Below are 48,206 nucleotides of genomic sequence, written 5' to 3'. Positions count from 1 at the left end.
TGGGCAGCGTGTTGGGCAATGCGCTGGGCTCGAAGGCGGGCGACATCCTCGGCGGATTGCTCGGCGGCAAAAAGTAACCAACGCCGCCCGACATGGGCGGTGTTCGTTGCAGATCGCGGTGCTTTCTAGAATTGATGGGTGACCGCTAACCCTGAACCCGCCGCCAACGAGCGGGCTGAAGCCCTGCCCAAGGCGTGGGATCCGGGCGCGGCCGAAAGCGCGATCTACCAACGTTGGGTTGACGCGGGCTACTTCACCGCCGACCCGGGCAGCGCCAAGCCCGCGTATTCGATCGTGCTGCCGCCGCCGAACGTGACCGGCAGCCTGCACATGGGTCATGCGCTGGAGCACACCATGATGGATGCGCTGACCCGCCGCAAGCGGATGCAGGGCTATGAGGTGCTCTGGCAGCCGGGCATGGACCACGCGGGTATCGCGACGCAGAGCGTGGTGGAAAAGCAACTCGAGGTGGACGGGAAGACCAAGGAAGACTTCGGCCGCGAGCTGTTCGTCGACAAGGTGTGGGACTGGAAGCATGAGTCCGGCGGCTCCATCGGTGGCCAGATGCGCCGGCTGGGCGACGGGGTGGACTGGAGCCGCGACCGGTTCACCATGGACGAGGGTCTGTCGCGTGCGGTGCGGACGATCTTCAAGCGGCTCTACGACGCCGGTTTGATCTATCAGGCCGAGCGGCTGGTGAACTGGTCGCCGGTATTGGAAACGGCGATCTCGGATCTCGAGGTCCGCTACGAGGACGTCGAAGGCGAGCTGGTGTCGTTCAGGTACGGCTCGCTCGACGACGCCGAGCCGCACATCGTGGTGGCCACCACCCGGGTGGAGACGATGCTCGGCGACACCGCGATCGCGGTTCATCCCGACGACGACCGTTACCGAAAGCTGGTTGGCACCACGTTGCCGCACCCGTTCCTGGACCGGCGGCTCATCGTCGTCGCCGACGACCATGTCGACCCCGAGTTCGGCACCGGCGCAGTCAAAGTCACGCCTGCCCACGACCCGAACGACTTCGAGATCGGGCTGCGACATCAGTTGCCGATGCCGTCGATTATGGACACCAAGGGCCGGATCGTCGACACCGGAACACAGTTCGACGGGATGGACCGCTTCGATGCCCGCACCGCGGTGCGCGAAGCTCTTGCGGCGCAGGGCAGGATCGTCGAAGAGAAACGCCCCTACTTGCATAGCGTCGGACACTCGGAACGCAGCGGCGAGCCAATTGAACCGCGGCTGTCGCTGCAGTGGTGGGTCCGGGTGGAATCCTTGGCGAAGGCTGCCGGCGACGCCGTGCGCAACGGCGACACCGTGATTCACCCCGCGAGCCTGGAGCCGCGCTGGTTCGCCTGGGTTGACGACATGCATGACTGGTGCATCTCGCGCCAGCTGTGGTGGGGTCACCGTATCCCGATCTGGTACGGGCCCGACGGTGAGCAGGTGTGCGTGGGCCCGGACGAGACACCTCCCGACGGTTGGGAACAGGACCCCGACGTCCTGGACACCTGGTTCTCGTCGGCGCTGTGGCCGTTCTCCACTCTGGGCTGGCCGTCGAAGACGCCGGATCTCGAAAAGTTCTATCCGACAAGTGTTCTGGTGACCGGCTACGACATCTTGTTCTTCTGGGTGGCCAGGATGATGATGTTTGGCACCTTCGTCGGCGCTGACGACGCCATCACCCAGGACGGCCGCCGAGGTCCGCAGGTGCCGTTCACTGACGTCTTCCTGCACGGCCTGATCCGTGACGAGTCCGGTCGAAAGATGAGCAAGTCCAAGGGTAACGTCGTCGATCCGCTGGATTGGCTGGACATCTACGGCGCCGACGCCTTGCGGTTCACGCTGGCCCGCGGCGCCAGCCCCGGTGGCGATCTCGCGGTCGGCGAGGATCACGTGCGGGGGTCCCGCAGTTTCGTTACCAAGCTGTTCAACGCGACCCGGTTTGCGTTGCTCAACGGTGCCCGCCTTGCCCCGTTGCCTGATCTCGCCGAATTGACCGACGCCGACAGCTGGATCCTGGGACGGTTGGAAGAAGTCCGCGCCGAGGTTGATTCGACCTTCGACGGATATGAATTCAGCCGGGCCTGCGAGGCCCTCTACCACTTCACCTGGGATGAATTCTGCGACTGGTACGTCGAGCTGGCCAAGACGCAGCTGGCCGATGGACTCTCGCACACCACTGCGGTGCTGGCCGCCGTGCTGGACACCCTGCTGCGGTTGCTGCATCCGGTGATCCCGTTCATCACCGAGGCGCTGTGGCAGGCATTGACCGGTCACGAGTCGCTGGTGATCGCCGACTGGCCGGAGCCGTCTGGCATCGCATTGGATCCGGCTGTCTCACAACGGATCAGCAACACGCAGAAGCTGGTCACCGAGATCCGCCGGTTCCGCAGCGACCAGGGTCTGGCCGCCCGCCAAAAGGTCCCGGCCCAGTTGGCTGGTGGTGGCCAGCTGAGTGCGCAGGTGATGGCCCTGACCTCGCTGACCGCACCGGGTCCCGAGTTCAGTTCATCGGCGTCCCTGGAGGTCCGGCTTGGTGCTGACACCGACGTCGTCGAACTCGACACCTCGAGCACCATCGACGTGGAGGCCGAACGTCGGCGCCTGGAAAAGGATCTGGCCGCCGCACACAAGGAACTGGCTTCGACAACCGCCAAATTGGGCAATGCCGACTTCATGGCCAAGGCGCCGGCCGCCGTCGTCGACAAGCAACGAGAGCGTCAGCGAGTGGCCCGCGAGGAAACTGAGCGGATAACGGCCAGGTTGGCCGGGCTGCAGTGACTTTGGAGCCGTCCGACTCAGGATCCACCGGCGGGGCTCCGACCCCAGATGAGATCGCGGCCTTACTACAGGTCGAGCATTTGCTCGACCAGCGCTGGCCGGAAACCAAGATCGAACCCAGCCTTAGCCGCATCACTGCGTTGATGGATCTACTCGGCTCACCCCAATGCGGCTACCCATCGATTCATATTGCCGGCACCAACGGCAAGACCTCCGTGGCGCGGATGGTCGACGCCCTGCTGACCGCGTTGCAGCGGCGCACCGGTCGGACCACCAGCCCGCATTTGCAGTCGGCGGTGGAGCGGATCGCGATCGACGGGCACCCGATCAGCCCGGCCCGGTATGTGGACACCTACCGGGAGATCGAGCCGTTCGTGCAGATAATCGACCAGCAGTCGCAGAACGGTGTTTTCGGGGAGGCTGGCCCGGCGATGAGCAAGTTCGAGGTCGTCACCGCGATGGCGTTCGCGGCGTTCGCCGACGCGCCGATCGAGGTCGCAGTGGTGGAGGTGGGTCTGGGCGGTCGTTGGGATGCCACCAATGTGGTCAACGCGCCGGTCGCGGTCATCACCCCGATCGGCATCGACCACGTCGAATACCTCGGCGGCGATATCGCCGGTATCGCTGGCGAGAAGGCGGGCATCATCACTCGAGGTTCTGGGCCGACGGGGGCTGAGACCGACACCGTGGCCGTGATCGGTCGGCAGCTACCCGAGGCAATGGAGGTGCTGCTGGCGCAAACCGTGCGCGCCGACGCCGCGGTCGCCCGCGAGGACTCTGAATTCGCGGTGTTGGGCCGTCAGGTCGCCATCGGCGGCCAAGTGCTGCAGCTGCAGGGCCTCGGCGGGGTGTATTCCGATCTGTATCTGCCGCTGCATGGGGAACATCAGGCCCACAACGCCGCGCTGGCGCTGGCCGCGGTCGAGGCGTTTTTCGGGGCCGGTGCGCAGCGTCAACTCGATGTCGATGCCGTTCGGGCCGGATTCGCCGCCGCGAGCAGTCCGGGCCGGTTGGAGCGCATGCGCAGCGCCCCAACGGTATTCATCGATGCTGCGCACAATCCGGCCGGCGCGGCGGCGCTGGCTCAGACGCTGGCTGAGGAGTTCGATTTCCGGTTCCTGGTCGGGGTGGTCAGCGTGCTGGCCGACAAGGACGTCGGCGGCATCCTCGCCGTCCTGGAGCCGGTGCTCGATCGGATCGTGGTCACTCACAACGGATCTCCGCGCGCCCTGGACATCGAGTCGCTGGCGTTGGCCGCCCAGCAGTCGTTCGGACCCGACCGGGTGATCACCGCCGAGAACCTGCCTGCCGCAATCGATACCGCGATCGCGCTGGTTGACGACGCCGTCACAGATGCCGAAGTCGGGAGCGACGCGTTTTCCGGGACCGGCATCGTGATCACCGGCTCAGTGGTCACCGCCGGGGCTGCACGTACGTTGTTCGGTCGTGATCCGGCTTGACGCGCCCGCTCCCGCAACCAGGTGATGGCCCGACGCCGGATCCGTGGAAAAGCTTCCGTGGGGTGACGGCCGGGACGCTGATCCTGGAGGCGATCGTGGTCCTCCTGGCGTTGCCGGTGGTCGGCGTGGTCGGTGGCGGGCTGACGCCGTTCAGACTGGGATACCTGCTCGGTTTGGTAGCGGTCCTGATCGTGCTCGCCGGACTGCAGGGCCGGTCATGGGCCATCTGGGTGAACCTGGCCGTGCAACTGGTACCCCTCGCCGGCTTCCTGGTCTACCCCGGGGTCGGATTCATCGGAATATTGTTTGCCGCGGTCTGGGCGCTGATCATTTATTTCCGGGCCGAGGTTCTGCGCAGGCAGCGACGTGGGCTCCTCCCCGGCCAAGAAGGCCCACCGGACTGATCCGCTGTGGTCGGCGCGAGTCGGCGGTTAGGTACGCTGTCGGCCGTGACCGAGCGGACACTCCTGTTGATCAAGCCCGACGGGGTCGAGCGACGCCTGGTAGGCGAGATTATCGGCCGTGTCGAGCGCAAAGGCCTGACCGTCGCGGCGCTGGAAATGCGCGTTGTCAGCGACGAGCTGGCCCGGGCGCACTACGCCGAGCATGACGGCAAACCGTTTTTCGCGTCCCTGCTGGAGTTCATCACGTCCGGACCGCTGGTTGCGGCGATCGTGGAAGGCCCGCGGGCAGTCCCGGCAGTGCGGCAACTGGCCGGCGCAACAGACCCGGTCGAAAAGGCTGCGCCCGGCACCATCCGGGGCGATTTCGGCCTCGAAACGCAGTTCAACCTCGTGCACGGATCCGATTCGCCGGAGTCGGCCGAGCGTGAGATCACGCTCTGGTTCTCCCAGGCCTGAGCGCGGGTCGCCGGACTTGGTCCGGGTCGCCCCGACGGTATGGGATACTAAGTATCGGGTGAACGTCGCCGGACCGGCTTCCGACGCCCGAATGAAGACTTCGACGAGCGCGACCACCGCCTACCCGCGATGCGGCGCCGAGTGTCCAGCCATCATTCAAACCGGCGCCGAGCGCGTTCGACATGAGCCGCCCGGAGCGAGACCATCACAAGTTCGGGAGAAGTAACCCGGACACATAGCACAGCCCTCGCGTGGCCGCGTCGCAGGACGCGCCCGGGGGCTTGAGGAGAATACGTGATAGACGGTGGCCCATCCTCAGAGCTCCCACAAGACTCGTCGCAGCACGAGGACCTGCCCGATCGGCTAAGGGTCCATTCGCTGGCGAGAGCGCTCGGGACGACCAGCAAACGGGTGCTCGAAGCACTGACCGAACTCGACGGGCGGATCCGTAGCGCGCACTCCACCGTGGACCGCGCCGACGCGGTCAGGGTGCGTGATCTGCTCGGCGGCGCACCGGTTACCCCCGCCCCGGCGGTGGTCGCGCCCGAGGCGGAGGCGGCCGCTGCGGTGGATGAGCCCGAGTCGCGGCTGATGCTGGCGGCCCCAGATACCGCCGCCGACCGTCCCGAGTACATGCCGCTCTTCGTCGCGCCACAGCCGATCGCGACCGACGACGACGTCGAGGACGCCGACGACTCCGCGGATTCCGACGATGACGACCTCGACAGCGACGACGACGAGCAGGGCGAACGTCCCGCCAACCGGCGTCGGCGCCGGGGGCGTCGCGGACGGGGCCGCGGTCGAGGCGAGCAGAACGGAGCCGACAAGGGCGACGAGGCCGGCGGCGACGGCGGCAAACCGGACACGTCGGACGCGGCATCGGCTGGCAACGCCGACGATGACTCCGACGACGACGACTCCGAAAACGGTGAGGACGACAACGGCTCCGGGGAAGGCAACACCAAGCGTCGCCGACGTCGTCGTCGCCGCAAGTCCGGTGCCGGCGATGACGATGACAGCCCGTCACCCGACGACCCACCGAACACCGTGGTGCACGAGCGGGCACCCCGGGCCGGTGACAAAGCCGGTGGAAACTCCAGCAACACCGAGATCCAGGGCATTGACGGATCGACCCGGCTGGAGGCCAAACGGCAGCGCCGCCGCGATGGGCGCGACGCCGGCCGCCGCCGCCCGCCCGTCCTGACCGAAGCCGAATTCTTGGCGCGCCGCGAAGCGGTCGAGCGGGTGATGGTGGTGCGTGACAAGGTCCGCACCGAACCACCGCACCCGGGCGCCCGGTACACCCAGATCGCCGTGCTCGAAGACGGCATCGTCGTCGAACACTTCGTCACCAGCGCGGCTTCGGCCTCCTTGGTGGGCAACATCTACCTCGGCATCGTGCAGAACGTGCTGCCGTCGATGGAGGCCGCCTTCGTCGACATCGGCCGCGGTCGCAACGGAGTGCTCTACGCCGGCGAAGTGAACTGGGAAGCCGCCGGCCTTGGCGGGTCCAACCGCAAAATCGAGCAGGCCCTCAGACCCGGCGACTACGTCGTGGTGCAGGTCAGCAAGGACCCGGTCGGTCACAAGGGCGCTCGACTCACCACCCAGGTGTCGCTGGCCGGTCGCTACCTGGTCTACGTGCCGGGTGCGTCGTCGACCGGCATCAGCCGCAAGCTTCCGGACACCGAACGTCAACGCCTCAAAGAGATCCTGCGTGAGGTTGTGCCGTCGGACGCCGGGGTGATCATCCGCACCGCCTCCGAGGGGGTCAAGGAGCATGACATCCGCGCGGACGTGACCCGGTTGCAGGATCGGTGGACACAGATCGCCGCGCAGGCGCAGGAGACCAAGGAGAAGGCGGCCGGCGCCGCTGTGGCGCTCTACGAAGAGCCCGACATCCTGGTCAAGGTGATCCGCGACTTGTTCAACGAGGACTTCGCTCAGCTGATCGTGTCCGGCGAGGAAGCTTGGACCACCATCAACGAGTACGTGAATTCGGTTGCCCCCGAGCTTGTTTCGAAGCTGAATAAATATGAGTCCGTTGGGCTTTCTGAGGGACAGGCGGGCCCCGACGTCTTTGCGGTGCACCGCATCGACGAGCAACTGGCCAAGGCGATGGACCGCAAGGTCTGGCTGCCCTCGGGTGGAACGTTGGTGATCGATCGAACCGAAGCGATGACGGTGGTCGACGTCAACACCGGCAAGTTCACCGGGTCCGGTGGCAACCTCGAGCAGACCGTGACCAAGAACAACCTCGAAGCGGCCGAGGAGATCGTGCGCCAGCTGCGGCTTCGCGACATTGGCGGCATTGTCGTCATCGACTTCATCGACATGGTGCTCGAGTCCAACCGTGACCTGGTACTGCGTCGGTTGACCGAGGCGCTGGCTCGTGACCGCACCCGTCATCAGGTGTCCGAAGTGACCTCGTTGGGGCTGGTGCAGCTCACTCGCAAGCGGCTGGGGACAGGGCTGATCGAGGCGTTCTCCACGACGTGTCCGCACTGCGGCGGCCGCGGAATAACGCTGCACGCTGATCCCGTCGACTCTGCGCCGGCGACCGGTCGCAAATCCGAGTCGGGCGGCAAGCGGGGCCGGCGTTCCAAGAAGGGCAAGTCCGACGAGCAGGAAGTGGCCAAAGTGCCGGTCCACACTCCCGGCGAACATCCGATGTTCAAGGCAATGGCCGCGGCCAACGGTCGCCATGACGACGAATCCGACGACGCCGAGCGTACCGAGGACGTCGATGAGGCTGTCGGCGCGCACGACCGGGACGACGCGGAAACCGATGGTCAGATCCAGCAGCAGGTCGCACGGGAGGTCGCGGAAGAAGACCTGCAGGATGGCGACTTCGACGACACCGACGAAGACGACACCGATGAAGACGACACCGATGAAGACGACACCGACGAAGACGTCGAGGTCGACCTCGACGACGATGAGGACCTCGACGATGAGGACCTTGAGGACGACGACGAAGACGACGAAGACGACGAAGACGACGATGACGAGGGCGACGAGGCCGACGATCTTGACCTCGACGACGACCTGGACGGCGACGAATCCGCCGTCACCGCGCCGGCCGCGCAACCGCGCCGGCGTCGGGCGGCGGCCCGGCCGGCCGGCCCGCCGATCCATGAGGACTGACCGACCGGTTTGACCCTGTAGCCGCTGGTCACGTACCCTGGTCCAGTTGTCGCCAGGCCCGCTGACCGGGTTTTGGCCGGCACTCCAAGACCCATCGCGCACCCTTTGGTAGCGCGTCGCCCGCAGGACCCGAAGAAGAAGAGGTAGACGTAACCATGGCGACCTACGCAATCGTCAAGACCGGCGGCAAGCAGTACAAAGTCGCGGTCGGAGACGTCGTCAAGGTCGAGAAGCTCGACTCCGAGCCCGGCGCCAAGGTGTCGCTGCCGGTCGCGCTGGTCGTCGATGGTGCCAGCGTCACGTCCGATGCCGCCGCGCTTTCCAAGGTCGCGGTGACCGGTGAGGTGCTCGAGCACACCAAGGGCCCCAAGATTCGTATCCACAAGTTCAAGAACAAGACCGGTTACCACAAGCGCCAGGGCCACCGTCAGCAGCTGACGGTTCTCAAGGTCACCGGCATCAAGTAGCAAGGCGACAGACATGGCACACAAAAAGGGCGCGTCCAGCTCACGCAACGGTCGCGATTCCAACGCTCAGCGTCTCGGCGTCAAGCGGTTCGGCGGTCAGCTCGTCAAGGCCGGCGAGATCATCGTCCGCCAGCGCGGCACGCACTTCCACCCGGGGGTCAACGTCGGCCGCGGCGGCGACGACACGTTGTTCGCCAAGGCGGCCGGCGCCGTCCGGTTCGGGGTCAAGCGGGGACGCAAGACGATCAACATTGTCACGACCCCGACGACCTCTGATTAAGACCGACTGAGCGTCGCGAGCGTGCGGCTGGACTAGCTTCACCCTCGTGATGGATTGCCCGTCTCCTCCTCGGGCCGCTGCACGGCCCGCATCGTCGCCGGGCGGAAAGTAAGAGGAACCCGATGCCTCGGTTTGTCGACCGCGTGGTGATCCACACCCGGGCGGGCTCCGGCGGTAACGGCTGCGCCTCGGTCCACCGCGAGAAATTCAAGCCGCTCGGCGGTCCCGACGGCGGCAATGGTGGCCGCGGCGGCAGCGTAGTGCTGGTCGTCGACCCGCAGGTGCACACCCTGCTGGACTTCCATTTCCGGCCGCATATCGTCGCGGCTTCGGGCAAGCAGGGGATGGGCGGTCACCGCGATGGGGCCGCCGGCGCCGATCTGGAAGTGAACATCCCCGATGGCACCGTCGTGCTTGACGAGGACGGCCGATTGCTCGCCGACCTGGTCGGCGCGGGCACCCGCTTCGAAGCCGCGGCCGGAGGTCGCGGCGGGCTGGGCAACGCCGCGCTGGCCTCGCGGGCCCGCAAGGCGCCGGGTTTTGCACTGCTCGGCGAACAGGGAGAATCCCGCGATCTCACGCTCGAACTCAAGACCGTCGCCGACGTCGGGCTGATCGGGTTCCCGTCGGCCGGAAAATCCTCTCTGGTGTCCACGATCTCGGCGGCCAAGCCGAAGATCGCCGACTATCCCTTCACCACACTCGCTCCCAACCTGGGCGTGGTCTCGGCGGGGGAGCGCACCTTCACCGTCGCCGACGTACCGGGCCTGATCCCGGGTGCGTCGCAGGGCCGCGGTCTGGGCCTGGATTTCCTGCGGCACATCGAGCGGTGTGCGGTGCTGGTACACGTGGTGGATTGTGCGACTGCGGAATTAGGCCGCGACCCGGTGTCCGACATCGACGCGCTGGAAGCCGAGCTGGCGGCGTACACGCCTACGCTGCAAGGAGATTCCGCCCTGGGGGATCTTGTCGAGCGGCCAAGGGCGGTGGTGCTCAACAAGATCGACGTACCGGAGGCCCGCGAGCTGGCCGAGTTCGTTCGTGACGATATCGCCGCGCGTGGCTGGCCGGTGTTCCTGGTATCGACCGTCAGCAGGGAAGGGCTGCAGCCGTTGATCTTTGCGCTCGCCGACATGGTGTCGCAGTATCAGGCCGCACAGCCGGTGCTGGTCCCGCGACGGCCGGTGATCCGCCCGATCCCAATTGACGAGTCGGGTTTCACGGTGGAGTCCGACGGGCAGGGCGGCTTCGTGGTTCGCGGCCAGCGGCCCGAACGCTGGATCGCCCAAACGAATTTCGACAACGACGAGGCGGTCGGCTACCTCGGTGACCGGCTGGCACGTCTCGGCGTCGAGGACGAACTGGTGAAGCTCGGTGCGCGACCGGGATGCGCGGTCACCATCGGTGAGGTCACCTTCGACTGGGAGCCGCAGACGCCCTCCGGTGTGGGCACCGTGATGACGAGGCGGGGCACCGATACCCGCCTGGAGAGCACCGACCGGGTCGGCGCCGACGAACGCAAGGCGGCCCGCCGCCGGCGCCGCGAGCACGGTAAGCCGTCATGACCAGCACCGCAGCGCGCGAGGCCATCCGCACCGCGCGAAGCGTCGTGGTCAAGGTCGGTACCACCGCGTTGACCACGCCGACCGGCATGTTCGACGCCGGCCGCCTGGCCGGGCTCGCCGAGGCCATCGAAGCCCGGATGAAAGCCGGCTCGGACGTCGTCATCGTCTCCTCTGGGGCCATTGCTGCCGGCATCGAGCCGCTCGGGCTGACCAAGCGGCCCACCGACCTGGCCACCAAACAGGCGGCGGCCAGCGTCGGGCAGGTCGCGCTGGTGAACGCGTGGAGCGCCGCATTCTCCCGCTTCCAGCGCAGTGTTGGGCAGGTCTTGCTGACCGCGCACGACATTTCGATGCGGGTCCAGCACACCAACGCCCAGCGCACCCTGGACCGGCTGCGGGCGCTGCATGCGGTGGCGATCGTCAACGAGAACGACACGGTGGCCACCAACGAAATCCGGTTCGGCGACAACGACCGCCTCTCGGCTTTGGTTGCCCACCTGGTCGGCGCCGACGCGCTGGTGTTGCTGAGCGACATCGACGGGCTCTACGACTCCGATCCGCGCAAGGCCCGCGAATCCCGCTTCATTCCGGAGGTGTCCGGGGCAGCCGATCTCGACGGCGTGGTCGCGGGACAAAGCAGCCACCTGGGCACCGGCGGGATGGCGTCGAAGGTGTCCGCAGCGCTGCTGGCCGCCGATGCCGGGGTGCCGGTGCTGCTGGCGGCCGCCGCGGAGGCCGCGACCGCGTTGGTGGACGCCTCGGTGGGCACAGCGTTCGCCGCGCGGCCCAACCGGATGTCGGCGCGTCGATTTTGGGTGCGCTACGCCGCAGAGTCCGCCGGTGCGCTGACCCTGGACGACGGCGCCGTGCGCGCCGTGGTGGGCCAACGCCGCTCACTGTTGCCCGCGGGTATCACTGCGCTGTCCGGCCGTTTTCACGGCGGTGACGTCGTCGACCTCAACGGGCCGGACGCGACCCTGGTGGCGCGCGGCGTGGTTGCCTATGACTCCGCCGAATTGGCCACCATGATCGGCCGGTCTACCTCAGAGCTGCCTGCCGAGCTGCGCCGGCCCGCCGTCCATGCCGACGATCTGGTCGCCGTTTAAGACTTTGTTGTCGGCTTGAGATATAGTGCCGCCCAAACGATTTCGGTCAGTGTAGTAGCAAGATCCGTATCGTATGCGGCCGCTTGGGTGGGCAGATTCTGTTGACAGGTCCGCTCGACCATCCAGGTAAGCGCACTGGCCGTGGTGGCGGCGGGTAGCTCGCGTCGGATTGAGCCGTCGGCCTGGCCGTCTTCGATGACGCGGGTCAACCGGCCGGTGATAGCAGTCAGCAGATTGCGGTAGGTCGCACCGACCAACGAGTCGTAGGCGGCCATCTCGTTGAGCGCCACGAGCACCGGTTGATGTCGCCGGTAGCTGGCGATGATGGCGGCCATCCCGGCGTGCACGTCATCTGGATCGTGTCGCCACGCCACGCTCCACCAACGTTCGGCGCTTTCGGCGAGATCGGCGAACACCTGGCCGGCCAGGCGGCGCAGCAGGTGGCCTTTGTCCTCGAAGTAAATGTAGAAGCTGGCCCGCGACATCCCCGCCTCGGTAGACAGCCGGTCCACGCTGAGTTCGGTGAAGCTGGCACCGTCTCGCATCAACCGCTCGGTGGCATCGAGCAGCCGGCGCTCGATCTGCTCGCGCCTCTCCTGCCGCCTGGCTTGCGGCTTGCGGGTGACCGACGGCATGGCTCCTCCTATCGCACCCCTGGTCAGAGCGTAGCCGAAAGTTCGACATCTTGACTAGACACTATGTCTAGATTTAGGGTCGGTGTCGGTCAGATTTGTGACAGACGTCATAGCCGATGGAGGACCCCACCATGACAGCGACGGCCGCCACCCCCCGGGCCTACGACCCCATCGATCTCTCGTCGCGCGCGTTCTGGTCCACGAGCGCGCAAGAGCGGGAAAGTTCGTTCGCCGTCCTGCGGGCCGAACGCCCGGTGAGCTGGCATCCGCCGGTCGAAGACGCGCTGCTGACCGATCCCGACGACCCCGGGTACTGGGCACTGACCCGGCGCGACGACATCGCGGCGGTCAGCCGCAACAACGAGGTGTTCTTGTCCGGCAAGGGGGTCCTCTTCGAGAACGTTCCCGTTGAGCTGCTGGAAGCGTCCCAGTCCTTCTTGGCGATGGACCCGCCGCGGCACACCTTCCTTCGCAAACTTGTCAGCGCGGCATTCACGCCTCGGCAGGTCAGGCGCATCGAGGATTCGATCAAGGCGAACGCCAAGACCATCGTCGAGGAGCTCAAAGCGGCCGGTAGCGGCGCCGACTTTGTCCAGCAATGCGCCAAGGAACTGCCGATCCGCACGCTGTCGGACATGGTAGGCATTCCGGAGGCGGATCGTGACCGCGTGGAACGCGCCGCCGATGCGACGGTCTCGTGGGCCGACCCGGTCTACCTCAACGGCCGCCCCCCGCTGGAGGTGCTTTTCGAGGCGCAAACAACTGTGCATCAGGTGGCCTTCGCCCTCGCCGCCGAACGTCGCGAGCATCCGGGTGACGACCTGTTCACCAGCCTGGTGACTGCCGAGGTGGACGGTGATCGGCTCGCCGACGCCGACATCGCCGCGTTCTTCGTGCTGCTCGCTGTCGCGGCCAACGACACCACGCGGCAAACCACCAGTCACGCGCTGAAGGCGCTCACCGACTTTCCCGATCAGCGCGCCTGGCTGCTGGAGGATTTCGAAAATCGCATCGGCGGGGCAATCGAGGAGTTCATCCGCTGGGCGAGCCCGGTGATGACCTTCCGCCGCACGGCCGCAACGGATTTCGAAATCGGCGGCCAAGCCATCCGGGCGGGGGAGAAGGTGGTGATGTTCTATCCGTCCGGCAACTGGGACACCGAAGTCTTCGAGCACCCAGAGCGCCTGGATCTGAGCCGAAGTCCCAACCCGCACGTCAGTTTCGGCGGTGGCGGAGTGCACTTCTGCCTGGGCGCGCATGTGGCCAGGGCGCAACTGCGCGCGATCTTCGGCGAGCTCTTGCGTCAGCTGCCGGACATCCAGGCGGGCGAACCCGTATATGTGCCCGGCAACTTCATCCACGGGATCCGCAGCATGCCCTGCACCTTTTGAGGCTTTGGCGCCTAACGAACCGACGCCGCGACGAGCTCCTCGGCCAGCAGCGTCAGCAGCTCCGAGCAGCCGCCGTGGACCTTGAGCGTGGCCAGATCGTCGCCGCGGGTAGGTCCCTGGTTGACGATGGCGACCGGAATGCCCAGCGCCGCGGCGTGGCGCACGAACCGGTAGCCCGAGAACACCGTCAACGACGATCCGGCCACCAGCAGCGCATCAGCCGCTTCGATAAGTGAAAATGCCTGTTTGACAACTGCTTTGGGCACACTCTCGCCGAAATAGACGATATCGGGCTTGAGCATGCCGCCGCACGATGGGCAGTCCAGGTAGCGGAAACACGCGGTGTCGGCCACGACGGCATCGGCGTCCGGAGCAACCGCCAGCCCACCGATTGCCTCCGCACGCTCGACGAATCCCGGGTTGAGCGCATCGAGTTTCTCGCCCAACGCCGCGCGGCTCATCGAATCGCGGCAGCTCAGGCAGATCACCTGCGCATAGGTGCCATGCAGGTTGATCACGTTTTGGCTGCCGGCCTTGGTGTGCAACAGGTCAACGTTCTGAGTCACGACGCCGGTCACCACTCCGGCGCGCTCCAGTGCGGCGACCGCCCGGTGGCCGGCGTTCGGCAGGGTTTTGTCCATGTACCGCCAGCCGACGTGATTGCGCGCCCAGTACCGCTGCCGGAACACCGGATCCGAGGTGAACTGCCGAATCGTCATGGGATTGCTCGGCGGCGAATCAGGGCCTCGGTAATCGGGGATACCGGAGTCGGTGGAAATCCCCGCGCCGGTCAACACCGCGATACGGCGACCGGCCAGCAGTGCGATCAACTCCGGAGATTCTGGGCGGGCCGTCACCCCTTCGAGGGTACGGGCACGTGGAGACCCGACACTGCTCGCCGGACGGACTTGCGATACCCAATGGCCGGATATTGACACCGGCTGGGCGAGAATGGAAGGGCGATGGACTTCTACAACGCCTACAGCCAGGGCTTTGCCCGTGTCGCCGCGTGCACCCACCATGCCGCGATCGGCGACCCGGCGGCCAATGCCGCGTCGGTGCTGCGGCTGGCTCGCCAGTGCCACGACGACGCTGTCGCCCTCGCTGTTTTCCCGGAGTTGACGCTGTCCGGGTACTCCATCGAGGACATTCTTCTGCAAGACGTATTGCTCGACGCCGTCGAGGACGCCGTGCTTGATGTCGTCACGGCTTCCACCGAGCTGCTGCCGGTGCTGGTGGTCGGCGCCCCGCTGCGTTACCGGCACCGGATCTACAACACCGCAGTGGTCATTCATCGCGGTGTGGTGCTGGGGGTGGCGCCCAAGTCGTACCTGCCGACCTATCGCGAATTTTACGAGCGCCGCCAGGTGGCACCCGGCGACGACGAGCGCGGCACTATTCGGATCGCCGGCACCCAAGCGCCGTTCGGTCCGGACCTGTTGTTCGCCGCATCCGACCTGCCCGACTTCGTGCTGCACGTCGAAATCTGTGAGGACATGTTCGTGCCGGTTCCGCCCAGCGCGGAAGCGGCGCTGGCTGGTGCGACCATGCTGGCCAATCTGTCCGGCAGCCCGATCACGATCGGCCGCGCCGAAGATCGAAGCCTGCTTGCCCGGTCCGCTTCGTTGCGCTGTCTGGCCGCCTATGTCTACGCCGCGGCCGGGGAGGGTGAGTCGACGACCGACCTGGCCTGGGACGGCCAGACCATGATCTGGGAGAACGGTGTCCTGCTCGCCCAATCGGAGCGCTTCCCCAAAGGAGAGCGACGGTCGATCGCCGACGTCGACACCGGGTTGCTTCGCGCGGAACGCCTGCGGATGGGAACGTTCGATGACAACCGCCGTCACCACCGGGCCCTGGCGGACTCGTTCCGGCGAATCGAGTTTCGCCTGGATCCACCGTCCGGCGACATCGGACTGCGGCGCAAGGTCGAGCGGTTCCCGTTCGTGCCCGCCGATCCCAACCGGCTGCAGCAAGACTGCTACGAGGCCTACAACATTCAGGTCGCCGGGCTCGAACAGCGACTGCGAGCGTTGAGCTACCCGAAGGTCGTCATCGGGGTTTCCGGCGGGCTGGACTCCACGCACGCGCTGATCGTCGCAGCGCACGCGATGGACCGCGAACACCAGCCGCGCAGCGACATTCTGGCGTTCACCCTGCCCGGCTTCGCAACCGGCGAACACACCAAACGCAACGCGGTCGAGCTTTGCCGAGCACTTGGTGTCACCTTTGCCGAAATCGACATCACCGAAACCGCAAAGCTGATGCTCAAGGAGATCGACCATCCCTTCGCGGATGGCGAAAAGGTTTACGACGTCACCTTCGAGAACGTCCAGGCCGGCCTACGCACCGACTACCTTTTCCGGCTGGCCAACCAGCGCGGCGGTATCGTGCTGGGCACCGGTGACCTGTCGGAGTTGGGGCTGGGCTGGTCGACTTACGGTGTCGGCGACCAGATGTCGCACTACAACGTCAATGCCGGGGTGCCCAAGACGCTGATCCAGCACCTGATCCGTTGGGTCATCTCCTCAGGCCAGTTCGAATCCCGGGTGGACGAGGTGCTGCAGTCGGTGCTTGACACCGAGATCACCCCGGAACTCATTCCCACCGGTGAGGAAGAGGAGCTGCAGAGCAGCGAGGCGAAGGTCGGGCCGTTTGCTCTACAAGACTTTTCCCTGTTCCAGGTGCTGCGCTACGGATTCCGACCGTCGAAGATCGCGTTCTTGGCGTGGCATGCCTGGAGCGATCCGGACCGCGGCAACTGGCCGCCGGGGTTCCCGGAGAACAAGCGACCGTCCTACTCGCTCAAGGAGATTCGGCACTGGCTGCAGATCTTCGTGCAGCGGTTCTACTCGTTCAGCCAGTTCAAGCGCTCCGCGCTGCCCAACGGGCCCAAGGTGTCGCATGGCGGTGCCCTGTCCCCGCGCGGGGATTGGCGTGCGCCGTCGGACATGTCGGCGCAGGCCTGGCTCGACGAGATCGAACGCGACGTTCCCGAGGAGTAGTGCTTGCGACACGAAAGATTCAGGTCTCCGTGTTGGTGTTGTGAGCGTCGGTATCGAGCTGGTTGGCAGTCGATTTCCCGTTGCGTCCTGCGATAGCGAGCCGCGCGGCGTATGCCAGTGCGCTAAAACCGTATAGAGCGGCGACCAGCAACAGCCAGCGCCCGAAGAAGGGTTCTTGGCTCTGCCCGGTGGCCGCGGAGTAAGTGGCTTTTCCCTGTTGGATGATCCCGGGAAAGAACAGCAGCAGCGACAGCCCCGCCGCGAGGGTCGGGACCCTCAAGTAATTCAGCGGCGACACCCGCGGCACCCCATGTGAGGGCCCCGCGCGCCGATTCCTCACCATTGCAAGGGCAGCCATGAGGGAGCGATCGGCCAACGCGTAGAGCGGAAACAGGATCAGGTCGTGACTAATGACCGCAGCGACGAACCACACCGCGATTGACTGCCACCACACCTTCGAGTTCCACAGCGCGTGCGGCCCGAGCACGGTCAGGGCATATCCGGCCAGCGCCCACGCGGCGACGGTGCCCAGGAGATGCAACGGATTACTACCGTAGAAGGCAGCGAAGCGGGCGGTCAGTCTGCGCATATCAACGTTGTCCGAATTCGATGGACCGTACCCATTTGGTGTTGTGCACGCCCGGCAGCGCTGGCACGATGATGCGCGCGGGGTAGCCATGATCGACTGACAGGTCGACGCCGTTGACCCGAAGTGCCAGTAGCGAGTCGGGGTTTCGCACTTGATTAGCCTGCAGGACCGCATGATTGAACGCGCCGCCCCGCTCCAGCGAATACACGGTGGCTCGGGCAGGATTGGGCAGTCCGGCCAGGGCCGCCAGATCGCCGAGACGAACTCCGCTCCACGTCTGGGTGGTCGACCATCCTTCGACGCACGCGATCGGCAGCTCGGCGGTGTGCTGCGGCATCGCTTCCAGGGCGGTCCGGCTCAACAGCGTCTGCCCCGAAGGACCTCGTATGCTAAGCCGCCAATTGGCGCCGATGTCGGCCCGCGTGATTGCGGCGGCCCCAGCGGTCCTGTTGACCTGGAAATCGTTGGGGCCGGTGCCGCGGTTGCGTCCTCGCGGCAATAGGAACGCCGCACGACGGCTGAAACCTCCGAGTGTCTGGCCGGCGGTGAGCACGGCGACGAACAATGCCCCGCCCCCGACCAGCGCGAGCGCGCCGCGTCGACTCATCGTCGGCGGTGCGGGATCGGCGGCGACCAACCCGTCCGCGTCCGGTGGTTCGGGGCGGGTGTCGGCGCGTGAGGTGCGCAATACGGTGCGAAGCGACTGGGAGCGCAGGCCGGTAATCATCCTGGGCAATTTGATCAGCACGTGGATGACGAAACCCGCGATGAATATCCACGCGCCCCAGTAGTGGGCTGTGTAGAAGCTGAACCCGAAAATGTAGTCGTACTGGATGTTGAGCACCCCGGTGATGAGCTCAAAAAGGATCCCGCCCACCAGCATCAGCAATGACAATCGCTCCAGAAGCTGCGCGATCGACCGCAGCGGCGGCCATGCGAACAGCCGTGGAATGACCGACCACAGTTTGGCCAGCACCACCGGGATGATGATCAGACCCAATCCGACGTGCACACCCTGAGTCAGTCGGTAAAGCCACGACGGCCGGGTCGGCCAATCGAACGTGGGCAGTTTGAGCCACCCGACATCGCGAGGGATGGCCTGCCCGAATTGCGGGCCGTACGCGACGTAGGACAGCAGCCCGGTCAAGATTAGAACCGGCAGACCGACAAGCAGCACCGAGCCGAACACCGACGTCAGCCATGGCCCCCGCAGCGGGCTCCGCCACCGCTGCAGCAGGCCGATCCCGAGCGGTCGGTGGCGCTCCAACGCGCGCCAGGCACGTACCGGAAATCCGTAGACCACCTCGCTAGTGTCGTCCTCGACAGCGGTGCCGCACGAATCCTGATGGTTAAGCGCTTGAGCGCCTTTTCGCCGGAGGTGCACGAGCGTGTGTCTGTCGGCTACCGGTCGGCGCCGGAACCGGTGACGGTTGTCAGCACCGCAATCACCCGGGCGTGAATATCGACGACCTGAGTGACGAGGAACCCGGCGGCGCGCGCAATGTCGCCGAGTGAGCCGGCTCCCACGCGCGACCACGGAAACCAATGCCCTAGATATTTTTCGGTTTCCCAGCGCAGTAGTTCGTGACATAGCGCAGTTGCTGCGGCCTCGATCTCGACGATGACAATGCCGCCATGCGCGAGGAGTTCCGCGGCCCGCTTCAAGGTCCGGACCGGGTTCCCGCCGATACCGATGTTGCCGTCGGTGAGCAGAATCTGTTCCCAGTTGCCCTCGGCGGGCAACGGAGCGAATAGGTCGCGGCGGATCGCGGTCCCGCCGCGTCCGCGTGTCATCTCTACCGCGACGGTCGAACTGTCGACCCCGAGTGCGGGAAATCCACGCTGCCGCAGCGAGGCGGTGAATCGTCCAGGACCGCACCCCAGATCCAGAGTCGGGTGCGAAGTGCAGTGGCCGAGTACGTGCTCGTCGGCGAGCCGATCCTGTGGTGTGGTCTGCGGTCCCCCCAGCCAGCGGGCCATCGGCAATTCACGGCAGTGCCCGTGGTGATTGCGGGCCCAGCACGAACCACCCGCCGCCGCTGACCGATAGATCAGGTCAATAGACCGGGCGGTACGCGCCCGGCAGGTGTCACTGGTCATCGTCACTCCTGGAACCACACGGCGCGCACGTCCATCTAGCCACCCGTCCACATCATCGGTGCGTTTAAGTGGTATTCGGTGCTGAGCGCTCTAGGGATTGGCTAACCGCTTCTGGGCTCAGGCCACGCCGGCCCGCGCCAGTTCGGCGATGCGAAACACATCAAGTCGAGCGACTGGCGCTTCGGCGGCCGTGATCAATGCCTCGGTACGGTCGGCGCCGATGTGCGGTGCGGTGACTGCCCGGAACTTGTCCTCAACTCGGGAGTGCAGCCTGGTGAGGTCATACTCAGGCGTTGTGAGATCGCACGCCGTGGTGCGCCGAGCGCCGTCGCGCAGCAGTACCTCAACGCGAGTCGGTGCTCCGGAGATGCCGTCGTCGGTGACGGTCACCTTTTCGCGTAGCGCGATGACGGCCGGGTCGCTGGCCGCCGCGTCGTCGATGACCATCGTCGACCGGCCGAGCGCCGCCATCGCGGCCAGGTGCGCGACGCTGAACTTGACCTCGAGCCCGGTGGTCGGCCTGGGCAGTGCGCAGGTAGCGAATTCCAGTTCGCCCAGATGCACATGGATTTCCGCGATCTCGTCGGCGTTCAGGTCATGCTGCGTGCGTAGCTCACGGATGCCGGCCAGCGTTGAATGGGTCATATAGCAGGACGCGTCGAATTTAAACAGGTTGCTCAAGATGTACCAGCCCATCGGCGGTTCGGCCAGCGCTGCGGCAGAGTCGCACTCTCCGCTCGCGGTGGCGGCGAATCCTTTAGCGCATTCGATCGCTGATTCGTTTGCAGTGAAGTCGTTTCGGGCCAGTAGCGCAGCCAGCAGCCCGTTTTCGCACGCCTTGCCCGCGTGGAACGACTTGGACATCGTGCCCACCATGCAGCCCAGCCCGGCGGCCTGGGTGGCGGCCAGCGCGAGCGCCATTGCGGTGCGTTCTGCGTCGAGCGACAGCAATTTCGCACAGGTCGCGGCGGCACCCAGCGTGCCGATCGTCCCGGTGTGGTGAAAGCCCCGCAGATACGACAGCGGACCCACGGCGGCGGCAACCCGGCAAGCGGTCTCGTAGCCGGCGACAAAGGCGCACAGGAACTCTGGCCCGTTGCTTTGCAGCGATTCGGCCAGCGCCAACACCGCTGCGAGTATTGCCACCGAGGGGTGACCGATGAGCGTCGCGTTCACATCGTCGAAGTCGAGGACATGCGATGAGGTGCCGTTCACCAGCGCGGCCTGCAGCGGGCTCACCCGGATCCCGTGACCGATCACGCTCGCGCCCTTCGCGACGGCGTCCGGCGCGAGCGTCCGCAGCAGTGTCCGCGGGGCCGGTTCGCGGCTGCCGACGATGGTGACGCCGAGCCAGTCCAGCACACACAACCGGGCTATGGCGACAACGTTGTCGGGCAATCGATCGAAACTCAGCCCCGCCGAACGCTCGGCCAAATCCGCCGTCAACCCGGTCACGGGCGCTCGTACGTCCCGGTCAGCACGCCGCGGGCGAGCACGTGCCCGGCCATCTGGTTCAGCAGTGCCTTGGCGGTGGAGACATGATCCGGAATCGGCTCGTCGAGCGCCAGCACGTGGAACCGGTAGCGGTGCGGCCCGTGTCCCGGAATCGGCCGCGGGCCCGCGTATCCCCGGTGCCCCAAACTGCCTGGAATGAAACGCATTCCCGCGGTACCCGGCCGCAACGCGCCCGTGTCGACGTCCTGCATGCGGGGCTCGATCACGGCGATGGTGTGCAGCAGCGGGCGTGGCAGCGGAACGTCGACGTCGTCGATGATCAGCACCAGCTGTCGGACTTCTGGCGGCGGCGCGGTCCAGCGCAGCTGCGGCGAGACATTGTCGCCGACCCCCTTCCCGCCGCTCGACAGCGGCAGCGTGCCGCCGTCGCTGAAGGCGGTGCTGGTGACCGTGATGTCGTAGGGCGCCGTGAAACCCGAACCGGTAAGCGGGCTTCGATCCTCGCCAGCGCGGACATTGCGCAGCAGTCTGCCGACGGCGCCCGTCATGCCCCGCTTCCCTCACCGCGGATCGCCACCGTGCTGGACCGCAGCACGTCACCCAATTCGGCAGGCAGATAACCCTGCGCGGCCAACCGGGGCAATACGCCTCCGCTGGCGATGATCTCGAGAATGAGGTCGGGCAGCTTGGGTACCGACCCCGACGCCCCGGTTGTGTCGTTGCGCCATTCGCCGGTGTCGAGATCGAAGGTGCCCGTGTCGCCCTCGTGAAACACGGTGGTGGCGTCGGGAATCGTCATCGCGGGGAGCCCGGCGTTGACGGCATTGCGGAAGAACAGTGAATTGAATTCCTCGGCGATAAGTCCGGCGACGCCGAGCTCGGTGAACAGCGCCGCGACCGGTCGCGACGACCCCAACCCGAAGTTCTTGCCCGCAACCACGATGTCGCCGGCGGAAACCTGGTCGGTCCACCCGGGGCGTACCTCGTAGAAGATGTGCTTGGCTGCCTCCGGGGGATCCATCTTCATGGCGAAGGCCGGGTACATGGCGTCGGTGTTCAGGTCGTCGCCGAACACCCAGACCTTGCCGGTGATGGTGAGCGTCATGAGGTCGTACTCCTCGCTTCGGTGATGTAGCCGGTGATCGCTGACGCGGCAACGGTTGCCGGTGAGGCCATGAAGATCTGCGCCTCGGGGCTGCCCATGCGGCCGGTGAAGTTCCGGGTGCTCGACGTCAGGCAGACTTCGCCGGGTCCTACCACGCCCATGTGGTAGCCGAAGCACGCGCCGCAGGTGGAGTTGGTGATCACCGCGCCTGCGTCGGCGAGGTCCTGCAGGTAGCCGCGCCGCATCGCCTCGCGATAGACGGCTTGTGACGCCGGAGTCACGAGCAGCCGAACGCCGGCCGCAACAGTCTTGCCGCGCAACACGCCCGCGGCGATCTCAAGATCCTCGAGTTGGCCGTTGGCGCACGAGCCGATGAAAGCCTGATCGATCTTCTGCCTGCCCAACTGCGAGACCGGCAGACCGTTGCGGCTCACGGTGCCGGGCCGGGCCACGTAGGGTTCCAGAGCGGCCAGGTCCACATGCCGCACCTCGCGGTAGGTCGCATCGGGATCCGGTGCGGCAGTCTCATATCCGGTGACGCCGCGCTCCTGCAGGAACGACGTCAGCATCTCGTCGGGCTCGAACGTGCTGAAATCGGCCGATACCTCGGCGCCCTGGGTGGCGATGGTGCGACGGTCGTGCATCGGGATGCTGGCCAGCCCGGGGCCGCCGAACTCCAGGTTCAGGTTCGCGGCGTCGCCGTACTCGTTGGCGATGTGCAAAAAGATGTCCTTGCCGCTCACCGTGTCGGGCTTGACGCCCTCGAGCTGGTAGCGGATCGTCGGCGCGACCTGAAACCAGGTGCGGCCGGTGCACATGATCGAATACACCTCGGCGGGGCCCAAGCCGCGGGCGGCGGTGTTGTAAGCGCCGGCCGCGCAGGTGTGGGAGTCGGTGCAGGCCAATATTTCTCCGGGACGGGCCAGTCCGTTCTCGGCGATGACTTGGTGGCAAATGCCGTGTCTGCCGACGTCATAGAAGCGCTCGATGCCGAACTCGGCAGCGAACTTGCGGGCACGCGGGCCGCCGGCAGCGTCTTTGATGGTCGGTGCGGGTACCGCGTGGTCCATGACGATCGCCAGCTTGTCCGGGTCGTGAATTCGCAGCGGCTCGATCCACATCGTCGCGAACTGCAGGTCGATCAGCACCGTCATGTCGACGTCGACGACGACGGTCTCGCCCACGGACACGTTTTTCACGCCGGCCTTGCGGGCGAAGATCTTCTCGATGACGGTCATGCTCATGGGTGCTCCTCCATGCGTGCGTATTTGGCGTCCAGGGCAAGCCACTCCGCCATCCCGACCAGGTTGAAGAACTCGGCGGGCCCGGTGGGTAGGTAGTCGGCGACGTTGCCACCGTTGAGCTCACACAGGCCCTCCAGCATGCCGAGAACCGCGCGAGCGAGCGGATTGCTGGGATGAATGGCGATGGCGTAACCCAGCTCTTGCAATCGTGTCGCCGACTCCAGCGGTGTCATTCCGCCGAGCACCAGATTGATCAGCAACGGAGCCTCGACATCGCGGGCGATGCGTTCGATCTCCTCGACGCTCTGCGGGGCCTCGACGAAGATGACGTCCGCGCCCGCCTGAGCGTACCGATTCGCCCGCTCGATCGCGGCCTCCAATCCGAGCGGGGCACGCGCGTCGGTCCGTGCGACGACGAGCAGGTGGTCGTCACTGCGGGTGTCGAGCGCGGCGGCCAAAGTTTGTTCGAACTCGGCAGCGTCGATCACGTGCTTGTCGGCCAGGTGTCCGCAGCGTTTCGGGAATGCCTGGTCCTCCAATTGGATTGCGGCGACGCCTGCCTGCTCGTAGAGGCGGACGGTGCGCACGACATTCATCGGCGCGCCGTAGCCGGTGTCAGCGTCGGCGATCAGCGGAACGTCGCCGAGCACGCCGGCCATCATCCGGGCGCGTTCTGCCATCTCGGTGGCGGTGACCAGCCCGATATCCGGCAGGCCGAACCCTGAGGCTGCCACGCCGGCGCCGGTCATATATGCGGCCGGCTGGCCGGTGCGCCGGGCCAGATGTGCTGTTACCCCGTCGAAAACACCTGGAGCGACGATAAGTTCGCCGGCATCGAGCATGTCGCGCAATTTCTGACGGGCCGGTGTCGTGGCCATCTGTTGTCCTTTCAATCCAGTGCGCCCGCGACCGGCGGGGCCAGCAGATCGATGAGGCCGGCGACGTCGTCGAGGTTCTCGAGACCGACCACCGCACGTTCGATGGCTTCGGCGCGCTGGCGGCTCGTGACGCGGTCGGCTAGGGCATGGAACTTGGTCACCAGCTCTTCGTTGCTGACCGGGTCCCACGGCGCGCCATGGGGTGCGACGACCCGAACCTGATGCACGCCGCCGTCCCGGGTGGTCACCACGAGGTCGGTGCGGAACCGTTCGGTCAGCGGGGCTTCGGCCAGTGACTCGTCCAGATGCACCTCGGTGGCGTCGATCAGCGACCAGATGTCGTCGGCGTCCAGGCGCGCAGGGGTGAACTGCTCGGGCAGCGCGTTACCGTCCAGCAGTGCCGCGGCGGTCGCGTAGCCGATGTTCATCTGGGCGCCGATCGCGGTCAACGGCCGGTCGGGTTTCCACCAGCCGTGCTTGTACACGGTCTCGCCGACCGTGATGTCGACCTTCGAGATATCCTCGGGCGCAACCGATTGCCGCAATTGCCGAGCCGCGTCGACGGCTCCGTGCAGGCCGCCCATGACCGCGTAGGACTTGACCATGATGATGCTGGTCTCCCACCGCTCACCGAGTTGCTCGGTCAGCAATGACGCGTCGGGTTGGTGGCCCTCGCCGAAAACGCTGAGGAAGCCACCGTATTCGCGCTCAAAGACTCGCTTGATGCCGGTGTAATTCGCCGCGGCCAGTCCGGCGGCGTAGAAGCCGTTGCGGGCGGCGAACCCATGGTGCATGCGCTTGCTCATCGCCTCGTACTGGGCGGCCATCAACCCCGCGGACTGAGTGCCTGCAAGCCCGAGGGCATCCTCGAGCTGTGCCGGCGACAGCCCGCGCAGCTTGCCGGATGCCATTGCCGCAGAGTGAGTGCCGAACACCGGTCCCGAGTGCCAGCCGCGGTCGAGCATCTGTGTGCCGTGCAGGGTGTAGCCGACGCGCGGTCCGACCTCGAAACCGGCGATCGCCCCAGCCAGAAAGTCCACGCCGGTTGTGGCTCCCGACTGCGCGGCCACCGTCGACAGCAGCGCGGGAATCACCAGCGAGCAGCTGTGCACCGGTGCGATGGGGTGGAAGTCGTCGAGCTCGAATCCCTGGATGAAGGTGCCGTTGAGCACCGCCGCCGCCGGTCCGCTGGTGGACTGTCCGGTGCCGATCACCACGACGTCGCCCTTGTTCTCCAGATCCAGGACAGCGCTGGTGGCCACCCGCGACCAGGGCAGTTGAGAACCGATGAGTGCGCAACCAACGCCGTCGAGCAGCAGGTGTTTGGCCCGCTCGACAACGTCTTGGGGCACGTCGTCGAGCGTGAGGTTCGCCACCCAGGTGGCCAGCTTTCCGGTCGGTCCGTCCGGATCGGTGGCGGCGGTCGGCTGTACCGCGGTCATTGTCGGCCCTCCATCCGTGTTGTATGGTTGTTATACAGATATAACAAATATGAGTCGATTCGGCAAGGGAGTGTGAAAACATTGGTCCTCATGCAGGAGACCAGCGGTGCGGTCGGGCCGGTGACCGTTGGCGCCGGAGTGCCGCTACATCGTCAGCTGTTCCTGGTGTTGCATGACGAGATCGCCCGGGGCGCGCTGGCCCCCGGCGATGCGCTGCCCACCGAGCAGGCACTCTGCGATCAGTTCGGGGTGTCTCGTATCACGGTGCGACGGGCACTGGCCGACCTGGCCGAGCAGGGCTACATCGAACGCCGGCAGGGCGTCGGATCATTCGTCCGTGGACGTGCTGCCTCCGACGCGGTGGCAGCTACCGGCTCCTATATGGACGGTTTGCGTCAAGCTCAATTTCAGACCGCCATCGACGTGGTGGAGAGCGACATTCGCACGCCGCCGCGCCAGATCGGCGAAGCGCTTGGAACATCCGGGCCGATGTTGCACATCCTGCGGGTACGCCGAGAGCGCAGGACCAAAGAGCCGTTGATGGTCACCGAAGCCTGGTTGCCGGAGAGCCTGGCGGTCGCCTTGAGCACCACGGCTTTACAGCGTCAGCCGCTTTACGGGCTACTGGCCGGCTCGGGTGTTGTCGTCGACCGGATGCAGCATGAGATCACCGCCGAAATCGCGGGTCCGCGCAATGCGCAGCTGCTCAACACCGCCATTGGTTCAGCGTTGCTGCGGATCAACCGTGTCGCGTTCGTGGCGGGTTTACCGCATCACTATGTGTCGATCCTGCTCTCGCCCAATCGCAGTCGTGTGCTGATGACCCAGGCCGCCCCCGAGTTGGAAACCGGCGAGGGTCTGGCGATCGCCCATGACGTGCGGCGCGGCTCAAGCTAACGCAGCAGCCCGACGCCGGGGATGAACCGGCCGACACTGGCCGTATAGCCGCGGTAGACCTCGCCGTGTTTGCCCAGCAGATACGGCTCCTCGACCCGGCGCACCTGCAGCTCAAGCGCAGCGACCGCCAGGATCAACCCGGTGATCGTCACAACATTCGGTGTCAGCAGCGCGATGCCGACGTCGAATGTGAGCATCGCAGTGTAGATCGGGTTACGCACCCGTCCGAACATGCCGGTGTGCACCAGCGCGGTCGATTCGTTCTCGTCCACACCGACGCGCCAGGAGTCCCCCATGTCGAGCTGCGCCCGCACGGTTAACACGATCCCCAGCAGCGCCAACATGATTCCCGCGATCTGAATCCCGTCGGCGTGTAGAACGGGCAGGGCAGTGATGACCCCCGACAGCTGCAGCACCGGGCCGACCACCGCAACGACCAACGATGTGACAAAGCCCAGCCCGGCAACCCATTCCGCTGAACCAATGCTGCCGCCGATACCGCGAAACCCGGTCGATCCGGTTCGCCGACGTTGAAGCCAAGTGCGCCAAACGAATCCGAGCAGACCGAACACCGCGAGCAGTACCAAAGCGACCACCGCAGCGGAAATGGGTGACATCGTCACAGCCGTCCGTCGACGCGCAAGTCGGGATGCACCCAGTTCGGGGACCGGCGCTCCCGGAACGCCACCAAGCCCTCGACGGCCTCGGCGCTCTCGATGCTGGCTTCCATCCCGATGCGGTCGTAGAGGCCGAGGTAGTTATCCAGGCTGGACTTGACAACCCGTCGCGCCCCCGGTGCGGTACGGCAACATTGCGCCAGCACCTCCTTGGCGGCAGCCACCAGTTCGTCGTGCGGCACCATCCGCGCGACCATTCCCCACTCGAGGGCTTCCGGCGCCGTCAGCGTCCGCCCGGTCAGCATCAGATCGCGGGTTGGCACAGGCCGTTGACTGCGGAAACCACCGGCTTGGCCGACTTACGCAGCGTGTCGAACGGTGTCACATCCATCGACAGCGCCGATCCCCATCGCATCCAGTTGTCGGCTCCACCGCCGCCCAGGTCACCGCCCGGCGCGAACACGTCACCGGTTCCGGTGATGAGCAACCCCGCCAGATCCGCGTCCCCGTTAACCCGCGAGACGGCGTAGCGGATGCCGAAGTACATGGCCGGTGTCATCGCATTGCGGGCTTCCGGGCGGTCCAGCGTCACGATCGCGAACGGCCCCTCGCGCCGAAACGTCAAGTAGGGCGTTCCGAGCCAGTCGCCTTCGGGCGGGCGTGGGCCGCCATTGTCGCGGGGCTCTCCAGAGGTTGGCGACATTGCGTCTCTCCTTTGCGGCGCGATCCATCCGGTTCCTTATTCCATCAGTCGGGCATGGTCGCGTCCTCGATCGCCTCGTCATACGGTGCGCAGTCCCCGGCGCCGGGCACCAGCGTCGCCAGCGCGCCGGCGGCACAGGCGCGACGCAACGCGTGGTCGTGGCCGTTGGCCCAGCCCGCGGCCAGCACGCCGGCAAACACGTCGCCGGCGCCGGACGTGTCTACCACCGCCACGGCCGGCGCCGCGACGGTCAACTCCCCACCGCCGCCGGCATAGCTGGCGCCGCGGGCCCCGCGGGTGATCACCCGGTGCGGGACCGGCCAAACCCAGTGCGCGGCTTCGGCTTCGTTGACCACCACCACATCCGTCAGCCGGGCCAGTTCGGCCAGCTCGTCGGGATCGCCGCCGGACGGTGAGGCATTGACGATGACGGTCGCTCCGGCCGAGTGGGCTTCGCGGGCGGCTACTGTCGCCGTCGGGACCGGAATCTCCAACTGCAGCAACAGCACATCGCAGTCGGCGACAAGCTCGCGCCGCAAGGCGGAGTCCAGCGCCAGGCCACCATTGGCGCCGGCCGCGACGATGATGAGGTTCTCGCCGGTGGAGTCGACCACGACGACTGCGCGGCCGCTCGGGCCGGGCACGGTAATGAGTCCGTCGGTGCCCACATCGTTCGCGGTCAAGTGCGCGCGCAGTGCGTCGGCCGCCGAGTCGTCACCCACGGCGCCGACGAACTGCACCTGCGCACCGGCGCGTGCTGCCGCGACCGCCTGATTAGCGCCCTTACCGCCGGGTGTCGATCGAAACGACGCCGCCAGCACCGTCTCGCCCGGGTGGGGCAGCGTCTCGACGCCGAACCCCATGTCCATGTTCACGCTGCCCACCACGCATACGCGTGTCATTACGCCGACGGTATGGAGTCGCACCCGGTTGCACAATGGTGCGTTGATAACGGTTTTCGGCAAATCCGATGTCAGTAGGCCATTAGCGCTACGCTGCTGCGTGATCTGGGCTTTCAACGCCCGTCGCCGCTCTGCGACGATGCGGGCCGGTACGGCCCGGTGAGGAGCAGGGCCATCAGACAGCGAAAGGAAGCCGATTGACGCCGCGGCGCTCAACTGATCCGGTACCGGAAGACCAAACGGTTCCGGCCGGTCCGCGCAGGCGACATCGGCGGGCGCTGGCACGGTTCAGCATCCAGTCGAAGATCATCGTGATGCTGCTGGTTTCCAGCCTCGCGTCGTTGGCGGTCATCTGTGTCGTCGAGTACTTCTCTGGCCGTCGTGCCCTGTTGCCCGCTGCCGCTGAACGAATGGTCCAGCTGCGTGAGGGACAGAAGCGGGCGATGGAGATGTTGTTCGCGGACCTGACGGACTCGCTGATTGTGTACAGCAGCGGATCGACCGTCGTCGAGGCGGTTCAGGCGTTCACCGACGGCTTCGACCAACTGGCCAACGCGCCGATCGACCCCGGCCAACAGCAGTCGCTGGTGAACTTCTACGACGACAAGCTGATCAAACCGATCGCGCGGGCAACCGGCGAGACCCTGAGGCTCGGCGCAGTGCTGCCCGATAACAACGCGCAGAAGTATCTTCAACTCCACTACACCATCCCGTCGCACGGAGCCTCAACTCCGCTCAACGACGCGGGTGACGGTAGCGCATGGTCGGCCGCAAATGCCCGCTTCAACAACTACTTTCGCGAGATCGCGACCCGCTTCGAATACCGGGATGCCATGCTGCTCGACGCTCGGGGCAATCTGGTTTACAGCGTGAACAAAGGTCCCGTGCTGGGCACCAATATCTTGACCGGTCCGTATCGCGAGTCCAACCTGCGCGGCGCCTACGAAAAGGCGATGGCTGCCGATTCCGTGGACTTCGTGTGGATCACCGACTTCCAGCCGTTCCAGCCTGCACTGGGGGCGCCCATCGCATGGCTGGTGTCGCCGATCAATTCGGCGGGCAAGACGGAGGGGGTGCTAGCGCTGCCGTTACCGATCTCGAAGGTCAACCGGATCATGACCGCCGACAAGCACTGGGAACCCGCCGGCATGGGGGAGACAGCGGAGACGTATTTGGCCGGTCCGGACAAGCTCATGCGTTCGGACTCGCGGTTGTTCCTGGAGGACCCGGATAAGTACCGGCGCGAGGCCGAGGCAGCAGGGACCCCACCCGACATTGTCGACAAAGCGATCAGGTGGCACGGCACGACGCTGGTCCAGCCCGTGGCGACCGAAGCGCTTCATGCCGCCCAGCGGGGGCAGAGCGGGACGGTTGTCGATACCGGCTACCTGGGAGACAAGGAACTCGCCGCCTACGCCCCGTTGAACGTGCCGAATTCGGATCTGCGCTGGTCGATCTTGGCGACCAGGGACAGCGCTGAAGCTTACGGCCGGATCGGGTCATTCACCCGGACACTGGTATTGACCACCGCGGCATTGGTTTTCATGATCTGCGTGGCCGCGATGCTGGTTGCTCAGATATTCGTGCGGCCGCTCCGGCGGCTGCAAGCCGGCGCGCAGGAAATCAGCGCAGGTAATTACGACGTCATGATACCGCTGACGTCGCGTGACGAGATCGGCGATCTGACTGTTGCTTTCAACGAGATGAGCCGGAATCTGGCGATCAAAGAAGAACTGCTCACCGAACAACGCAACGAAAACGACCGTCTGCTGCTGTCGTTGATGCCCGAGTCGGTGGTGCGGCGCTATCGCGAAGGCGAGCAGACCATTTCGCAAGAGCACCAGGACGTCGCTGTCATCTTCGCCGACATCGTCGGCCTCGACGACATCTCCAACGAGCTCTCCGGTGACGAAATGGTAGGGATTGTCGACGAGCTGGCCCGGGAACTCGATTCGGCGGCGGAAAGCCTTGGCGTTGAACCGGTTCGGACCGTACACAATGGCTACCTCGCCAGCTGCGGGTTGAATGTTCCGCGGTTGGACAGCGTCCCCCGAACCATCGACTTCGCCGTGGAGATGCAACGGATCATCGAGCGATTCAACAGCCGGACGGGCCACCACCTCAGCATTCGGGCCGGCGTCAACACTGGTCACGTCATCAGTGGACTTGTCGGTGGGGCCAGCGTTATTTACGACATGTGGGGCGCCGCGGTAAATCTGGCCCATCAGATGCATACCGGTGCGACGGAGTCGGGGGTCTACGTCACCTCGGAGGTATACGAGGTGATGCGTGACATTCGGCAGTTCACGCCCGCGGGCAGCATCACGGTTGGCGGCTCGGAGCAGCCGATCTGGCGGTTGGCGGAACGCAAGTGAAAATCTTTGACACAGGCTGGTTTTACTGGGCCGTCGGGCTGACCATCGGACTGCCCGTCACATTGATCGGTCTCACCGAATTACACCACGCGCTCGCTCGCAGGCAGAGCGCGCTAGCCCGACCAGTTAACCTGCTGCGCAGCTATCTGGTGCCGCTGACCGGGCTGTTGGTGCTGTTGGTCAAGGTGGCGCAGGTTCCGGCGCAGATCACTTCGGTGCGGATGCTCGCGACGGTGTTCGGCTTCTTAGTACTGGTGCTGGTTTTGTCCGGGCTGAACGCCACGATGTTCGAAGGGGCCCCGCCGGGCTCGTGGCGTGAGCGGGTGCCGACGATATTTCGCGACGTGACGCGGCTTTTGCTGATCGCCGTTGGGCTGGCGCTGATCTTCTCCTACGTCTGGGGAGTGCGTGTCGGTGGCCTGTTCACCGCGCTCGGCGTTACGTCGGTGGTCATCGGCCTGATGTTGCAGAACTCCGTCGGCCAAATCGTGTCGGGCCTATTCATGTTGTTCGAGCAGCCCTTCCGCATCGGCGACTGGCTGGACACGCCGTCGGCGCGGGGACGCATCGTGGAAGCGAACTGGCGCGCCGTTCACATCCAAACCGACCGCGGACTGCAGATCACACCGAATTCGGTACTCGCCGCCACCTCGTTCACGAATCTCAGTCGTCCGCCCGGCGCACACCAGTTGGCGATAACGACAACATTCTCGGTGGCCGATCCGCCCGACCGGGTGCGGCGTCTGCTGTCGCGGGTCGCCGGCACACTGCCGCAATGCAAGGCAGACAGCACACCGACCGCGGTGGCGGCCGGTAGCGGCGAGTACCGCGTCACCATCGCGTTGAAGTCGCCCGCCGAGGACGGCGCGGCGCGGACGACGTTCCTGCGGTGGATCTGGTACGCGGCGCGGCGTGAGGGTCTGCACTTGGATGGCGCCGACGACGACTTCTCCACCCCGGCCCGGGTACAGCTGGCGATGCGAACTGTCGTGGCACCAGCATTGCGGTTGAGTCTCACCGATCAACAGTCCCTGACCTCGCACGCGAGAATCGTTCGATACGGCACCGACGAAGTCGTGCAATTCGCTGGGGAAGTGCCCACCGCGATGACATTTCTGATCCGCGGATGCGTCCGGCTCACTACCGTCGCCGACGACGGTTCTGTCCTGTCACTCAGCGTGCTGGAACCAGGTTCATTCTTCGGGCTGACCACACTGACCCGTCAACCAAGTCTCACTTCGGCCTATGCGCTGGAAGAGTTGACTGCGCTGGAGATCGATCGCGAGCACATCGAAGATCTCGTGATGCGGTCACCGTTACTGCTTCAGGAGCTGGGCCGCATCATCGAGGACCGGCGAAAGGAATCAGCCGCGGCCAGATCCCCCGAGCGCCTTCGCAGCTCAGGATCGTGACGGCGATCGCGTCGCGCGTCGTTGTGCCGATCGTTGTGATTGCAGTTGCCACACTGGCAGCGGCCGGATGGGTCGGCGCCGAACCCCGGGCCACGCAAGTGATCACCGCGGTGCCTGTCGGTCCGAATGGAGAACCGATCAATGGCTACCGAGTGGCACCTTCGCAAGGCAATGGCGACAACGTAGCCGACTGCACCACACCGTCTCCGGCGGCGGTGGCCGACGACATCTACTCCTGCTCACCGAGTGCCGCCAGCGCTGACGTGTGCTGGCCGTCAACACCGGGATCCCTACTGTGCGGGGACGATCCCTGGGGCAAAGAGCTACATCGGGTGAGCTATAACGATTCCCTGGCACAAGTTCGGCCCGTCGCCGCACCGCAACCCTTTGCGCTGCTTCTCGACGACGACACCCAGTGCCGTTTGCGCAACGGAGGCGCCTGGGGCGGACGCCAAGACGGCTATGTTGGGGCCTACATGTGTGGCGCGGCCAATGCGAACCTCGCCGTCCTCGTGTTGCCCAGTCAGGGCGACACCGCCGGGATCGACCGTTCCCTGCCGGCATGGACCGTCAAAATCGGCCAACTCGGATCCCCCACGCGAGACTTCCCGCCGCCCCAAACCCACACGGTGACCACCGCATGGTTCGCCGGCGACTTCGTGCCACTCTGAACCGCGGTGGCCGCTAACGCCGGAGTTGCGATGCTCGACGAGATTTCAGCCGCCATCTAGCGCGTTCCGATGGGTGGCACGGCCCGGTCGACCGGGCCGTGTCAACCGGGCCGTAGGAAGCTCGATACCCTGAGTTAATGAGTGTGCATGCTCCGTCGGCTCCCGACTTGCGCCAACAGGTGCACCACGCCGCCCGCCGGGCGCGGGTCGCCGCCCGCGTGCTGGCCTCATTGCCGACGGTCGCCAAGGACCAGGCGCTATGTGTCGCCGCGGAAGCAATCGTGGCCAACACCGACCGTATTTTGGCGGCTAACGCCGAAGATCTGAACGCGGCGCGGTCGGCGGAGACACCGACCGCCATGATCGACCGGTTGGCATTGGACCCGAAGCGCGTCCAGGGAATCGCCGCCGGCCTGCGGCAAGTCGCCGGACTGCCCGATCCGGTGGGCGAGGTGCTGCGCGGCTATACCCTGCCCAACGGGTTGGCGCTGCGCCAGCAGCGGGTTCCGCTCGGGGTGATCGGGATCGTCTACGAGGGCCGGCCCAACGTCACCGTCGACGCGTTCGGTTTGGCGCTCAAGTCCGGCAACGCCGCGCTGCTGCGTGGTAGTGCGTCCGCGGCGAAGTCCAACGAGGCGCTCGTTTCCGTGTTGCGCGCCGCGCTGAAGGGGGAGGACCTGCCCGCCGACGCCGTCCAGCTGCTCTCGGCCGCCGACCGCTCCACCGTCACGCACTTGATCCAGGCCCGGGGCCTGGTCGACGTGGTGATCCCGCGCGGGGGAGCCGGCCTGATCGACGCCGTCGTCCGTGACGCCCAAGTGCCGACCATCGAGACGGGTGTCGGCAACTGCCACGTCTACGTGCACGATGCCGCCGACCTCGAGATGGCCGAGCGGATTCTGCTCAACTCCAAGACCCGCCGGCCCAGCGTCTGCAACGCCGCCGAGACGTTACTGGTCGACGCCGCGATCGCCAGCCGGGCCTTGCCGCGGCTGATCGGTGCGCTGCAAGACGCCGGCGTAAAGGTGCATCTCGACCCCGATGAGGCCCACTTGCGCCGCGAATACTTGGCGCTGGAGATCGCCGTCACCGTTGTCGATGGTGTCGACGCGGCGATCGCGCACATCAACGAATACGGCACGGGACACACTGAGGCCATCGTTACCACCAATATGGCTGCCGCCCAACGGTTCACCGAGGGAGTCGACGCGGCCGCGGTGATGGTCAACGCATCGACGAGCTTCACCGACGGTGAGCAGTTCGGGTTCGGCGCCGAGATCGGCATCTCCACTCAGAAGCTGCACGCCCGCGGTCCGATGGGACTGCCGGAATTGACCTCCACCAAGTGGATCGTCTGGGGAGACGGCCAGACTCGCCCGGCCTGAATGCTGAGGAGACAACAAAAGTGAGTGTGCCCGCGCGGCCGGTCCCGCTGTTCGCCGATATCGACGAGGTCGAGCGGCGACTGGCTGAAACCGGCTATCTGGTCGATACTGCCACCGCCACTGCGGTTTTCCTCGCCGATCGGCTCGGCAAGCCGCTGCTGGTGGAAGGACCTGCCGGGGTCGGCAAGACCGAACTGGCCCGCGCTGTGGCGCAGGCCACCGAATCCGGTTTGGTTCGCCTGCAGTGCTACGAAGGCGTCGACGAGGCCCGCGCGCTCTACGAGTGGAACCACGCCAAGCAGATACTTCGTATTCAGGCCGGGTCCGGGGACTGGGACCAGACCAAGATGGACGTGTTCAGCGAGGAGTTTCTGCTGTCCCGGCCGCTGCTGACCGCGATCCGGCGTACCGAGCCCACCGTGCTGCTGATCGACGAAACCGATAAGGCCGACATCGAAATCGAGGGTCTGCTGCTGGAAGTGCTCTCCGACTTTGCGGTGACGGTCCCCGAGCTGGGCACCATCACCGCCGAACGCGCGCCGTTCGTGGTGCTGACCTCCAACGCCACCCGCGAGCTGTCCGAGGCGCTCAAACGCCGTTGCCTCTTTCTGCACATCGACTTTCCCAGCCCCGAGCTGGAACGCCGCATCCTGCTGTCCCGCGTCCCCGAACTGCCCGGACACATCGCCGATGAGTTGGTGCGGATCATCGGGGTGCTACGCGGGATGCAGCTCAAGAAGCTGCCGTCGGTGGCCGAGACCATAGACTGGGGACGCACGGTGCTGGCGCTGGGCATGGACACCATCGACGACGCGACCATCGCCGCCACACTGGGCGTGGTGCTCAAACATCAGTCCGATCACCAACGCGCCACCGGCGAACTTCGGCTGAACTAGGGGGATTGATGGCCGTCCGCCGCGTTCGTCCCAGCCATCCGCTTGCCCCGCACGGCCTACCGGGTCACCTGGTGGGATTTGTCGAAGCACTTCGCGGACAAGGTATTTCGGTTGGCCCCTCGGAGACGGTGGATGCCGGCAGGGTGATGGCGGTCCTTGGTCTCGGTGACCGGGAGGTGCTGCGCGAGGGCCTCGCTTGTGCGGTGCTACGCAGGCCTGAGCACCGTGAGACCTACGACGCGATGTTCGACCTGTGGTGGCCCGCCGCGCTGGGTGCACGTTCGGTGGTGACAGAAGAGGCCGAGGCCGATCCCGAGATCCAGTTGCCGCCGGACGACGTCGAGGCGATGCGGCAGATGCTGCTGGATCTGCTCACCGACAATGCCGACCTCGCTGACATGGATGAGCGGCTGCTGGCGATGATCGCGCAAATCGTTGACGCCTACGGCAGGTACAACTCGAGCCGCGGCCCGTCATACTCGTCGTATCAGGCCCTCAAGGCGATGGCGCTGGACGAGTTGGAAGGCAAGCTGCTCGCGGGTCTGCTGGCTCCGTACGGCGACGAACCCACGCCGACCCAGGAGCAGATCGCCAAAGCGCTTGCCGCGCAGCGGATCACGCAATTGAGAAAAATGGTCGACGCCGAGACCAAGCGACGTACCGCCGAGCAACTCGGCCGTGACCACGTCCAGATGTACGGCATCCCGCAGCTGGCCGAGAACGTCGAATTCCTGCGCGCTTCGGGTGAGCAGCTGCGCGCAATGCGCAGGGTGGTGCAGCCGCTGGCCCGCACCCTGGCCACCCGGTTGGCCGCTCGCCGGCGGCGTGCCCGTGCGGGGGCGATCGACCTGCGCAAGACATTGCGCAAGTCGATGTCAACCGGCGGCGTGCCGATCGACCTCGTGCTGCGCAAACCGCGCCCGGCGCGCCCCGAACTGGTGGTGTTGTGCGACGTGTCGGGGTCGGTCGCCGGCTTCAGCCACTTCACCCTGCTGTTAGTGCACGCACTGCGCCAGCAGTTTTCCCGCGTTCGGGTATTTGCCTTCATCGACACTGCCGATGAAGTGACCCACCTGTTCGGCCCGGATGCCGACTTGGCCGTGGCGATCCAGCGGATCACCCGGGAAGCCGGCGTCTACACCCGCGACGGTCACAGTGATTACGGCAACGCGTTCGTCTCGTTCATTCAGGCGCACCCGAACGTGCTGTCACCGCGCAGCTCGTTGCTGGTGCTCGGTGACGGCCGCACCAACTACCGCGACCCGGCCACCGACATACTGGCTCACATGGTGACCGCCAGCCGGCACGCGCACTGGCTCAACCCAGAGCCCAAGCACCTCTGGGGCAGCGGCGACTCGGCGGTACCCCGCTACCAAGAGGTGATCACCATGCACGAATGCCGCTCCGCCAAGCAGCTGGCGGCGGTGATCGACCAGCTGCTGCCGGTCTAACCGCGGCCTCAACCCCCGTTACACCTTGGCGCTGTCGCTCGAAGGCGGGCAAACCGGACATCCCTCGTCGTTGACTTACGGGCGTGGCAGATGTGACGCCAGTCTGTCCACGGGATCTGAGCCGCGCCACGCCGCTCAAGTAAGCTGGCAAACCATGCAAAAGCGGCGGCTGGGAGTGATGGGTGGGACGTTCGATCCCATCCACAATGGCCACCTGGTCGCGGCCAGCGAGGTGGCCGACCTGTTCGACCTTGACGAAGTGGCGTTTGTGCCGACCGGTCAGCCCTGGCAGAAGAGCCGTCAGGTGAGTGCGGGCGAAGACCGCTACCTGATGACCGTGATCGCCACTGCGGCCAACCCCCGATTCTCGGTCAGCCGGGTCGACATCGACCGCGGCGGGCCCACCTATACCAAGGACACATTGCGAGAGTTGCACACCCTCAACCCCGACTCCGACCTTTACTTCATCACCGGCGCTGACGCGCTCGCCACCATCCTGTCGTGGCAGGACCTGGAGGAAATGTTCGCAATGGCGCGATTCGTCGGGGTCAGCCGGCCGGGCTACGAATTGGGCCGCGAACATCTCACCGGCGTCCTCGACGGGTTGCCGGAAGACGCGTTGACGTTGGTCGAAATCCCCGCGCTGGCAATTTCGTCCACCGACTGCCGTCGGCGTGCCGCAGAAGGACGCCCGCTCTGGTATCTGATGCCCGACGGCGTCGTGCAGTACATCTCCAAACGCGAGCTCTACTGCAAGCCCCGGGACGACACGTGACGGCCACCGCGGAGGCGATCGAGATGGCCGCGGTCGCCGCGCGCGCGGCGGCGTCGAAGCTTGCCGAGGATGTCGTCGTCATCGACGTTTCCGGTCAGCTGGTCATCACCGACTGCTTCGTGATCGCCTCGGCGTCCAACGAACGGCAGGTCAACGCCATTGTCGACGAAGTCGAGGAGAAGATGCGCCGGGCTGGCTACAAGCCCGCGCGGCGCGAGGGCGCCCGTGAAGGCCGCTGGACATTGCTGGACTACGTCGACATCGTCGTGCACATCCAGCACCAAGACGAACGCAATTTCTATGCGCTGGACCGGCTCTGGGGTGACTGCCCGGTGCTGGCGGTGGACCTGTCAGCGGACTCTGCGAGCCGGTCATGAAGACGCGTCGGCTGGTGATGCTGCGGCACGGGCAAACCGACTTCAATCTCGGCAGCCGAATGCAGGGCCAGCTGGACACCGAGCTGACTGAGCTGGGCCGCGCCCAGGCGGTTGCCGCAGCCGAGGCGCTCGCCAAACACCAGCCGCTGCTGATCGTGTCGTCGGATCTGCGACGCGCCCACGACACCGCCGTCGCGCTGGGGGAGCGCACGGGCTTGCGGGTGCAGGTCGACAACCGGTTACGCGAGACCCACCTCGGCGACTGGCAGGGCATGACGCACGCCGAGATCGACGCCGTCGCGCCGGGCGCCCGGCTTGCCTGGCGCGAGGACGCCACGTGGGCGCCACACGGCGGCGAGAGCAGGGTCGACGTGGCCGCGCGCAGCCTGCCGCTGATCGCCGAGCTGGTCGCCGGTGAACCCGAATGGGGTGCCGACGAGGAGCCGGCGCGGCCGGTGGTGCTGGTCGCCCACGGTGGGCTGATCGCGGCGCTGACAGCTGCGCTGCTACGGCTGCCGGTTGCCAACTGGCGCGTGCTGGGCGGCATGGGCAATGCCAGCTGGACGCAGCTGGCCGGACACTCCGACGCGCAGATTGACGCCGACAACGCCGATGACATTCGCTGGCGCCTCGACGTGTGGAACGCTTCGGCGCAGGTCGCGGGCGATGTCCTCTGAGCAACGGCGGCGTCCGGCGCTGCTGATCTTCGCCGATTCACTGGCCTACTACGGACCGACCGGTGGCCTGCCCGCAGACGACCCACGCATCTGGCCCAACATTGTTGCCTCGCAGCTAAATTGGGATCTGGAGCTGATCGGCCGCATCGGCTGGACGTGCCGCGATATCTGGTGGGCGGCGACTCAGGACCCGCGGGCGTGGGCGGCGTTGCCCCGCGCCGGGGCGGTGATCTTCGCGACGGGCGGAATGGATTCGCTGCCGTCTCCGCTGCCGACGGCGTTGCGGGAACTCATCCGCTACGTACGGCCGCCGTGGCTGCGGCGCTGGGTTCGTGATGGCTACGGTTGGGTGCAGCCGCGGCTTTCTCCGGTGGCCAGAGCCGCGCTGCCGCCGCAGCTGTCCGCTGAATACCTTGAACAGACGCGTGGCGCAATCGATTTCAATCGTCCCGGTATTCCGATCGTGGCGTCGCTGCCGTCGGTGCACATCGCCGAGACCTACGGGAAGGCCCATCACGGCCGGGCCGGCACCGTCGCGGCGATCACGGGCTGGGCTCAGCAGCACGACATCCCGCTGGTTGACCTGAAATCCGCCGTCGCCGAACACGTTATGAGTGGTCGGGGCAACCCCGACGGTATCCATTGGAACTTCGAAGCCCACCAGGCGGTCGCGGAGTTGATGCTCAAGGCGCTGGCCGAGGCCGGCGTGGAAAACGAGACGCCACACAATCAAACCGAGAAGCCGCGCGGCTGAATTCATATGGCTGTCGTGGTAGTGACTGACTCGTCGGCGCGCCTTCCCGATGACCTGCGCTTGCAGTGGGGAATACGTCAGGTGCCCTTGCACATCCTGCTCGACGGCAGCGACCTGCGTGACGGCGTGGATGATGTTCCCGACGACATCCACGATTACAGTCAGGCCACCACCGCCGCCGCCACGCCGGCGGAACTCGGCGAGGTGTACCGGCAGGCGCTGGCCGACAGCGGAGGCGATGGAGTAGTGGCGGTGCACCTCTCGGCGGCGCTGTCGGGAACCTTCGGCGCCGCCGAGACCACTGCGGTCGAAATCGGTCCAGCGGTGCGGGTGATCGACTCGAAATCGGCTGCGATGAATACGGGTTTCGTCGCGCTGGCCGCCGCCCGGGCGGCCGCCCGCGGCGCCGACCTGGCCACCGTCGCGGAGTCTGCCGCCGCGGCGGTGGCGCGCAATTACGGGTTCATCGTCGTACACCAGCTGGACAACCTGCGGCGAAGCGGGCGGATCGGCGGCGCCGGTGCGTGGCTGGGCACCAAATTGTCGCTCAAGCCGTTGCTGCGTATCGATGATGGCAAACTCGTTCTGGCGCAACGTGTTCGGACGGCCAACAAAGCGGTCGCGACAATGATCGACCGGGTGTGTGAAGTCGTCGGAGAGCGCTCAGCCGCGATTGCGGTGCACCACGTCGCCAACCCCGACGGAGCGGCCGACCTGGTCGCCGCATTGGCCGAGTGCTTGCCTGCGGCTAAGCCGACCGTCGTCACGGACCTGGGTCCGGTGCTTGCCTTGCACGTCGGCGCCGGCGCGCTCGCGGTATGTGTCGAGGTGGATGCGCCCGACTAGCTCACGATCTCTGCACCGCTAGCGGCGCGGTGTTGTCTTCCTCGGCGGCTGCCCCCACTGGCTTCGGTTTGGCGTTGTCACCGCGGGGGTGGACAACCTGCGGCCACCAGAACCAGCGGCCCAGTAGGGTCGCCAGGGAGGGCATCAACAGTGTGCGCACCACCAGGGTGTCGAGCAGCAGGCCGATGCAGACGGTCGAGCCGAACTGGCCCAACACGGTCAGCTCGCTGCCCAGCATCGCCGCCATGGTGAAGGCGAACACCAGACCCGCCGATGTCACCACCGCGCCGGTGCCGGCCATCGACCGGATGTATCCGGTCTTGAGTCCGGCGTGAATCTCTTCGCGGAACCGGGAGACCAGCAGCAGGTTGTAGTCGGAGCCGACGGCCAACAGGATGATGACCGAAAGCGCCAACACGATCCAGTGGACGTGTACACCGAACAGGTCTTGCCAGATCAACACCGACAGTCCGAAGGACGCCGCGATCGAGCTGCTGGCGGTCCCGACGATGACCAAGGCCGCCACCACGCTGCGGGTCAGCAGCAACATGATCATGAAGATCAGCGTCAACGCCGAGACCACCGCGATCATCAGGTCGTACTTCTCGCCGTCGGCCATGTCGCGGAAGGTCGCCGCGGTTCCGCCGAGATAGACCCTGGCGTCGGACAGCGACGACTGCTTGAGTCCCTCCTGGGCGGCGGTTCGCTCGGCCGACACCCGGGCGATGCCCTCGGGTGTCATTGGATCACCCTGGTGAGTGATGAAGAACCGCACCGACTTTCCATCGGGGGAGAAGAACATCTTCACGCCGCGAAGGAATTCCGGGTTGCCGAACGCTTCGGGCGGCAGGTAGAAGAAGTCGTCGTTCTGCGAGGCGTCGAAGCTTTGGCCCATGACGATCGACGTGTTGCTCATCGCCTCGATTTGATTGATCATCGCCTCAAAGGTGCTGTGTAAGGTCAGCGTAATTGCGCGAGTGGTTTTCAGCGATTGGATCTGCGGCGGCAAGATCGCGGCTATTTCGTGCGTGAGCACGTCCACAATCCCGATGTCTTTTGACACGCCCTGCAGCTTTTCATCAAGTTGATCGATTCCGTCCAATGCGTCGAACAGCGACCGGAAGGACCAGCAGACGGGAATATCGAAGCAGTGTTTCTCCCAGTAGAAGTAACTGCGGATCGGGCGGTAGAAGTCGTCGAAATCCGCGATGTGGTCGCGCAATTCGTTGGTGACGTCCACTATTTCTTTTGTGAGACGGGCCGTGTCATGAGTCGTGTCGGCCAGCTGATTCGTGATCTTAAATAGCTTCTCCAGGTAATCTATTGTGATCCCCAACTCGTCGGCCATCTTCAGGATGTCGTTCATTCGGTCCTTCAGAAAGCCCATGTTCTGCATGGTCGTCTGGCTTTGAACGCTGTTCTGAAACGGGATCGAGCTGTGCTGAATGGGAATCCCCAAGGGTCTGGTGATGTCCTGGATCATCGCGATACCGACTGTGCGGATCTCGTTTTTGGCGACCTTGTCCAGCACCAGCATGTCGGCCGTGTTGCGCATGTCGTGGTCGGCCTCGATCATCAGGATGTCCGGATTCATGCGGGCCTCGGAGAAGTGCCGGTCGGCCGCGGCATACCCGAGGTTGGCCGGTGCCCACTTGGGCAGGTAATGGCGGTCGTTGTAACTCGGCTTGAACCCGGGCAACGCGACCATGCCGACCAGGACGACCGCCGCGCTCACCGCGAAAATCGGTGCGGGCCAACGCACGACCGCGGTGCCTACCCTCCGCCACAGTCGACCGCGGGACTGGCCCTTCTTCTCGAACAGCCCAAAACGGCTGCCCAGGAAGACGACTGCCGGGCCCAATGTCAGGCCGGCTGCGACCACCACGAACATGCCGATGGCCACGGGTGGGCCCATGGTGTTGAACCAGGGCAGCCGCGCGAAGCTCAGGCAGTACGTCGCGCCGGCGATCGTCAGGCCCGAACCCAGCACAACGGGGGCAACTCCACGAAATGTCGTGTAGTAGGCGGTCTCCCGGTCTTCGCCGGCCACGCGCGCTTCCTGATACCGGCCGATGAGGAAGATCCCGTAGTCCGTCCCGGCGGCAATCGCCAGCATCGTCAGGATGTTCGCGGCGAAGGTGGTGAGCCCGAATGCGTTGTTATAGGCCAGCACCGCGACGACCCCCCGTGCGCACGCCAGCGCGACGAAGGTCATGAACAGCTGGATCAGCGTGGTGACGATCGAGCGGTAGACCAGTAGCAGCATGATCGCGATCGCGGCCAAAGTGAACAGCGTGATTTTGGCCAGGCTGCCGTTGCCGATGACGTGCATGTCGTCGGATAGCGCCGCGGAACCGGTGACATAGGCCTTCACCCCGGGCGGTGCGGGTTCGTCGTCGACGACCTTGCGGACGGCCTCGACGGAGTTGTTGGCTTTTGTGGTGCCCTGGTTACCGGCGATGTTGACCTGCACGTAGGAGCCCTTGGCGTCGGCGCTCTGCGCGCCCGCCGCGGTGAACCGGTCACCCCAGAAGTCCTGGATGTGCTCGACATGCTTAGTGTCCGCGCGGAGCTTACGCACGATGTTGTCGTAGTAGCGGTGTGCGGCCTCGCCGAGTGGCTGCTGGCCTTCCACGACGACCATCACCGTGCTGTTGGAGTCGAACTCGTGGAAGTTGTGTCCCATCCGCATCATCGCCTTCATCGACGGCGCGTCAAGGGGAGCCATCGGCGCCGAATGCGCCTCGCCGACGACTTCCAGCTTCGGGACGGCGACGTTGACGAGGACGGTGACGGCGACCCAGCCCAGGATGATCGGGATCGCAAAGATGCGGATGAAGTGCGGGATAACGGGTCGGTGGGGGCGCCCGGATCCGGTGCGCTCGGTTGAAGGGGTGCTGGCGTTGTCTAAGCGCCGCTCCTCACCGTCGCTTCGCGATGCATCGTCGCCGGCGCGGGTCATGCGGACTTCACCAGGCAGTAGGTTTGCGCGTTGACTCCGTCTGCGCTCTGATGCTCGCGGAGGACGCCGTCGACAGTGATGCGGCAGCTGATGTGGTGAGCGTCGGTCTGGGCCATGATGTTGGCGCTGACCGCGGGCAGCGTGGTGGAAATCGTGTACGACCACGGCAGCGGCGCGCCGTTGACCTGGTGTGTGTTCGCGTCGGCGTCCCAGTAGTTGAGATTCGCGGTGCTGCCGGGGGGCCCGTCGACCTCATACTTCACGACCTTCGGGTTGAACTGCACGATCTTGATCCCGGCCCCCGCGTTCGCGTTCAGGTCCTGCGAGCCGAACACTTTGTGCAGACGCGAGACCACAAGCCCGGAAACCGACAGAACGACCACCAGAAGCAACGGTATCCACCAGCGCTTGAGCAAACCGCCAATCGAAATCGCTTTCACTCGGTCTCCTCCCGCCGGCCCGTCCGCAGTCTTTCCGTGCCGATTGAGCTCATGGCCCTCAGTCATCATCGCCGATGACGAGAACCTTCGCTCGGCTAACTATGCTAGACGGTAGGGCACGTCCGCGTTCCGCTAGGTCCACTTCATCTGCCTAAGGACTCAAATGCTGCGCCGTCGCGCGGCCGGTGACGGGCGGCAAGTCGGCCAGCGTCACGATCCCGGGCCTGGCCGCGACGACCGCCGGCACGGCGTTGGTGACCGGCATCGCGGTGTAGATCATGCCCAGACCCATGAATCCCGGCTCGGTCCAACCCTTCGGCGGCAGGCAATGGATCACCGTGCGCATGTTGGGCACGCCAAACACCTGTATGACGTGGCCGTGTTCGAGCGGCTTCGGGGGCGTCACGTGCTCGCCCATGATCCAGTTGAATCCGACGCTGACCACGTTGCGGTCGTCGACCCAGCCGCGGTGATAGCCATACACGCCGCCCACGGTTCCGGCTGGGATCTTCATAAATCCCAGGTCGGAGTCGGCGGTGGCCGCGGTGAACGTGACGTCGAAGGTGATCTTGTCTAGCGGCGCGCCGATCGCATCGGCCATCAGCGCGGCCGACTCGGCGAAGACCTCACTTTCGCGTCGCACATTCTCGGCCAGCCCCGGCGTATCGGGATCCTGCGAGAAACCCATCGCGGTTTGAGTTTCCGCGGACTCATAGGTAGAGCAGTCCACCGATTCGGTGATGCGGATCTCGTCGACGCGTTCGCAGGAGCCGCTGAGCACCATGCCGACCAGGTTGGTCATTCCGGGGTGCGCACCGCTGCCGAAGATGGTCGATCCACCCCGCTCGCAGGCGTCGAGGATCCGCTGCCGGTCCTGCGGGGTCTGCTTGCCACCGGTGATCCAGGCCGCGCTGGAGCACACATTGACGCCCGACTCGAGCAGCCGAACCAACTCGTCGATGTTGGGCCACAACGGGTTGTAGCAACAGGCGTCGGGCCGCAGTGCCAGCAGCGCATCGATGTCGTTGGTGGCCGTCACTCCTGTGGGCTCAGGCCACCCGGAGAGTTCGGCGGCGTCCACGCCGACCTTGTCCTGCCCATGGGCGTAGACACCGACGAGTTCCATGTCGGGTCTGCCGATGATGGCGTGCAGCGACCGCCGCCCGATGTTCCCGGTGGTCCACTGGATCACGCGAAACGGACGGTCTGCGCTGGTGGTGCTCATCGGGGGCTCCTTTGCCGGTGCGATTGGACTCATTATGTTCAACCCGGCCTGCGTGCACGCGAGCCGGGCGTCCAGGTAGCCGACCGGCTTAGGCGTCTAGACGAGTGAATTGGTCTTGGCGGTACTGCTCGACGCACGCAGCGCGCCGGATCTTGCCGCTCGTCGTGGTGGGAATCGACCCGGGCGGTACCAGCACGAGGTCACCGACACTCAAGCCATGCACGTTGGATATCGCCGAGGTGACGTCGCTTCTGACGCAGGAGAGCCAGTGCATCGCCTGCTCGGTTGAATCGCCTCGCTTCTTGAGCTCGATGATGGTGACCAGATTCTCAGTGCTATCCAGCGGGACCGATATCGCCGCGACCCGACCACCGGTGATCTCTTGGACCGTCGCCTCAATGTCCTCGGGATAGTGATTGCGCCCACGGATGATCAGCAGATCCTTAATACGCCCGACAATGAAGAGCTCACCCTCGAAGATGAAACCCAGGTCGCCGGTTCTCAGCCAGGGTTCGTTGGGCGTGCCGGGCGACGGGTCGAGAAGCGTTGCGCCAAAGCAGCCCTGCTCCTCCGGCGGCTTGCGCCAGTAGCCGCCGGCGACGTTGGCGCCGTGTATCCAAATCTCGCCGACCAGGCTGTGCGGGCACTCGCGGTGGGTGTCGCTGTCCACGATTCGCACGGTAGGTGATTGCGGCACTTTGTATTTGACCAGCGCTGCGCCGGTGCCGGCGACACTCCGTTGAACGCGGCCAGCGGACAGCTCCGCGACATCGAAGTGAACCGCCTCTGATACTTCACTCCAGGTGCCAGCCGCCACGAAGACGGTTGCCTCCGCCAAGCCATATGAAGGGCGCATCATATAGTCCCGAAAATTGAAGTGCGCAAACCGATCAACGAAGCGGTGCAATGTTGCCGGCTCGACACGTTCGGCACCGCTGATGATGCCTAGCACCCCGCCGAGGTCGAGCCCGGCCAGGTCACCGTCGGTTGTTTTGCGGGCGGCCAAGTCAAAGGCGAAGTTTGGCGCCGCCGACCACGAATGAGGATTCTCCGCCAGAGATCGCACCCATCTGGCCGGCCTCTCGAGGAACGAAACCGGGCTCGTCAGCTCGCCGCGATAGCCGCCCAGGATTGGTGCGCAGACTCCCAGCACCAAACCCATGTCATGGTAGAAGGGCAACCACGACACAATCGTGGCGTGCGTTGGGGCTTTAAGGTGGGAGTCCGCGAAAAAGCTGCGCATCAGCTGCTCGAAGTTCACCTGGAGGTTGCGGTGCGAGATCATAACGCCGGTCGGCAGTCGGGTCGAACCTGAGCTGTATTGCAAGTACGCGATGTTGGGCAAATCGGTTGTCTGAAGGCTTGTTCCGTTATCGACGCCGACATTCAACGAATCGATTTCGACGATCTTCGGAGGATGGTCTATACGTGATTGATCAACATAATCGCCGACGTCTTCCGCGACCGCGGAGGTTGTGAGGACAACTGAGGGCGTTGTATCGGCAAAGACCGCGCCCACCCGCTCGTGACTCGAGCCGCGGTGCGGCAACGGGAGCGGAACTGCGATGAGCCCGGCCTGCATGGATCCCAGGAATGCCACGATGTAATCAAGGCACTGGGGAGCCAGGATTACTGCCCGGTCTCCGGCCGACCCATAACGGCTGAGCTCGCGGGCCACATTCAGTGTTCGGCGGGATAACTGCGACCAGGTGAGACTCTCGGGAACACCCGCCCAGTCGTTCTCGTAATCGGTAAAAGTGAACGCCACGTCATCGGGCCGCATGCTGGCACGTCCGTGCAGCATCGACAGAATAGATGACTGAGACATAGCGTCAGATTACTTCCGTACAAGTAGTCGAAATTGTGGGCTTGGAATCAGTGGTCGGCTTCGCCTGCGCCGTGCGACAACACGGACATTGCACCGCTGAGGATCTGCGAGAACGGGTCAGCGCCGCCACCGAATGTCGCCTGGTTGGCCGGCGCAGTGACGGCCGCGGGGTCGAAGCCGTGCACCGGGTCCACCTGAACCGGAGCCGTCGACGGGTCGTCGTTTCGCGCGTAGCCCGCGTTCACCCGGGGAGTCAGGATTGCGTCGAGTTTGTTCAGCGTGTCTTCCTGGATCCCGATGTAGGCCAGCGGCATGACGAGAGGAAGGTGCTTTTCCGGCACCATGATCGTCGTTTCTTTCGCGCCCCTGGAGTTGATCGTGGTTCGGATGTTCTGCGGCGGCACCATGCTCGGGTTCGTGAACGCCACCGCGGTGTGACCCGTGGCGAGACCCATCAGCGTGTTGGCGAGGGCGAACATGTTGTCCGGCCGGTCGGGGAAGTCCGCGATCGAGTCGTATGCAGCCACGAACCTGTTGGTGTCGTACTGACTCTCGTACGGCGGTGGCATGGTGTAGTCGAGCGCGGGAACAACGCTTCCGACCGGGAACATGGCGGTCAAGAAACTCTGGCCGAAGGCGTGATGCCCAATTGGGTCGCCGAACGTGGCGAAGTTCAGCGTGTTCGGCGGAGGAGCAGCCGGGTCAGTCGCCAGCCGAGCCTGCGCGCCATCGACCACGAACCCGCCTTCGGACAAGCCGATCGCCGTACCGGGGCGACCGGTTTTGATCGCCGCATCGAGGTTGTCCACGCCCACGTCGACCGACTCGCCGACGCTGGGGCCGTCCACACCCAGGCCCGGGAACAGCTGATCGATTTTGCCGATGCCCGGGAAGAGTCGCTCGGCCACGTGCCCCTGAACCTGGCCTGCCGGGTAGCGGACGATTTCGCGCTTCTGGCCGGGGAACCATTGGGCACCCTCCTGGCGAATGTATTCGTCGTAGGGAATGCCCAGAACGTGAGCGCCTCCCAGGGCGAACGCCGTCTGGTCACCCGGCGCCCCGGGAGTCGGCGGCCCGCCGATGGGGGTGTCGTCGGCCGTCGCGGTCCCGACGCCCAAACATGTTGTGGCGCTGACAGTTACCAGCGCTGCAACCCCCGCGAGTAGTTTCTTCATACCTACTCCTGACCCCTCGGCTTCGTCTCGTAGTCTCACATACATCACCCGCGCGCGCGAACCCGTCCCGGCCACCAGTTTGCCTGGCCGACCAGCGCGGCGATGGCCGGCACCGTGATGGTCCGTACCAAGAAGGTATCCAGCAAAATCCCCACACCGATCACAAAACCGCCCTGGACCACGGTGCCGATGCTGGAGAACAAGAGACCGCACATCGAGGCAGCGAAGATGAGACCTGCCGCGGTGATCACGCCGCCTGTCGAACTCAGGGTGCGAATGATGCCGTATCGCATGCTGTGCGGAGACTCGTCGCGCATTCGCG

The 48,206-nt window shown here is 65.5% G+C and carries 42 protein-coding genes and 1 pseudogene; 23 read left to right on the top strand and 20 right to left on the bottom strand.

Annotated elements, in window-relative coordinates:
* Positions 1 to 138 precede the first annotated feature (138 nt).
* The 9 genes from VNW74_RS19065 (at position 139) to proB (ending at position 11,672) form a co-directional block, all read left to right on the top strand.
* Positions 139 to 2,787, top strand: a complete 2,649-nt coding sequence (locus tag VNW74_RS19065) for a valine--tRNA ligase (RefSeq protein ID WP_325679610.1) — start codon at positions 139 to 141, stop codon at positions 2,785 to 2,787.
* Entirely contained in the window at positions 2,784 to 4,247 is a 1,464-nt protein-coding gene (gene folC, locus VNW74_RS19060) for a bifunctional tetrahydrofolate synthase/dihydrofolate synthase (protein ID WP_325679608.1), read from the top strand. The genes VNW74_RS19065 and folC overlap by 4 nt, the downstream gene beginning before the upstream one ends.
* A 62-nt stretch (positions 4,248 to 4,309) precedes the next feature.
* Entirely contained in the window at positions 4,310 to 4,651 is a 342-nt protein-coding gene (locus VNW74_RS19055) for a DUF4233 domain-containing protein (RefSeq protein WP_325679606.1), read from the top strand.
* 45 nt (positions 4,652 to 4,696) lie between these two features.
* On the top strand, positions 4,697 to 5,107 hold the full coding sequence (ndk, locus tag VNW74_RS19050) for a nucleoside-diphosphate kinase (protein WP_325679604.1): 411 nt from the start codon (positions 4,697 to 4,699) through the stop codon (positions 5,105 to 5,107).
* 294 nt (positions 5,108 to 5,401) lie between these two features.
* Complete coding sequence (locus tag VNW74_RS19045) at positions 5,402 to 8,254, top strand: Rne/Rng family ribonuclease (RefSeq protein ID WP_325679602.1); 2,853 nt, start codon at positions 5,402 to 5,404, stop codon at positions 8,252 to 8,254.
* A 155-nt stretch (positions 8,255 to 8,409) separates the two neighbouring features.
* Positions 8,410 to 8,721, top strand: a complete 312-nt coding sequence (gene rplU, locus VNW74_RS19040; protein ID WP_325679600.1) for a 50S ribosomal protein L21 — start codon at positions 8,410 to 8,412, stop codon at positions 8,719 to 8,721.
* Between the two features lie 13 nt (positions 8,722 to 8,734).
* Positions 8,735 to 9,001, top strand: a complete 267-nt coding sequence (gene rpmA, locus VNW74_RS19035) for a 50S ribosomal protein L27 (protein ID WP_325679598.1) — start codon at positions 8,735 to 8,737, stop codon at positions 8,999 to 9,001.
* Between the two features lie 122 nt (positions 9,002 to 9,123).
* Positions 9,124 to 10,566, top strand: a complete 1,443-nt coding sequence (gene obgE, locus VNW74_RS19030) for a GTPase ObgE (protein ID WP_325679596.1) — start codon at positions 9,124 to 9,126, stop codon at positions 10,564 to 10,566.
* On the top strand, positions 10,563 to 11,672 hold the full coding sequence (gene proB / locus VNW74_RS19025; RefSeq protein WP_325679594.1) for a glutamate 5-kinase: 1,110 nt from the start codon (positions 10,563 to 10,565) through the stop codon (positions 11,670 to 11,672). Before obgE ends, proB begins: the two co-directional genes overlap by 4 nt.
* Here proB and VNW74_RS19020 read toward each other — a convergent pair.
* On the bottom strand, positions 11,669 to 12,307 hold the full coding sequence (locus VNW74_RS19020) for a TetR/AcrR family transcriptional regulator (protein WP_325679592.1): 639 nt from the start codon (positions 12,305 to 12,307) through the stop codon (positions 11,669 to 11,671). The two genes, proB and VNW74_RS19020, sit on opposite strands and share 4 nt — an antisense overlap.
* 131 nt (positions 12,308 to 12,438) lie before the next feature.
* Here VNW74_RS19020 and VNW74_RS19015 point away from each other — a divergent pair, with 131 nt between their 5' ends.
* On the top strand, positions 12,439 to 13,698 hold the full coding sequence (locus VNW74_RS19015) for a cytochrome P450 (protein WP_325679590.1): 1,260 nt from the start codon (positions 12,439 to 12,441) through the stop codon (positions 13,696 to 13,698).
* A gap of 11 nt (positions 13,699 to 13,709) precedes the next feature.
* Here the strand turns inward: VNW74_RS19015 and VNW74_RS19010 are convergent, their stop codons facing one another.
* Entirely contained in the window at positions 13,710 to 14,555 is an 846-nt protein-coding gene (locus tag VNW74_RS19010; RefSeq protein ID WP_325679588.1) for an NAD-dependent deacetylase, read from the bottom strand.
* 105 nt (positions 14,556 to 14,660) lie between these two features.
* On the opposite strand from VNW74_RS19010, the gene VNW74_RS19005 reads away from it, so the two are divergent.
* On the top strand, positions 14,661 to 16,703 hold the full coding sequence (locus VNW74_RS19005) for an NAD(+) synthase (protein WP_325679587.1): 2,043 nt from the start codon (positions 14,661 to 14,663) through the stop codon (positions 16,701 to 16,703).
* 19 nt (positions 16,704 to 16,722) lie between these two features.
* Here VNW74_RS19005 and VNW74_RS19000 read toward each other — a convergent pair whose 3' ends face one another.
* The 9 genes from VNW74_RS19000 to VNW74_RS18960 form a co-directional block, all read right to left on the bottom strand.
* Positions 16,723 to 17,292: a hypothetical protein gene (locus tag VNW74_RS19000; protein ID WP_325679585.1), complete on the bottom strand. Its 570-nt coding sequence runs from the start codon at positions 17,290 to 17,292 to the stop codon at positions 16,723 to 16,725.
* A gap of 1 nt (position 17,293) precedes the next feature.
* Positions 17,294 to 18,559, bottom strand: a complete 1,266-nt coding sequence (locus VNW74_RS18995; RefSeq protein WP_325679617.1) for a molybdopterin-dependent oxidoreductase — start codon at positions 18,557 to 18,559, stop codon at positions 17,294 to 17,296.
* 134 nt (positions 18,560 to 18,693) lie between these two features.
* Positions 18,694 to 19,392, bottom strand: coding sequence for a methyltransferase domain-containing protein (locus VNW74_RS18990; protein ID WP_325679583.1), 699 nt, complete (start codon positions 19,390 to 19,392; stop codon positions 18,694 to 18,696).
* A gap of 117 nt (positions 19,393 to 19,509) precedes the next feature.
* On the bottom strand, positions 19,510 to 20,847 hold the full coding sequence (locus VNW74_RS18985; RefSeq protein ID WP_325679581.1) for an MmgE/PrpD family protein: 1,338 nt from the start codon (positions 20,845 to 20,847) through the stop codon (positions 19,510 to 19,512).
* The gene (locus VNW74_RS18980) at positions 20,844 to 21,395 is read right to left on the bottom strand and encodes a YbhB/YbcL family Raf kinase inhibitor-like protein (protein ID WP_325679579.1); all 552 of its coding nucleotides are present in this window, start codon (positions 21,393 to 21,395) and stop codon (positions 20,844 to 20,846) included. The genes VNW74_RS18985 and VNW74_RS18980 overlap by 4 nt, the downstream gene beginning before the upstream one ends.
* On the bottom strand, positions 21,392 to 21,940 hold the full coding sequence (locus tag VNW74_RS18975; RefSeq protein ID WP_325679615.1) for a 3-isopropylmalate dehydratase: 549 nt from the start codon (positions 21,938 to 21,940) through the stop codon (positions 21,392 to 21,394). The genes VNW74_RS18980 and VNW74_RS18975 overlap by 4 nt, the downstream gene beginning before the upstream one ends.
* Positions 21,941 to 21,948: 8 nt before the next feature.
* On the bottom strand, positions 21,949 to 23,196 hold the full coding sequence (locus VNW74_RS18970; RefSeq protein ID WP_325679578.1) for an aconitase/3-isopropylmalate dehydratase large subunit family protein: 1,248 nt from the start codon (positions 23,194 to 23,196) through the stop codon (positions 21,949 to 21,951).
* Positions 23,193 to 24,074, bottom strand: a complete 882-nt coding sequence (locus VNW74_RS18965; RefSeq protein WP_325679576.1) for an isocitrate lyase/PEP mutase family protein — start codon at positions 24,072 to 24,074, stop codon at positions 23,193 to 23,195. Before VNW74_RS18965 ends, VNW74_RS18970 begins: the two co-directional genes overlap by 4 nt.
* 11 nt (positions 24,075 to 24,085) lie before the next feature.
* Positions 24,086 to 25,516, bottom strand: coding sequence for an MmgE/PrpD family protein (locus tag VNW74_RS18960; RefSeq protein ID WP_325679574.1), 1,431 nt, complete (start codon positions 25,514 to 25,516; stop codon positions 24,086 to 24,088).
* A gap of 90 nt (positions 25,517 to 25,606) precedes the next feature.
* Here VNW74_RS18960 and VNW74_RS18955 point away from each other — a divergent pair, with 90 nt between their 5' ends.
* Positions 25,607 to 26,413 (top strand): GntR family transcriptional regulator, encoded by an 807-nt coding sequence (locus VNW74_RS18955; RefSeq protein WP_414686723.1) that lies wholly within the window; start codon positions 25,607 to 25,609, stop codon positions 26,411 to 26,413.
* Here the strand turns inward: VNW74_RS18955 and VNW74_RS18950 are convergent.
* The 3 genes and pseudogenes from VNW74_RS18950 to VNW74_RS18940 all read right to left on the bottom strand — a co-directional run bounded on the left by VNW74_RS18950 (position 26,410) and on the right by VNW74_RS18940 (position 28,635).
* A complete protein-coding gene (locus VNW74_RS18950; RefSeq protein ID WP_325679572.1) occupies positions 26,410 to 27,030 on the bottom strand; it encodes an isoprenylcysteine carboxylmethyltransferase family protein in 621 nt (206 codons plus the stop codon). The genes VNW74_RS18955 and VNW74_RS18950 overlap by 4 nt on opposite strands.
* A 2-nt stretch (positions 27,031 to 27,032) precedes the next feature.
* A pseudogene (locus VNW74_RS18945) lies at positions 27,033 to 27,733 on the bottom strand (enoyl-CoA hydratase/isomerase family protein).
* A 44-nt stretch (positions 27,734 to 27,777) separates the two neighbouring features.
* The gene (locus tag VNW74_RS18940) at positions 27,778 to 28,635 is read right to left on the bottom strand and encodes a ribokinase (RefSeq protein WP_325679571.1); all 858 of its coding nucleotides are present in this window, start codon (positions 28,633 to 28,635) and stop codon (positions 27,778 to 27,780) included.
* A 197-nt stretch (positions 28,636 to 28,832) separates the two neighbouring features.
* Between VNW74_RS18940 and VNW74_RS18935 the strand changes: the two genes are divergently transcribed.
* From VNW74_RS18935 to VNW74_RS18885, 11 genes are all read left to right on the top strand, one after another.
* Positions 28,833 to 31,010, top strand: coding sequence for an adenylate/guanylate cyclase domain-containing protein (locus tag VNW74_RS18935; RefSeq protein ID WP_325679569.1), 2,178 nt, complete (start codon positions 28,833 to 28,835; stop codon positions 31,008 to 31,010).
* Positions 31,007 to 32,422, top strand: a complete 1,416-nt coding sequence (locus tag VNW74_RS18930; RefSeq protein WP_325679567.1) for a mechanosensitive ion channel family protein — start codon at positions 31,007 to 31,009, stop codon at positions 32,420 to 32,422. The genes VNW74_RS18935 and VNW74_RS18930 overlap by 4 nt, the downstream gene beginning before the upstream one ends.
* The gene (locus tag VNW74_RS18925; RefSeq protein ID WP_325679565.1) at positions 32,419 to 33,093 is read left to right on the top strand and encodes a hypothetical protein; all 675 of its coding nucleotides are present in this window, start codon (positions 32,419 to 32,421) and stop codon (positions 33,091 to 33,093) included. The genes VNW74_RS18930 and VNW74_RS18925 overlap by 4 nt, the downstream gene beginning before the upstream one ends.
* Before the next feature lie 137 nt (positions 33,094 to 33,230).
* On the top strand, positions 33,231 to 34,478 hold the full coding sequence (locus tag VNW74_RS18920) for a glutamate-5-semialdehyde dehydrogenase (protein ID WP_325679563.1): 1,248 nt from the start codon (positions 33,231 to 33,233) through the stop codon (positions 34,476 to 34,478).
* 20 nt (positions 34,479 to 34,498) lie between these two features.
* A complete protein-coding gene (locus tag VNW74_RS18915) occupies positions 34,499 to 35,374 on the top strand; it encodes a MoxR family ATPase (RefSeq protein ID WP_325679561.1) in 876 nt (291 codons plus the stop codon).
* Between the two features lie 8 nt (positions 35,375 to 35,382).
* Positions 35,383 to 36,825: a VWA domain-containing protein gene (locus VNW74_RS18910; RefSeq protein ID WP_325679559.1), complete on the top strand. Its 1,443-nt coding sequence runs from the start codon at positions 35,383 to 35,385 to the stop codon at positions 36,823 to 36,825.
* Between the two features lie 154 nt (positions 36,826 to 36,979).
* Positions 36,980 to 37,600 carry a nicotinate-nucleotide adenylyltransferase gene (gene nadD / locus VNW74_RS18905; protein ID WP_325679557.1) on the top strand — a complete coding sequence of 207 codons (621 nt, stop codon included), beginning with the start codon at positions 36,980 to 36,982 and terminating at the stop codon, positions 37,598 to 37,600.
* The gene (gene rsfS / locus VNW74_RS18900; RefSeq protein ID WP_325679555.1) at positions 37,597 to 37,977 is read left to right on the top strand and encodes a ribosome silencing factor; all 381 of its coding nucleotides are present in this window, start codon (positions 37,597 to 37,599) and stop codon (positions 37,975 to 37,977) included. Before nadD ends, rsfS begins: the two co-directional genes overlap by 4 nt.
* Entirely contained in the window at positions 37,974 to 38,654 is a 681-nt protein-coding gene (gene gpgP, locus VNW74_RS18895; RefSeq protein ID WP_325679552.1) for a glucosyl-3-phosphoglycerate phosphatase, read from the top strand. The genes rsfS and gpgP overlap by 4 nt, the downstream gene beginning before the upstream one ends.
* Positions 38,644 to 39,408 carry a diglucosylglycerate octanoyltransferase gene (gene octT, locus VNW74_RS18890; RefSeq protein ID WP_325679550.1) on the top strand — a complete coding sequence of 255 codons (765 nt, stop codon included), beginning with the start codon at positions 38,644 to 38,646 and terminating at the stop codon, positions 39,406 to 39,408. Before gpgP ends, octT begins: the two co-directional genes overlap by 11 nt.
* A 6-nt stretch (positions 39,409 to 39,414) precedes the next feature.
* Positions 39,415 to 40,254 (top strand): DegV family protein, encoded by an 840-nt coding sequence (locus tag VNW74_RS18885; protein ID WP_325679549.1) that lies wholly within the window; start codon positions 39,415 to 39,417, stop codon positions 40,252 to 40,254.
* A 1-nt stretch (position 40,255) separates the two neighbouring features.
* Here the strand turns inward: VNW74_RS18885 and VNW74_RS18880 are convergent, their stop codons facing one another.
* From VNW74_RS18880 to VNW74_RS18855, 6 genes are all read right to left on the bottom strand, one after another.
* On the bottom strand, positions 40,256 to 43,216 hold the full coding sequence (locus VNW74_RS18880; protein WP_325679547.1) for an MMPL family transporter: 2,961 nt from the start codon (positions 43,214 to 43,216) through the stop codon (positions 40,256 to 40,258).
* The gene (locus VNW74_RS18875) at positions 43,213 to 43,632 is read right to left on the bottom strand and encodes an MmpS family transport accessory protein (RefSeq protein WP_325679612.1); all 420 of its coding nucleotides are present in this window, start codon (positions 43,630 to 43,632) and stop codon (positions 43,213 to 43,215) included. Before VNW74_RS18875 ends, VNW74_RS18880 begins: the two co-directional genes overlap by 4 nt.
* Before the next feature lie 175 nt (positions 43,633 to 43,807).
* A complete protein-coding gene (locus tag VNW74_RS18870; protein WP_325679545.1) occupies positions 43,808 to 44,881 on the bottom strand; it encodes a dihydrodipicolinate reductase in 1,074 nt (357 codons plus the stop codon).
* Between the two features lie 88 nt (positions 44,882 to 44,969).
* Positions 44,970 to 46,709 carry an AMP-binding protein gene (locus tag VNW74_RS18865; RefSeq protein ID WP_325679543.1) on the bottom strand — a complete coding sequence of 580 codons (1,740 nt, stop codon included), beginning with the start codon at positions 46,707 to 46,709 and terminating at the stop codon, positions 44,970 to 44,972.
* A gap of 47 nt (positions 46,710 to 46,756) precedes the next feature.
* Positions 46,757 to 47,884, bottom strand: coding sequence for an acyltransferase PE (pe, locus tag VNW74_RS18860; RefSeq protein WP_325679540.1), 1,128 nt, complete (start codon positions 47,882 to 47,884; stop codon positions 46,757 to 46,759).
* Between the two features lie 44 nt (positions 47,885 to 47,928).
* Positions 47,929 to 48,206: MMPL family transporter (locus VNW74_RS18855; protein ID WP_325679538.1), on the bottom strand; the 278-nt coding region annotated here is incomplete at its 5' end.

It is taken from the genome of Mycobacterium sp., from assembly GCF_035570115.1.
Classification (GTDB): Bacteria; Actinomycetota; Actinomycetes; order Mycobacteriales; family Mycobacteriaceae; genus Mycobacterium.
Note: the sequence above shows the minus strand (reverse complement) of the source record. Positions and strands in the feature narration are given on the sequence as shown.

Excerpts from the sequence above, each read along its gene's own strand:
- rplU (WP_325679600.1), top strand. The coding sequence starts at position 8,410 with ATGGCGACCTACGCAATCGTCAAGACCGGCGGCAAGCAGTACAAAGTC.
- rpmA (WP_325679598.1), top strand. The coding sequence starts at position 8,735 with ATGGCACACAAAAAGGGCGCGTCCAGCTCACGCAACGGTCGCGATTCC.
- obgE (WP_325679596.1), top strand. The coding sequence starts at position 9,124 with ATGCCTCGGTTTGTCGACCGCGTGGTGATCCACACCCGGGCGGGCTCC.
- proB (WP_325679594.1), top strand. The coding sequence starts at position 10,563 with ATGACCAGCACCGCAGCGCGCGAGGCCATCCGCACCGCGCGAAGCGTC.
- VNW74_RS19020 (WP_325679592.1), bottom strand. The coding sequence starts at position 12,307 with ATGCCGTCGGTCACCCGCAAGCCGCAAGCCAGGCGGCAGGAGAGGCGC.
- VNW74_RS19015 (WP_325679590.1), top strand. The coding sequence starts at position 12,439 with ATGACAGCGACGGCCGCCACCCCCCGGGCCTACGACCCCATCGATCTC.
- VNW74_RS19005 (WP_325679587.1), top strand. The coding sequence starts at position 14,661 with ATGGACTTCTACAACGCCTACAGCCAGGGCTTTGCCCGTGTCGCCGCG.
- VNW74_RS19000 (WP_325679585.1), bottom strand. The coding sequence starts at position 17,292 with ATGCGCAGACTGACCGCCCGCTTCGCTGCCTTCTACGGTAGTAATCCG.
- VNW74_RS18990 (WP_325679583.1), bottom strand. The coding sequence starts at position 19,392 with ATGACCAGTGACACCTGCCGGGCGCGTACCGCCCGGTCTATTGACCTG.
- VNW74_RS18980 (WP_325679579.1), bottom strand. The coding sequence starts at position 21,395 with ATGACGGGCGCCGTCGGCAGACTGCTGCGCAATGTCCGCGCTGGCGAG.
- VNW74_RS18970 (WP_325679578.1), bottom strand. The coding sequence starts at position 23,196 with ATGAGCATGACCGTCATCGAGAAGATCTTCGCCCGCAAGGCCGGCGTG.
- VNW74_RS18965 (WP_325679576.1), bottom strand. The coding sequence starts at position 24,074 with ATGGCCACGACACCGGCCCGTCAGAAATTGCGCGACATGCTCGATGCC.
- VNW74_RS18960 (WP_325679574.1), bottom strand. The coding sequence starts at position 25,516 with ATGACCGCGGTACAGCCGACCGCCGCCACCGATCCGGACGGACCGACC.
- VNW74_RS18955 (WP_414686723.1), top strand. The coding sequence starts at position 25,607 with ATGCAGGAGACCAGCGGTGCGGTCGGGCCGGTGACCGTTGGCGCCGGA.
- VNW74_RS18950 (WP_325679572.1), bottom strand. The coding sequence starts at position 27,030 with ATGTCACCCATTTCCGCTGCGGTGGTCGCTTTGGTACTGCTCGCGGTG.
- VNW74_RS18940 (WP_325679571.1), bottom strand. The coding sequence starts at position 28,635 with ATGACACGCGTATGCGTGGTGGGCAGCGTGAACATGGACATGGGGTTC.
- VNW74_RS18920 (WP_325679563.1), top strand. The coding sequence starts at position 33,231 with ATGAGTGTGCATGCTCCGTCGGCTCCCGACTTGCGCCAACAGGTGCAC.
- VNW74_RS18910 (WP_325679559.1), top strand. The coding sequence starts at position 35,383 with ATGGCCGTCCGCCGCGTTCGTCCCAGCCATCCGCTTGCCCCGCACGGC.
- nadD (WP_325679557.1), top strand. The coding sequence starts at position 36,980 with ATGCAAAAGCGGCGGCTGGGAGTGATGGGTGGGACGTTCGATCCCATC.
- gpgP (WP_325679552.1), top strand. The coding sequence starts at position 37,974 with ATGAAGACGCGTCGGCTGGTGATGCTGCGGCACGGGCAAACCGACTTC.
- octT (WP_325679550.1), top strand. The coding sequence starts at position 38,644 with ATGTCCTCTGAGCAACGGCGGCGTCCGGCGCTGCTGATCTTCGCCGAT.
- VNW74_RS18885 (WP_325679549.1), top strand. The coding sequence starts at position 39,415 with ATGGCTGTCGTGGTAGTGACTGACTCGTCGGCGCGCCTTCCCGATGAC.
- VNW74_RS18880 (WP_325679547.1), bottom strand. The coding sequence starts at position 43,216 with ATGACCCGCGCCGGCGACGATGCATCGCGAAGCGACGGTGAGGAGCGG.
- VNW74_RS18870 (WP_325679545.1), bottom strand. The coding sequence starts at position 44,881 with ATGAGCACCACCAGCGCAGACCGTCCGTTTCGCGTGATCCAGTGGACC.
- VNW74_RS18865 (WP_325679543.1), bottom strand. The coding sequence starts at position 46,709 with ATGTCTCAGTCATCTATTCTGTCGATGCTGCACGGACGTGCCAGCATG.
- pe (WP_325679540.1), bottom strand. The coding sequence starts at position 47,884 with ATGAAGAAACTACTCGCGGGGGTTGCAGCGCTGGTAACTGTCAGCGCC.